We start from the raw sequence: 56,112 nt of genomic DNA, 5'->3' as shown, positions 1-56,112 counted from the left end.
CTGCCGCTCGACGGTCGTGCCCGGGTGCAACCAGAGTTTGCCGGTGCTCGGCTCGACGGCGACCAGGTCGTCCCGGCCGTCTCGGGTGAACTCGCCGACGACGGCGTTCGCGAGCGCGTGCGGCCGGGTCTGGACGCTCTGGCGGAACCAGCCGCCCAGGTCGTCGAGCCGGGTCTGGGTGGCGCCGTCGCGGGTCTCGTTCTCGCCGAGGCAACCCTTCTGCCAGCTGGTGTTGTTGATCGCGACCAGCTCGGCGCCGCCCGTGGTCTCGCGGAACGCCGGCCCTCCGGCGTCTCCCTTGCAGATGGTCGCGGCGGCGGTGGTGCCGGTGACCGTGACCGTGGTGGGGCTGACGCTGCCCACGGTGAACGTCCCGGTGTGCAACCGGTCGGGCACCCACTCGGTGCTGGTCCGCCCGTAGCCCGTCACCCGCACCGTCTCGCCGACGCTCGGGGCGGTGCCGCTCCACAGGGCAGGCGTGATGTCGCTGACCGGCGCGGACAGCTCGGCGAGCAGCACGTTGCGGTCGGGGTGCGGGACGACCGAGGTGACGGCGAGGCGGTGCCCGGTGATGCCGGTCAGGTCAGTCCGGCCCACCAGCACCGTCGTGGGCCGGGCCGGCGGGCCCTCGTTCGGCGCGGTGGTGCCGTCGGCGAAGCAACTCTTCGCCGTGACCACCCAGCGGGCGTCGACCAGCGCTCCGGTGCAACTCCGGACGTCGCCGAAGCTGATCTTCGCGGTGAACGGGTGGCCATTGTCGGGAACCGGTTCGGCGCCGGCTAGCGCCGAGGCGGCACCGCTTCCGACCGTCGTCGCGAGGAGGCAGGCGACCACAAGGCCACCACCCCAGGTGCGTAAGTGCCTGTTGTACAACGGTTTCCCCCGTGCGTAGTTCGGTGCCAACTCTGCGGAGCTGGCGGCCAAGCTTATCGATCTCGATGCGAGGGGTGTGCCCTGTGGACGACCGGCACCGGACGGGCCCGAGTTGTCCAGCCGCCTCGGCGCTCCATCGCGCACCAGCGCCGCCGGCCGGGACGGGTTGCGGTGCCAGTGGGTCAGGGGGCGGGTGGTGTGGGCGGTAGGTGGGCGGCGCGGACGTCCAGCAGCCACCGTTCCACCGTGGCCTCGTCCGGGCGGTCCGGCAGCGGGGTGCGGATCCGGTCGAAGTCCCGTTCCGCCTCCGCGAGCAGCGTCCGGGCCTCGTCCAGCTCGCCGTCGGCGATCCGCTCGCCGAACTGCCGGAACCACTCCGGGTCGGCGAGCCGGATCTCCAGCACGCCGGTGGCGTAGAGCAGCCGGCCCTGGTGCACCAGCCGGGCCAGGTGCCGGGCGTGCTTGGCCGTGCGCCGGCGGGTGTCGGCGGAGAACGTGCCGTCGCCCCGGGACTCCAGCTTCCGGAACTGCTGACCGGCGTACCCGAGGTAGGCGTCGCGGACGCGGGGGGCGCTGAGGAACGCCGACCGGATGGCGATCAGCCGGTCGCCGAACTCCGTCCGGGTCTCGTAGCAGTCGTCCGGCAGCCAGGCCAGCTCGGTGGCGGTCGGGTTGCCGCTCAGCGCCAGGCGGCACCACTTCGCCGCCTCGTGCAGGGTGATGTCCGGGTCCGTGGTCACCACCGACTCGCGGGGCGGGCGCAGGCCGTGGAACGCGACGGTGGGCGCGGCGAAGACACCGAGCCGGTCGGTGTCGGAGCCCGGGCCGGCCAGCCCGTACGCGACCGAGCCGACAACGCCGGAGAGCAGCAGGTGCATGCGGCGAGCATGACGCACGGCACGGATCCGCGAAACCGGACTTCCCCTGTCAGGTATCGCTGCCAGGCTCGACGGCATGACGAAACCGCTGACAGGGAAGATCGCGCTCGTCGCCGGGGCGACCCGGGGCGCCGGCCGGCAGATCGCGGTCCAACTCGGCGCCGCCGGCGCCACGGTCTACGCCACCGGCCGCAGCAGCCGGGCCGGCCGCTCCGAGATGGACCGGCCGGAGACCATCGAGGAGACCGCCGAGCTGGTCACCGCCGCCGGCGGCAACGGCATCGCCGTACGGGTCGACCACCTCGTCCCCGAGCAGGTCCGCGACCTGGTCGCCCGGATCGACGCCGAGCAGGGCCGGCTGGATGTCCTGGTCAACGACATCTGGGGCGGCGACCCGCTGACCACCTGGGAGAAGCCGGTCTGGGAACAGCCGTTGGAGGCCGGTTTCCGCAGCCTGCGCCTGGCGATCGACACGCACATCGTCACCAGCCACTTCGCGTTTCCGTTGCTGATCCGCCGCCCCGGCGGCCTGGTGGTGGAGGTCGGCGACGGCACCCGGGAGCACAACGACGCCAACTACCGGCTCTCGGTCTTCTACGACCTCGCCAAGGTCTCGGTGAACCGGCTCGCCTTCAGCTGGGCGCACGAGCTGAAGCCGCACGGCTGCACCGCCGTCGCGCTCACGCCCGGCTGGCTGCGTTCGGAGGCGATGCTGGAGCACTACGGGGTCACCGAGCAGAACTGGCGCGACGGCGCCGCCAAGGAGCCGCACTTCGTCATGTCGGAGACGCCGGCCTTCGTCGGGCGGGCGGTCGCGGCCCTGGCCGCCGACCCGGACCGGGCCCGCTGGAACGGCGCGTCCGTCGACAGTGGCGGGCTGGCGCAGGTGTACGGCTTCACCGACCTGGACGGCACCCGACCCGAGTGGGCGCGCTACTACACGGAGGTGGTGGAGCCCGGCGGCCCGGCCGACGACACCGGCTACCGCTGATCCGGGCCCGCTCCGGCGTAGCGGCGGGCCGTCCGCGCGGCCGCCTCCGCCAGCCGCGCCCGTAACTCGGGCGGGTCGAGCACCTCCACCTCGGGGCCGAGCCCGAGCAACTGTTCGTACGCGACGTCGACGGACTCGACGGGCAGCCGGGTCACCACCCAGCCCTGCCCGTCGGGCCCGTCGGCGCCGGCGACCGCCTCGTCGTACGCGAAGGGGGCGTCCGCCAGGTGCCGGAGCCGGCGCAGGCCGGCGGGGCTGAGCCGGACGGTGGCCCGCTCCCGCAGCATGCCCCGCTGGAACGCCTCGGCCCGCGCCCGCCAGTGCCCCTCCAGGTCGAAGCCCTCGTCCCGGTCGAAGGTCTCGTCGCTCACCTCGACACCGGTGACCCGGTCCACCCGGTAGGTACGCACGTCGTCGCCGACCCGGCCGACCAGGTACCAGACGCCGCTCTTGAGCACCAGCCCGTACGGCCGCAGGGTGCGCGCCACCTCGCGGTCGCCGCGCCGGTAGCGCAGCTCGACCACCCGGTCCCGCCAGACCGCGCCGGCCAGTTCGGTCAGCCACGGTGGCGGCCCCACCTCCCGGAACCAGCCCGGCACGTCCAGGTGGAACCGTTGCCCGGTACGGGCCGGGGCGTCGCGCAGCGTGGGCGGCAGCGCGGCCAGCACCTTCAGCTCGGCCGAGGCCACCGCGTCGGCGAGCCCCATGTCGCCGGCCGGCCCGGGCAGCCCGGCCAGGAAGAGCGCCTCCGCCTCGTCCCTGGTCAGCCCGGTCAGCCGGGTCCGGTAGCCGCCGACCAGCCGGTAGCCTCCCGCGCGGCCCCGGTCGGCGTAGACCGGCACCCCGGCGGCGGAGAGCGCCAGCACGTCGCGGTAGACGGTCCGCTCGGAGACCTCCAGCTCCCGCGCCAGCTCCCCCGCGGTCATCGTCTCCCGAGCCTGGAGCAGCAGAACCAACGAGATCAACCGGGCCGCCCGCACGCGTCCATCCTGCCGTGCCGCTCGACCGTCCCCAGCCGGCGGTCCGCCTCCTCCGGCGTCACGCCCACCGGGCGCACCCGGCCACGACGTTGGTCGCTGCGCAGCGGTGGGACCGTCACGGACGCGGCTTGACCCTCACGCCGCGTAAGGCGGGAGGGTGGGGTGCATGAGTGACTACTACGACGCCTTTGAGATCAGTCCCGTGCCCGATCCCGGCCCGGACGCGGTGGCGCCGGAGCCGTTCCGGGGAATCTATGGGATGCCCGCGTTCGTGACGATCCCCACGAGCGACCTGGCGGCGTCGGTGGACTTCTGGATTCGTGGGCTCGGCTTCTTCGAGCTGTTCAGCATCCCCGGCACGCTCGTGCACCTGCGCCGGTGGGCGTTCCAGGACGTGCTCCTCCGCTCGGCGGAGAGCGTCCCGGCGCAGCCACCAGTGGTCAGCTTCAGTTTCTCGTGCGTGCTCTACCAGATCGATCCCCTTGTCGAGGCCTGTCGTGCGGTGAGCCCGGACTCGGTCGACGGCCCACGGGACACTCCCTGGAACACCCGCGACGTGGAGGTGATCACCCCCGAGAACGCACGGATCATCTTCACCGCGGCGAAGCCCTTCGACCCGGCCAGCCAGGAGGCGCGGAACCTTGCAGCCATCGGGATCGCTCCGCCGGGCGCCGGTCGCGGCGACAATGAGGAGCATGCCTGATGCCACCGACGCCGATGGCCTGACCGTCGGCCAGGTCTCGACGCGTCTGGGCGTGACGGTCCGCGCGCTGCACCACTGGGATGACATCGGTCTGGCGCGGCCGTCGCTGCGTACGACTGCCGGATACCGGCTCTACACCGCTGGCGATCTGGAACGCCTGCACCGCATCGTCGTCTACCGGGAGATCGGCCTCAATCTGGACAGCATCCGGGCCATCCTGGACGACTCGACCGCGGACGTGCCCGGCGCACTGCGCGCGCAGCGCACCCAGGTCGCCCAACGGATCGACCGCCTCCAGCAGCTCAGCGCCGGCCTGGATCGCATGATCGACGCCCACGAGCGCGGCCTGCTGCTGACCGTCGAGCAGCAGGCCGCGATCTTCGGCCCCGAGTGGGACCCGGACCGGCACGCCCAGGCCCGGCACCGCTACGGAGACACGACGCAGTGGCAGCAGTACGCCGAACGCTCGGCCTCTCGCAGCCCGGAGGAATGGCAGGCCGTCGCCGACACCGTTGCCGACCTCGACCGTGCCCTCGGCGACGCGATGGACGCCGGAGTCGTCCCTGGCAGCCCCGAGGCGAACCGACTCGTCGACCGGCACCGCGAGGTCTTCTCCTCGTACTTTCCCCTCACCAGGCAGATGCAGGTCTGTCTCGGCCGCAGGTATGAGGCCGATCCGGCATTCGCCGCCCACTACGACGGCATCCGCGCCGGCCTCACCACGTGGTTCCGGCAGAGCATCGACGCCAGTGCGCGCGCCCACGACATCGACCCCGACACCGCCACCTGGCAGTAGAGCGGCTGCGATCGCCCCCACGACCGGGTCCAACTAGGCTCTGCGGTCGTGAACGCACCCCGCATCGCCGCGCCCGTGACCGGCGCCGCCGGCCGGTTCTTCGGCGGAGTCGGCCTGCTCCTGCGCGGCCTCGGCCTCTACGTCCGCAGCCCCGGGCTGATGCTGCTCGGCGTCGTCCCGGCGTTGATCTCGGGCGCGATCTTCGTGGCCGCGTTCGCCACCCTGGCGTACTTCGTCGAGGACCTGGCCGCGCTGGTCACACCGTTCGCCGACGACTGGTCGACCACCGGGCGCAGCCTCGTCCGGGTGATCGCCGGGCTGGCCTTCCTCGGCCTCGGGGGCCTGCTCGCGGTGGTCAGCTTCACCGCCGTCACCCTGGTCATCGGCGACCCGTTCTACGAGAAGATCTCCGAACGCGTCGAGGAACGCCTCGGCGGCACGCCGAACGCCGTCGACGTGCCGTTCTGGCCGTCGCTGCGGCGCAGCCTCGCCGACTCCGTACGGCTGGTGGGCCTGTCGATCCTCTTCGGCATCCCGCTCTTCGCCGCCGGGTTCATCCCGGTGGTCGGCCAGACCGTGGTGCCGGTGATCGGCGCGGCGGTCGGTGGCTGGCTGCTCGCCGTGGAGCTGGTCGGGGCCCCCTTCTACCGGCGCGGGATGCGGCTGCCGGACCGCCGGTCGATCCTGAAGGCGGATCGGCCGACCACGCTCGGCTTCGGGGTGGCGGTCTTTGTCTGCTTCCTGATCCCGCTCGGCGCGGTGCTCATCATGCCCGCGGCCGTCGCCGGGGCGACCCTGCTGGCCCGCCGGTCCCTCGGCCAGTCCATCACGGAGGGCTGACGTGGAGATCACCCTGGTGGGGGGCGACATCACGACCCAACAAGTGGACGCGATCGTCAACGCCGCCAACTCGTCGCTGCTCGGCGGCGGGGGAGTGGACGGCGCCATCCACCGGCGGGGCGGCCCGGCCATCCTCGACGAGTGCCGGGCGCTGCGCGCCTCCCGGTACGGCCGTGGCCTGCCGACCGGCCGGGCGGTGGCGACCACCGCCGGGAACCTGCCGGCCCGCTGGGTCGTGCACACCGTCGGGCCGGTCTGGTCGACCGACGAGGACCGCTCGCCGCTGCTGCGCGACTGTTACGCGAACAGCCTGCGGGTCGCCGACGAGTTGGGCGCGACGAGCGTGGCGTTTCCGCTGATCTCGGCCGGCGTCTACGGCTGGCCGGTGGAGGACGCGGTCCGGCAGGCCCTGTCGGTGCTCAACTTGTCCGCGCCGACGCACGTCACCGAGGCCCGGCTGGTGCTCTTCGGCGCCGAGACCCTGGCGGTCGCCCAACGGGTGCAGGCCGCCGGCTGACCGGGGCCGTCAGGACAGGTCGCGCAGGCAGGACCAGCTCGACCCGACCGGGCGGTAGCCGAGCCGGACGTTGATTGCCAGCATCGGCGCGTTCGCCTCGTCGTTCGAGGTGTAGGCGACGCGTACCCCGCCGGCTGCGGCGCGGTGCAGCGCCGCCGTCTTGACCAGGCGGGCCAGCCCGCGCCCCCGGTGCGCCGGCACCGTGCCCGTGTAGTCCGACCACATCCGGTTGCCGTCCCGCTTGACGAGGCTGAAGGCCACCAGCTCGCCGCCAACCTCGGCCGCCGTGCTGGCGGCCCTGTCCAGGCCCAGGTTCTCCCAGATCTCGTGGCACCAGTTCTCGTAGCTGATCGAGTCGACCGGCACGTCCTCCGGCTCGTCGGCCGCCGCCGCCACCTCGGCCAGATAGACCCGGCGCGGCTCGACGTCGGTCAGGGCGAGCAGCCGTACGCCCGGCGGCGGCTCCGGCATCGGCGGGGCCGGCCGCAGGTCGAGTGCCGAGTAGCGCAGCTCCCGGCTCGGGGTGAACCCGTGCCGGCGGGCGAACGGCAGCGACTCGGGCAGCGCCCAGGTACGCACCCGGCGCGCCCCGATGTCCCGCAGGTGTCCCAGCGCGGCGGTCAGCAGTGCGGTGCCGGCGCCCTGGCCCCGATGCTCCGGGTGCACGTGCAGGAGGGAGACCTCCCCGACGTCGCGCTCGGAGGTCTGGTCGTTGCGGTAGGCCGACACCCACCCGACCACCGTGTCGTCCACCTCGACCACGTACGCGGTCCACTGCTCGCCGGGCGGGGGCTGGGCGATCATCCGCCGGGTCGACTCGACGCCGCGCACCAGGTAGGGGTGGACGATCGCGCGCAGCGCCACCACGGCGGGCGCGTCGTCGGGGCGGGCGGTCCGGATCCGCATGTCAGCCCTCCCCGCGTACGGCGGCGACGGCCTCGACCTCGACGAGCTGGTCGGAGTAGCCGAGCACGGCCACCCCGAGCAGGGTGCTGGGCGGTTCGTGGCCGCCGAACGCGCCCCGGACCACCTCCCACACGGCCACCAGATCGTCCTGCCGGGAGGACGCCACGTACACGGTGGTCTTGACGACGTCGGTGAGCCGCGCGCCGGCCGCCGCGAGCGCGGTCTCCAGGTTGGCCATCACCTGCCGGGCCTGGCCGACGGGGTCGCCCGGCGCGACGGTCCGCCCCTCGGCGTCGAGCGGGCAGGCGCCGGCGGTGAACACCAGCCGGGCGGGCGGCTCGACCGTGGCCGCGTACGCGTACTCGGCGACGTCGGAGAGCGCGGGTACGCGGATCAGGTTCAGGGTCACGCGCGCGACGCTACCGGCGCCCGCACCACGGCTCCACGCATTAACTCCGGCACCGCTCCCTGAGGCGGGCAGGTGGAGCGCGTGATCAGGACCCTATGGACGTTATCCGGCCGCTCTAAGGTCCATCGCGTCCTGATCATCGGTCAGGGCGCCCACGCGGACACGGACTTCGTGCCCCAGGGCCAGGCGATCTGACTGCCCTGGGGGGGCGTCGCGCAGATCCCCCGAAAGCACCGGGGCGCTGCGGGAGCAAGCGGCCCTTTCTATACATAAACGTCAAGAAGGGCCCTTCCTTGCACCTCAGGCCGACTCGCGGACGATCAGCTCGGTGGGGAGCACCACGGCCGGCTCGATCGCCTCACCGGCGGCCAGCCGCAGCAGCAGCCGGGTCATCCGCCGGCCGATCTCCACGATCGGCTGGCGGACGGTGGTCAGCGGCGGCTCGGTGTAGGCGGCGGTCTCGATGTCGTCGAAGCCGATCACCGCCACGTCGTCCGGCACCCGCCGGCCGGCCTCCCGTAGCGCCCGTAGGGCGGCGTGCGCCATCAGGTCGGACGCGGTGAAGACCGCGTCCAGGTCGGGATGCTCGTCGAGCAGCCGGCGCATCGCCTCGGCCCCGGACTCCCGAGTGAAGTCGCCGACCGCGACCAGCTCGGGCAGCCCGGCCGCGGCCACCGTGTCCCGGTAGCCGGCGAGCCGCTCGATGCCGGCCACCATGTCCTGCGGACCGGCGATGGTGGCAATCCGTCTGCGACCGCTGTCGATCAGGTGTTGGATGGCCCGGGCGACCCCGCCGACGTGGTCGACGTCCACGTACGGCACCGCGCCGTCGAGCGGCCGGCCGCTGCACACCACCGGGATGCCGAGCCGGGCCAGCCTGCCGGGCAGCGGGTCGGCGCCGTGCAGGGAGGCGAAGAGCACGCCGTCGACGTGCCGCCCGGTGGTGTACCGCTCGACCCGTTGGTGCCCGGCCGGCGAGCCGGCCAGCATCAGCACGAGTTGCTTGTCGGCCGCCTCCAGCTCCTGGCTGACCCCGCGGATGATGCCGGGAAAGACCTGGTCGTCGGAGAAGACCCGGGTGGCCGCCTCCGGCATGACCAGGGCGATCGAGTCGGTCCGCTGGGTGACCAGGCTGCGGGCGGCCAGATTCGGCACGTACCCCAGCTCGGCCACCGCCCGGCGGACCGCCTCCCGGATCGGCTCGGCGACCGTCGTGGAGCCGTTCACCACCCGCGACACGGTGGCCCGCGAGACACCCGCCCGCCGGGCCACCGCCTCCAGCGTCGGCCGTTGCGCCGTCGTCATCCCCGTTACCACCGCCTCGTCACAGCCCGTTCCGGGAGATCACCTCCTGGTACCACCGGGCGCTGGACTTCGGTGTGCGGCGCTGGGTCAGGTAGTCCACGTGGATGATCCCGAACCGTCGACGGTAGCCCTCGGCCCACTCGAAGTTGTCCAGCAACGACCATACGAGATAGCCCCGCAGATCCACTCCCCGGGAGATCGCCTCGTGCGCGGCGCGCAGGTGCCCGTCGAGGTAGGCGATCCGGTCGGCGTCCACGACCTGCCCGGCGGCGTCCGGGGCGTCGGCGCCGGCCTTGTCGGGGAACGCCGCGCCGTTCTCGGTGATCATCAGCGGCACGCCCGGGTAGTCCGTGGCGACCCGTTCCAGCAGCCGGGTCAGCCCCGCCGGTTCGATCATCCAGCCCATGTCGGTCAGCGGCCCGACCGGCGGGAGGAACTCCACCGCGCCGTCGGTGCCGGGATAGGCGCTGCTGCCCGCGCCGTCCGGCCGGCCGGCGACGTAGGTGGGCGCGTAGTAGTTGAGCCCGAGCAGGTCGATCGGGGCGGCGATCAGCTTCTCGTCGCCGTCGCGCAGGAACGTCGGCTCGACGATCCGGGCCACGTGCTCCAGCACGTCGTCGGGGTAGGCCGCCCGCAGCAGCGGATCGAGGAAGATGCGGTTGTGCAGGCCGTCGACCAGGCGTACCGCCGCCGCGTCCGCGGCGCTGTCCGGGTCGGCGGGGCGCACGTCGGCCGGGTTGACGGTGATCCCCACGGTCTCCGCGCCGGCCGCGCGCAGCGCGCGGGCCGCCAGGCCGTGCCCGAGCAGCAGATGGTGTACGGCGGCGAAGGCCGCGCCCGGGTCCCGCTCGCCGGGGGCGTGCACCCCGTTGCCGTAGCCCAGGTAGGCCGAGCACCACGGCTCGTTGAGCGTGGTCCAGGTGCGCACCCGGTCGCCGAGCCGGGCGTACACCGCCGTGGCGTACGTGGCGAAGTGCTCGGCGGTCTCCCGGTTGGTCCAGCCGCCCCGGTCCTGGAGGGTCTGCGGCAGGTCCCAGTGGTAGAGCGTGATGATCGGGTCGATGCCCCGGTCCAGCAGCGCGTCGGTGAGCCGGTCGTAGAAGTCCAGGCCGCGGGGGTTGACCGGGCCGGTGCCGTCCGGCTGGATCCGGGGCCAGGCCACCGAGAAGCGGTACGCCCGCAGCCCCAGCTCCGCCATCAGCGCCACGTCGTCGGCGTACCGGTGGTAGTGGTCGCAGGCCACGTCGCCGGTGTGCCCGTGGTGGACCTTGCCCGGCGTACGGCTGAAGGTGTCCCAGATCGACGGGCCGCGTCCGTCGTCGGTTGCCGCGCCCTCGATCTGGTACGCGGCGGTGGCCGCACCCCAGACGAAGCCCTCGGGGAATCGCAGAATGCTCACGCCTTGACCGCACCTTCCATGATGCCGCCGATGATCTGGCGGCCGAACAGGACGAAGACCAGCAACAACGGGAGGGTGGCGATGGCCGTCCCCGTGAACACCTGCGACATGTCCGTGTAGTAGCCGTCGGACAGGGTGCGCAGAGCCAGTTGCACGGTGGGGTTCTCCGGATCGTTGAGGACAGCGTACGGCCAGAGAAAGTCGTTCCAGGTCGTCATGAACGTGAGCAGCCCCAGCACGGCGGCGGCCGGGCGCAACGCCGGCAGCACCACGTTCCAGTAGATCCGGGCGGTGTTGCAGCCGTCCACCCGGGCCGCCTCGATCAGCTCGGTGCTGACCGCCTGGCCGGCGTACTGCCGCATCATGAACACCCCGAACCCGGTGACCAGGGCCGGCACGATCACCGCCGGCAGCCGGTCGTTCCAGTTCAGCTTCGTCATCAGCATGTAGAGCGGGATGACGCCGAGCTGGGTGGGCACCATCATCGTCGCGATGATCACCATGAGCAGCGCGTTGCGGCCCCGGAACCGCAGCTTCGCGAAGGCGAACCCGGCCAGCGTGGAGAAGAAGACCACCGACACGGTGACGGTGGTCGCCACGATCGCCGAGTTGATCAGGCCGGTGACGAAGTACGCGTCGGTGTTGCCGAGCAGCCGGGAGACGTTCGCGCCGAAGTTGCCGCCCGGGGTGACCGGGGGCGGTAGCTGGCCCATCGCGTCGTTGGAGCGGCTCGCGACCACGAACATCCAGTAGATCGGGAAGATCGACAGGAGCCCGGCGGCGATCAGCGCCGCGTAGGTGAGCCGGCTGGCGGCCCAGAGGCGGGTCATCGTGCTCCCTCCTTCGACTTCGCGTCCTCCTTCGGGGGCTTCGCGCCGCCGAGCCGGCGCAGGAGCAGCACGTTGACCGCCGCGACGACCGCGATCAGCGCGAAGAGCAGCCACGCCACCGCCGAGCCGTAGCCGAAGTTGTAGTGGGGCGCGAAGGCGTTCTCGAACATGTACATGGTCACGGTCTGCGACTCCCGCATCGTCCCGCCCCGGATCGGGTTGGTCCCGGAGTGGAACAGCCGGGGCTCGGTGAAGAGCTGGAGCCCGCCGATGGTAGAGATGATGACGGTGAAGATGATCGTCGGCTTGAGCAGCGGCACGGTGATCGACCAGAACTGCCGGACCCGGTTGGCGCCGTCGATGGCGGCCGCCTCGTACAGGTCGCGCGGGATGGCCTGCATCGCGGCCAGGAAGATCAGCGCGTTGTAGCCGGTCCACCGCCAGTCGACCATGGCGGAGATGGCCACCCAGGACGCGAACCGGTTCGACTTCCACTCGATCGCGTCGACACCGACCAGGTCGAGCAGCCAGTTGATCATGCCGAACTCGCGGCCGAAGAGCACCCCGAAGACGATCGCGACCGCGGCCGTGGAGGTGATGTTCGGGATCAGCACCGCCATCCGGAACGTGGTCCGGGCCCGCAGCTGGCGGTTGAGCAGGTTGGCCAGCCAGAGCGCGGCCAGCAGCTGCGGGACGGTGGAGATGACGAAGATGCCGAGGGTGTTGACGACCGCGTGCCAGAAGTCGGCGTCCGCCAGCAGTTGGCTGTAGTTCGCCAGGCCGACGAACGGGTGGTCGCTGCCGAGCAGGTCCCAGTCGTGCAGCGAGACCCAGAACGTGTAGATCAGCGGGTACACCCCGAACACGGCGAAGAGCACGAAGAACGGGGCGATGAACAGGTAGGGCGAGAACCTCGTGTCGAGGCGGCTGAACCGCGTCCCCGGTGGACGTCGGCCGGTGCGGGGCGCCGGTGCCACCGGCGGGCGCGCGTCGAGCTGGGCGGTCATGCCCGAACCACTCCTTTCCCGGGTGCGGGCGGGACCGGCGCCCCCGGCGCCCACCCGCCCGCACTCCCGCACTCGGGCTACTTGGCGGCGGCCTTCTTCGCGTTGTTGACCGCGTCCGTCCAGCCCTGTTCGGGGCTGCGCTGACCCAGCTCCACCGTCCGGACGGCGTTCTCGACCTCGGTGCGTACGGCCTGGTTCTTCGGTCCCATGTAGACGGGCTTGAGGGTCTTGGCGCCCTCGCCGAAGATCTGCCCGACGGGGGCGTCGGAGAAGTACGCGCTCTTGGCGTCGACGATGGCGGGGTCGGCCAGCGCCTGCGGCGAGGACGGCAGCGGGCCCTTGGCCTTGAACGCCCCGATCTGGCCCTTGGCGCTGGTCAGGAACTTCGCCAGCTCGATGGCCTCGGCCCGGTGCTTGCTCTGGGTGGGCACGGCGAGCCAGGATCCGCCCCAGTTGCCGCCGTTGCCGGGCACCCGGGCGATGTCCCACTTGCCCTTGGCCTCGGCGCCGGCGTTGCCCTCGATGACGCCGGTCATCCACGCCGGGCAGGCGATGGTGGCGAACTTGGCCTGTTTGAAGGCCGACACCCACTCCTCGGACCAGGAGCCGTACTTGCCGGAGAGGCCCGAGTCGATGATGTCCATCGTGGTGTCCCAGGCCTGCCGGACGGCCGGGTTGCTGTCCACCACCAGGTTGCCGCTGGTGTCGTAGTAGTGGTAGCCCTGCGCGTTGCCGGCCGTCTGGAGCACGATCGTGTTGAAGATGTTGGTCGCGGCGTCCAGGAACGCGGCGCCGGTGTTCTTCGCCTTGAACTGCTCGCCGACCCTGATGTAGTCCTGCCAGGTCGGCCAGAGCTTCGACACCGACTCGCGGTCGGTGGGCAGGCCGGCCTTGGCGAAGAGGTCCTTGCGGTAGCACATCGCCATGCCGCCGACGTCGGTGCCCAGACCGATCAGCTTGCCGTCCGGGGTCGTCCCGCCCTTCCACTTCCACTCCAGGAAGTTGCCCTGGAGTTCGGCTCCGCCGTGGTCGAGCAGGTTGACGAAGTTGTCGGGGTTGGCCTTGTACTCGACCATCAACCCCTCTTCGATGGCGACGATGTCGCCCGCGCCCTTGCCGGCGGCGAGCCACTGGGTCAGCTTCGGCGAGTAGTCGTCGAGGTTGGTCCCCGTGCCCCGCTCGACGATCTTCACGTTGGGGTGGTCGGCCATGTACTGCTTGTAGAGCTCCTCGTAGCCGAACTGGCTGAACACGTCGACGGTCAGCGTGATCTTGCCGTCTCCGGCGGGTTCGTCGCCGGCGCAGCCGGTGGTGGCGAACAGCGCGGTGGCGGCCACGAGGGCCACGGCCGCCAGGCGGCGGCGCGGAAGGACACCCATTTCTGTCGGACCCCTCTCAGGTCGTCTGAGGTGGTGAGGCAGGTGGTGGAACAGAGCTGAGAGAGCGCTCTCACGACAGGGTGGTCCGTCGGTCCGGCCGTGTCAAGAGAGCGCTCTCCGAACGGGGGTCGGCCTATCTGACGGAGAGGGGCCGCCCGGATGCGGGCGGCCCCTCTCCGGGGTACGTGCGGCAGGCGCGGCGCGGCTCAGCCGACGCGCAGGCCCTCCAGCAGGGTGCGGTCGCCGGCCACGTCCAGCGTGTCGAGGCCGACCCGGCCCCAGAGCGCCAGCAGCAGGTCGCTCGCCGTGCCGCTGACCTGCGCCCGCGCGTGGTGGTCGTCGTGGTCGAGAATGGTGGCGGTGTCGAGCAGGGCCACGCCCTCGCCGCGCAGCCGGAGGAACCATTCCTGGCCCGCGTCGGGGGCGGAGAGCTGCACCACCCCGTGCCACTGGCCGGCCGTGCGGCGCCGGCCGGCCGGCAGCCAGGTGTCCAGCACCTCGCTCACCCCGTCGGCGGCGAGCTTCGCCTCGACCGGTTCACCGGCGGCGATCGCGAGCTGGGCGTCCCAGCGGTGCACGGCGGTCTCGTGCGCGATCCGGCGCGGCCAGAAGCCCGCCTTCTTCGGCTGTGGCGCCCAGTTCCAGGCCGGGGCCTCCGGGTCCAGGGCGTCGAAGAGGGTCATCAACTGGTCGTACGCCTGCTGCCAGAGCTGGAGCGGGGCGACGCCCGGCTCCGGCTCGACCGGCTGGGACCGCCCTGGCGACGGGGAGGTCGCGCCAGCGCCGGCGAACGAGTGCACCCAGCGGTAGATGGAGGTCAGGTGCAGGGTCAGGTCGGTGACGGTCCAGCCAGGACAGGACAGCACCGGTGTCTCCGGTGGTGCCTCGGCCACCGCCGAGGCGAACGCCGGGCCCTCCGCCCGGAGCGCTCCCAGCCAGAAGTCCTTCGTACCGTGCGGTCTGCTCATCGCCATCCTCCCGGGGGTGGCCGGGCCACCAGTGGGCGCCGCGGCTACTCCTCAGCCTAGGGTGAAAGGCGTGTCAGACGTCTACGCCCAGCCGACAACCGGAACCGAACCCGTCACGACGGACGAACTCGCGCGCTACACCACCCTGCGCCTGGGCGGGCCGGCGGGGCGCGTCGTCGCGGGCACCGACGCCGACGCGATCGTACGGGCGGTGCGGGAGGCGGGCGAGCGGGACGAGCAGGTCCTGATCCTCGCCGGGGGCAGCAACGTGGTGATCGGGGACGTCGGGTTCCCGGGCACCGTGGTCCTGGTGCGCTCGCGGGGCCTGCGGGTGGTCGCCGAGGACGTCGACACCGTCACCGTACGCGTCGAGGCCGGCGAGCCCTGGGACGACCTCGTCGCCGCCACCGTGGCCAACGGCTGGTCCGGCCTGGAGTGCCTCTCCGGCATTCCCGGCTCGACGGGCGCCACCCCGATCCAGAACGTGGGCGCGTACGGCCAGGAGGTGGCCGAGACCATCGTCGGCGTCGGCGTCCACGACCGGGTCGAGGGGACGCTCGGGCGGATCCCCGCCGCCGACTGCGGCTTCGCCTACCGGTCCAGCATCTTCAAGTACAGCGACCGCTGGGTGGTGCTCTCGGTCGACTTCCGGCTCGCCCGCTCGCCGCTGTCCGGCCCGGTGCGGTACGCGGAACTGGCCCGGGCGCTCGGCGTCGAGGTGGGGGACCGGGTGCCGCTGGCCGACGCCCGGGCCACGGTCCTGCGGCTGCGCGCCGGCAAGGGCATGGTGCTCGACGCGACCGATCCGGACACCCGGTCGGTCGGCTCGTTCTTCACCAACCCGGTGCTCGACCTGCCCGCGTACGAGTTGCTGCGGGAACGCGCCGCCGACATCGGCGAGCCGCCGGCCTGGCCGGGCGCGGGCGACGTGGTGAAGGTCAGCGCCGCCTGGCTCATCGACAAGGCGGGCTTCGGCAAGGGCCACCCCGGGCCGGAGGGCGTGGCCATCTCCAGCAAGCACACCCTCGCCCTGACCAACCGCGGCGGCACCGCCAGCACGGCCGCCCTGGTCGAACTGGCCCGGGAGATCCGCGACGGCGTCCACCACCGCTTCGGCGTGACCCTCCACCCCGAACCAGTCCTCATAAACTGCACAATCTGACCCCCACCCCACCCCACCCCGCCCCCGCGCCACGCCCGCCCCGCGCCCACCCCGCCCCGCGCCCGCGATCTTGCACTTTCTGCCCTCGGATTGCACTAGTTGCGGCTTATGTGAGGGCGGAAAGTGCAAGATCGACGACGCTGGGAGGGGGCGCGACGTCGCGGGAGCGCTGTCGCGCGTCGACGGGGCGGGTCGGCGTGGGGCGCGTCGGGGCGTGGGAGGGGTGAGTGGGGTGGGTTACGGGGTGGGAGAAGGCCAGGGGAGGGTCAGTTCGCCGTGGCGCCAGCGGCGGGGGCCGTGGAGGATCGGCCAGCCCGCGTCGCGGACGGCGGACACCGCGCGCAGCCAGCGTTGGCGGGGCCCGAACGGGGCGTAGCCGGCGGCGGCGTGCCAGGCGTCGTCGAGCGCCCGGATCAGGTCGTGGATCGGCTCCCCCGGGACGTTGCGGTGGATCAGCGCCTTGGGCAGTCGTTCGGCCAGCTCCGCCGGGGTGTCCAGGGTGCTGAGCTTCGCGGCCAGGGTGAGCGTACGGGGGCCGTCGGCGTCGATCAGCAGCCAACCGGCGAGCCGCCCCAGCTCGTCGCAGGTGCCCTCGACCAGCAGGCCGCCCGGGGCCAGCGCGGCGGTCATCGTCCGCCAGGCCTCGGCCACCTCGCGTTCGTCGTACTGGCGCAGGACGTTGAACGCCCGGACCAGGGCGGGTCGCAGGCCGGCCAGCTCGAAGCCGCCCCGGGCGAAGGTGAGCCGGGGCGGGTCGGCGGACGGCTGGGCGGCGGCGACGCGTACCGGATCGATCTCCAGCCCGACCACCCGCACGTCGGGGCGAACCGCGGCGGCCAGCCGGGCGCGCAGCTCGACGGCGGTGACGGGGCTGGCGCCGTAGCCGAGGTCCACCACCAGCGGGTCGGCCGCGTCGCGCAGCGCCTCCCCGCAGGTCTCGACGATCCAGTTGTCCACCCGGCGGAGCCGGTTGGGATTCGTCGTCCCCCGGGTCACCACCCCGAGCGGCCGGTGCCGCGCCGGCCCGGACCCGGGCGCCGGCGTCGCGTCCACCCGCGTGCCCGCCATCGTCTCCGACCGCCGGCCGCTCAGCCGGCCCGGTGCACCTTGTGCTGGGCGGCCTGGGCCAGCGGGCGCACGACGAGGCGGTCGATGTTGACGTGCTGCGGGCGGGTCGCGCACCAGGCGACGCAGTCGGCCACGTCCTCGGCGACCAGCGGCTCGGCGACCCCGGCGTAGACCGCCGCCGCCCTGTCGGCGTCCCCGTCGAAGCGGACCAGCCCGAACTCGTCGGTCCGCACCATGCCGGGGTCGATCTCGATCACCCGTACCGGCCGGCCGCAGAGTTCCAGCCGCAGCGTGCCGGCGATCGCCGTCTGCGCGTGCTTGGCGGCGCTGTAGCCGCCCCCGCCCTCGTACACGGTGAAGCCGGCGGTGGAGGAGACGACCACGATGGTGCCGGCCCCGGACGCCTCCAGCGCGGGCAGCAGTGCCTGGGTGACGCGCAGCGTGCCGAGAACGTTGACGTCGTACATCCACTGCCAGTCGCCGACGGACCCGGTCTCGACCGGATCCAGCCCGCGCGCGCCGCCGGCGTTGTTGACCAGCAGGGTGACCGGCCCGGGGGCCCGCGCCGCCGCCGCGGCCAGCTCCGCCACCGACTCGTCGGAGGTGACGTCGCAGGCCACCGCGGTGGCCGCGCCGCCCGCCCCCTCGATCTCGGCGACCAGGTCGGCCAGCCGGTCGGTACGCCGGGCGGCGGCGAGCACGTGGAATCCCTCGGCGGCGAGCCGGCGGGCGGTGGCGGCACCGATCCCGCTGGACGCTCCGGTGACGACGGCGACAGAGGTCATCAGGCCATTCTCACCCGGGTACCGGGGGTGCTTGCCGGCGGCATGGTGATGAGGTCCGTCACGCCCGGGGGTCGCCCCGGCGCATTACCGGTACCTGATGGGGAAGATGACACCGGGCGCGGACGTTGTCCGAAACGCCGGGCGTGCATGTGCGGCATCAACCGTGACAAAGGGAGCGGACGTGGCGGAGTTGCACACCGGTGTCGGTCGTCAGAGAGGTGCACGTCCGTGGCCCCGCCCCCGGCGGATCGCGACGTTGTCGGTGCACACCTCGCCCCTGCACCAGCCCGGCACCGGGGACGCCGGCGGGATGAACGTCTACATCCTGGAGGTCGCCCGCCGGCTGGCCGAGGCGGGCGTCGAGGTCGAGATCTTCACCCGGGCCACCTCCGGCGACCTTCCCCCGGTGGTCGAGACGGCGCCCGGCGTGCACGTCCGGCACGTCACCGCCGGTCCGCTGGAAGGGCTCACCAAGGAGGAGCTGCCGGGGCAGCTCTGCGCCTTCACCGCCGGCGTGCTCCGCGCCGAGGCCTCCCGCCCGCCGGGCCACTACGACCTGATCCACTCCCACTACTGGCTCTCCGGCCAGGTCGGCTGGCTGTCCAAGGAGCGCTGGGGGGTGCCGCTGGTGCACACCGCGCACACCCTGGCGAAGGTCAAGAACGCCCAGCTCGCCGCCGGGGACCGGCCGGAGCCGAAAGCCCGTGTCATCGGCGAGGAGCAGGTGGTCGCCGAGGCCGACCGGCTGATCGCGAACACGGCGGTCGAGGCCCGCGACCTGATCGACAGGTACGACGCCGACCCCGCCCGGGTCGCGGTGGTCGAGCCGGGCGTGGACCTGGACCGGTTCCGCCCGGAGCGGGGGGAACGCGAGCACGTCGCGGCCGCCGCCCGCCGCCGGCTCGGGCTGCCCGCCACCGGGTACGTGGTGGCCTTCGTCGGCCGCATCCAGCCCCTGAAGGCCCCGGACGTGCTCATCCGCGCGGTGGCGGCGCTGCGGGAGCGCGAGCCGGCGTTCGCCGACGAGGTGACCGTGGTGATCTGCGGTGGCCCCAGCGGCAGCGGGCTCGACCGGCCGACGGCCCTGATCGAGCTGGCCGCCTCGCTCGGCGTCGCCGACCTGGTGCGGTTCCTGCCTCCGCAGACCGGTGACGACCTGCCCGCCCTGTACCGGGCGGCGGACCTGGTGGCGGTGCCGTCGTACAACGAATCCTTCGGCCTGGTCGCGCTGGAGGCGCAGGCCTGCGGTACGCCGGTGGTGGCCGCCGCCGTAGGGGGCCTGGTGACCGCCGTCCGGGACCAGGTCAGCGGGGTGCTGATCGACGGCCACGACCCGGCCGACTGGGCCCGTACGCTCTGCCGCCTGCTGCCCGACCGACCCCGGCGGGCCGAACTGGCCCGGGGCGCGGCGCGGCACGCCCGCAACTTCTCCTGGCACCGGACCGCCTCCGGGCTGCTCGCCGTCTACGGCGAGGCGATCGCCGCGCACCGGGCCCGGTTCGCCTCCGAGCTGGCCGGCGGGCCGGCGATGGCCTGCTCCTGGTGACGGTTAGCTCCTGGTCCGGCCGGTGTGGCTCCTGCTCCGCGTGAGCGTCCGGTGCGGGCCGTCGTGGCCCGGTGCGGGCGCGGCGGCGGTCGTAGAGTGGATCCGATGAGCGGAAAGAGTGATCTTGCGGCCCTGATCGAGTCGGTCTGCGACGAGCGGGAGCTGGCCTGGGAGCCGACCGGCCCGGGCTCGTACGCGATCACGCTGCCGGGCACCCACAAGCTGAAGACCGTCTGCAACCTGATCGTCGGCGAGCACGCGCTCCGCGTCGAGGCGTTCGTGATGCGGCAGCCGGACGAGCGGCGCGAGGAGCTGTGGGCCTGGTTGTTGCAGCGCAACGCCCGCATGTACGGGGTGTCCTTCTCCATCGACGCGGTCGGCGACGTCTACCTGACCGGTCGGGTCAACCCCGCCGGGGTCGACGCCGACGAGTTGGACCGGCTGCTGGGCGCGGTGCTCACCTACGCCGACGAGTCCTTCGACACGATGCTGGAGATCGGCTTCGGCAGCTCGATCCGCCGGGAGTGGGAGTGGCGGGTCAAGCGCGGCGAGTCCACCGCGAACCTCGCGGCGTTCGCGCACCTCTTCGAGCCGTCCCCGGGCGCCGGATCGTCCGGGAATTCCGATGCCCCGGGCACTGGTGCCCCCGTCGGAGGTTCGGACCGGTCCTGACGGGTATGCCGCACCGCGCGGTGCGGCAGCGGACCGCCGCGCGCCGAGGACCAACTGTCGAGGAGCGTGGGCGTCTCATGGCTCAGCGGAACAGCTCAGGTCGCGGCGGGACTGCGACCAGAACGAAACGGCAGGGGGGCAACCAGACCCCGAACACCCCGTCGATCTCCGAGTCCGAGATCTCCCGGATGAGGGTGGACGACATCCGGGGGCAGCTCCGCAAGCGCGGGGTATCCGGCGTCTCCGCCCTGCGCAAGCCGGAACTGGTGAAGACGCTGGCGAGGACCCTGCGCTCGGAGCGCCCCTCGGCTGGCGCCGCCCGCCGTGGCACCGGTCCCGCCGGCCGGGCGGCGGGGAAGAAGGCGTCGGCCGGGCGCGCCACCACCACGTCGGCCAGGCGGGCCGCCGCCACCAAGAAGGCGGCGCCGGGGCGGCCCGCGGGCAAGGCCGCCCCCGGTCGGGCGCAGGCGGCCAAGAAGGCGGCGCCGGGTCGCGCGCAGGCGGCGAAGCAGACCGCGGCGGCGAAGAAGGCTCCGGCGGCGAAGAGGACCGCGGCAGCGAAGAAGGCTCCGGCGGCGAAGAGGACCGCGGCGGCGAAGAAGGCTCCGGCCAGGAGGGCCGCCGCCAAGGCGGCTCCGGCGCGGAAGTCCACGGCGGCTGCCCGTACGTCCGCGGCGTCGTCGCGGGCGGGCGCGGCAGCCGGCGGTACGGCGACGCGGGCGACCGGGATCCGGACCGGCCGGAGCCAGGCGCGGTCGGTACGTTCCTCGCAGGTCATCTCGTCCATCTCCGACCGCCCGGAGCGCCCCGGCCGCAGTCTGGTGACCACCAATCACGACGTGATCCAGCGTTGGGCCAGGGAGCGTGGTGCCAAGCCGGCGACGATCGCGGGCACCGAGCGGGAGGGCCGGGCCGGCGTGCTCACCTTCAACATGCCGGGTTACCGGGAGAGCAGCCGGGTGCGCGAGATCACGTGGGAGGAGTGGTTCCGGACCTTCGACGGGCGGAAGCTGAACCTGATCTACCAGGAGCAGCTTCGCGACGGCCGGCAGAGCAACTTCTTCCGTACGGAATCGCCCGATCGTGAGGACGCCTGACGTGTTTGGGGGAAGGGTCGGCGGGTATGCCTTGACCGAGGCCCGGGGCGGTGGCGGACCGGTGGGACACCGACGCTGTGACCGGCGAGACAGCCCATCAAGGTTGTATCCGTCATCCCGGGCGAACTAACTTTGTTGCACCGTGCCACGCTCGGAACCGTTCGGGGGAGCGGTGGATCGATCAGATCCGTGCACCGAGTGAGGCGCGGGGGACGGGTGGAACAACACCGTTGGGGGACGGTGGCCACCTGTTTGGACCGGCGGCGTGAGCGGACGACGCCTACGGGGGTGGGCCTCGCCCGCCGCCGCCGGTCATACGGTGCGAACGCCCATCGCGATCACGAGTCGCGATGGGCGTTCTGCTGTCCTACCCCGTCCTGGCCGCCACGGTGAAACCGTTCGCCAGCCCGACGATCAGTGCGCGGGTGCGGGAGCCGGGGCGGCGTGGCGGGCGGTGCTGCGCCGGAGGGCGGCGACGTGGCGGTCGCGCGGCGGGCCGGCCAGCAGGTGGCAGCCGGCGGCCAGCAGCCCCAGTGCGCCGACGATCAGCCAGTGCAGGTCGCCGAGGTACTGCAGGCTCACCCCGCCGAGGGTGGGCGCCACGAACGACGCCGCCGGGAACGCCAGGTAGAACACCGACTGGTAGCGGGCCCGTAGCTCCGGCGGGGCCAGGTCGGCGTTGATCTGCGCGTTGGGCGGCGCGGCGAGCATCTGGCCGACGGTCCACACCACCGCCGCAGCCAGGTAGACCGCGAGGCCGTCAGCGACCGCGAGGGTGGCGAAGCCGAGCGCCAGCAGCACGGTGGAGGCGGCCAGGACGCGATCCTTGCGGTGCCGCTCGATCAGGCGCGGTACGAAGAGCTGTCCCACCACGATCAGCACCCCGCCGAGCGCCACCACCATGCCGTACGCCGAGGGCCGCAGCCCGTCCGACCGCATCGCCAGGGGCATGATCGTCGACGTCTGCATGGTCAGTACGGCCAGCACGAAGGTCAGCGCGACGAAGGTGAGGAAGGTGCGGTCGGTCAGGGCGGTGTGCAGCCCCGGCCGCCGCTGCCGCCCGCGCTGTGCCGCCCACCGCCGCTGTCCGCGCTGTCCCGCCCACCGCCGCTGTCCGCGCTGTCCCGCCCACCGCCGCTGTCCGGCCCGGCGCGGCTCCGGCGCCTCGCCACCGTCCGTACCCGAGCCCGTTCGCGGATCTTGGACACTTCCCGTTCCGACCGGCCGGAAAGTGTCCAAGATTGCTGTGAGGCCGGGCGCACGGCGGGGGAGCGTTTCCGGAACCTTCCAGGCGATGACGGCCGCCGCGAGCAGGGTCGCGGCGGCGTCGACCAGGAAGAGCGCGACGAAGCTCGCCTCGGCGAGCAGGCCGGCCAGCAGCGAGGCCGCCGCCATGCCCAGGTTGAACGCCCAGAACTGGAGGTTGAACGCCCGGGCGCGACGCCGTTCGGGCACCACGTCGACGATCGCCGCCACGAAGGCGGGACTGGGCATCGAGTGCGCCACCCCGACCAGGGCCGCGAGCACCGCGATCAGCACTAGGTGCCGGCTGAGGCCCAGCGCGACCATGAGCCCGGCGGTTGCCAGGTGGGCGGCGAGCAGCGTGGCGCGCCGTCCCCACCGGTCGGCCAGCACCCCGCCGAGCAGCACGCCGGCCGCGCCACCCAGCCCGTACGCCCCGACCACCGTCCCGGTGAGCGCCTCGCTCGCGCCGCGCGCCTCGGTCAGGTAGAGCGACAGGAAGAGCATGGCGAAGGCGCCGGCCCGGTTGATCAGCAGGCCGGCCCAGAGGTACCAGAAGGTGGCGGGGAGACCGCCCGCGGTGTCGTCCAGCCAGCGGCGCAGGGCTCGCACCCGTCCTCCCGAACAGTACTGTTTCCTAACCGAACCGGCCTCGACGGTAGGAAGCCGGGGGCCTGCGCGCCAGGGTGTCGCTGGTCACCGCGTACCGGTGGGCTCCGCCGCCCGCCGCTGACCGGTCGCCGGTTCGTCGTCCGGCTCGGGCACGACCACGGGCTCGGCGGGGGCTGTTGCCGCCGCCTCGGCCGCCTCCGGCGCGGGCGGCCGGATCACCACCGCCGGTACGACGGGACCGGCACCCGTACGCAGCATCGTGGCCCGCCGCTCCCGGGCCGGGCCGGAGATCAGGTGGGCGAGCGCCGCCACCCCGCCGATCACGGCGCAGCCGATCCAGAGCGGGGCGTTGCCTACCTGTTCCCGGACCAGCCCGCCGAGGACCGGTGCGACCGCGCCGGCCACCTGCCAGGAGAGCGAGAAGACGCCCTGGTAGCGGCCGCGCAGGTCGGCGGGGGAGAGTTCGGCGATCAGCGTCGCGTTGGACGGCGAGTTGAGCATCTCGCCGACCGTCCAGATCAGCACGGTCAGGCCGTAGAACCAGGCGGCGTCGGCGAACGCGGTGAGCCCGAACCCGACGCCCATCACCACCGAGGCCAGCGCGAGTACGTGCGACCGGCTGCGGCCTCTGATCAGCCGGGGTACGAAGAGTTGGCCGACCACGATCAGCACCCCGTTGAGCGCGATCACCGAGCCGTAGGTGGCCGGGCTGAGACCGGAGTCGCCCATCGCGATCGGCAGCATCGAGATGTGCTGGAGGAAGACCAGCGCGGCGAACAGGTTGAGCGTCACGAAGCCGAGGTAGATCCGGTCGGTGAGGATGGTGCGTAGCGCGCCGGACCGGGCGCCGGTGCCGTTGCGGCTGGCGGGCGCGGTGGCGGGAGCGGGCCGCCGGGTCTCGCCGACCTTGACGAAGATGATCAGTGCGGTGATCACCGTCGTGGTCGCGTCGACCACGAAGAGCAGCAGGTAGCCGGCCTCGGCCGCGAGGCCGGCGAGGACGGCCGCGCTGGCGAAGCCGAGGTTGATCGCCCAGTAGTTCAGCGTGAAGGCCCGCAGCCGGTCCTTCTCCGGCACCACGTCGATCATCATCGCCCCGAACGCGGGGCGGGACGCCTCGGCGAACATGCCGAGCAGCAGGGCGCCGAGTGCCACGGTCCACAGTTCCCGGGCGAACCCGAGGGCGAGCATCATGGTGGCCGCGCCGAGGTGCGCGGTGAGCACGGTGGGCCGGCGGCCCCACCGGTCGGCCAGTGTGCCGCCCACCGTGGTGCCGACCGCGCCACCCGCGCCCCACAGGCCGAGCACCAGGCCCGCCTGCGACGCGGAGAAGCCGCGTTCGGTCGTCAGGTAGATGGCCAGGAAGACCAGGACGAACGAGCCGAGCCGGTTGACCAGCGTGCCGGCCCACAGGTACCAGAAGGTGACCGGCAGGCCCCCGGTCGTGTCCCGGAACCAACCCCGCATCGTCCGCACGTCGGCGCCCCCCGCCTCGTAATGACCGCCATGATTATCGCGCCTTACAACCTAGTGTCAGGTCGGTTTTCCGGGCAGCGCATTTTCCACGTGGTGGTCGTCACGGCCACCGACCGCACGCCGTCCCGGGCCGTGCGGCAGGATGATCGGCATGACTGCTAGCGAGGGGCCCACCGTCGGGACGCTGGTCCTGCTGCGGCACGGCGAGAGTGACTGGAACGCCAAGAACCTCTTCACCGGCTGGGTCGACGTCGACCTGACCGAGAAGGGCGAGAGCGAGGCCCGCCGCGGCGGCGAACTGATGCGCGAGCACAGCCTGCTGCCGGACGTGGTGCACACCAGCGTGATGCGCCGCGCGATCCGCACCGCCGAGCTGGCGCTCAACGCCGCCGACCGGCACTGGATCGCCGTGCGCCGGTCGTGGCGACTCAACGAGCGGCACTACGGCGCCCTCCAGGGCAAGAACAAGAAGCAGACCCTGGAGGAGTACGGCGAGGAGCAGTTCATGCTCTGGCGCCGCTCGTACGACACGCCGCCGCCGCCGATCGCGGACGACGACGAGTTCTCGCAGGTGGGCGACCCGCGCTACGCGCTGCTGCCGAGCGAGCTGATGCCGCGTACCGAGTGCCTCAAGGACGTCGTCGAGCGGATGCTGCCGTACTGGTACGACTCGATCGTGCCGGACATCCTGGCCGGCCGTACGGTGCTGGTGGCCGCGCACGGCAACTCGCTGCGCGCCCTGGTCAAGCACCTGGACCAGATCTCCGACTCCGCGATCGCCAAGCTCAACATCCCCACCGGCATCCCGCTGCGCTACGACCTGGACCCGCAGCTGCGGCCGCTCACGCTGGGCGGCACCTACCTGGATCCCACCGCCGCCAAGGCCGCCGCGGCCGCGGTCGCCAACCAGGGCCGCTGACGCACGTTTTGGATGTAAGGAAGGGCACCTTCCTAACGCTATGCGTTAGGAAGGTGCCCTTCCTTACATCTCAGCCTGCGGTGGGGGTGCCGGTGATCAGGTAGACCACGTGCTCGCCGGAGTTGACGGCGTGGTCGGCGAAGCGCTCGTAGAAGCGACCGAGCAGGGTGGCGTCGATGGCGGTCTCCACCCCGTACGGCCAGTCCTCGCCGAGCAGCACCCCGAACAGGCTCCGGTGCAGGTCGTCCATGGCGTCGTCGTCGCGGTCGAGTTCGGCGGCGAGGTCGGCGTCGGGCTTGGCGAGCACCGAGCCGATCTTGACGGCCATCCGGTCGGCGATGGTGGCCATGTCGGTGAAGATCGGCCGCAGCTCCGCCGGTACGGCGGGCGAGGGGTGCCGGCGCAGGGCGGTCTTCGCGACGTGGTCGGCCAGGTCGCCCATGCGCTCCAGGTCGGCCGCGACGTGCAGCGCGGTGATCATCGCGCGCAGGTCGGAGGCGACCGGTGCCTGCCGGGCGAGCAGGTCGCAGACCCGCTCCTCGACGTGCCGGTAGAGGTCGTCGATCTCGGCGTCCCGCTCGATCACCGTCTCGGCCGCCCGGCGGTCCGCGGTGAGCAGGGCGCGGGTCGCCTGCCGCATCGCGGCCCGGACCCCTTCCGCCATGTCCACCAGCAGTTGGCTGACGATCTGCAGGTCAGCCCGGAACTCGTCGCGCATTGTCACGTCCTGTGGTCGGTGATCGCCGGCTCTCGTGCCGGCAGGTGGCAGGTGCGCCGCCCACGGTAGGTCGGACGGGCGGACCGGAGATGAACCTCGGTGAACGACGCCGGACGTGAGGATGAACATTCCCGGAAGCGAGGATGGTTCGCCCCATTTGTGGTGGTTGCCAGGTTAACAATGACCATACGATCGCCGGGTGGAGTGGGCGGTGACGGTCGCGGTGGCCGTGGGGCTGGCGGTCGGAGTGATCGCCGGGGTGCTGTTGCCCCGGTTCGTTCCGGCGCTGGCCGGGCGCGCCACGCGGGCGGGGAGCCGGTCCGGCTTCCCCTACACCTGGGGGAGGCCCCCGATAGCCGAGGATCCGCAGTCCGGGACCGGTCGCCGGACGATCGACTCGCTCCGGGCCGGCGTGGTCGTGCTCGACCCCGACGACCTGCCCGTCCTGGTCAACCCGGCCGCCCGCGCGATGGGGCTGCTCCGCACCGGCCCGACCCCGGGCTCGATCGTCCCCCACCCCCTGATCCGTACGCTCGCCGGGCAGGTGCGGCGCACCGGCGTGCGGCGCGAGATCGAGCTGGACCTGCCGCGCGGTCGCGACAACGCCGGGGTGAACCCGCTCGGGGTGCACCTGCGGGCGATGGGGATCGGCGGCGGCTACATCGCCGTCGAGGCGGCGGACGTGACCGAGTCGCACCGGCTGGCCCGGGTCCGCCGCGACTTCGTGGCCAACGTCAGCCACGAGCTCAAGACCCCGATCGGGGCCCTCCAACTCCTCGCCGAGGCGCTGCTGGACGCCACCGAGCCGGCCGGCGCGGGGGCGCCCGACCTGTCCGAGGACCTGGTCGCCGCCCGGCGCTTCGCCGAACGGATCCAGCACGAGTCGACCCGGCTGGGCCGGCTGGTGCAGGAGCTGCTGGAGTTGACCCGGCTCCAGGGCGCCGAGCCGCAGCCGCCCCCGGAACCGGTCGCGATCGACTGGGTGATCGCCGAGGTGATCGACCGGACCCGCACCTCCGCCGCCGCCCGCCGCATCGACGTGACCGCCGACGTCGAGCGGGGCCTGACCGTCCACGGCAGCGACACCCAGCTCGCCACGGCCGTGTCCAACCTGGTGGAGAACGCCATCAACTACTCCGGCGCGGACACCGTCGTCCGGATCGCGGCCCGCGCCGCCGGCGAGCACGTGGAGATCTCCGTCGCCGACCAGGGCATCGGGATCGCCCCGACCGACGTCGACCGGATCTTCGAGCGGTTCTACCGGGCCGACCAGGCCCGCTCCCGGTCGACGGGTGGCACCGGGCTGGGGCTGGCCATCGTCAAACACATCGCCGGCAACCATGGCGGCCGGGTCGAGGTGTCGAGCACTCTGGGTGGTGGGTCGACGTTCACCCTCCGGCTCCCCGCCCGTCCTCCGGAGGAGATCCTGGCGACACTGCCGTCCGCTGGGATCGAGGCCGGCCCGGCCGAGCTCCGGCAGGTCTGACAGCACATGGAAAGGAAGTCCCGTTGAGCCGCGTTCTGGTGGTCGAGGACGAGGAGTCGTTCTCCGACGCCCTGTCGTACATGCTCCGCAAGGAGGGCTTCGAGGTGTCCGTCGCCGCGACGGGCCCCTCCGCCCTCACCGAGTTCGACCGGACCGGCGCCGACATCGTGCTGCTCGACCTGATGCTGCCCGAGATGTCCGGCACCGAGGTGTGCCGGCAGCTCCGGCAGCGCTCGCACGTGCCGATCATCATGGTCACCGCGCGGGACAGCGAGATCGACAAGGTGGTCGGCCTGGAGATCGGCGCCGACGACTACGTGACCAAGCCGTACTCGCCGCGGGAGCTGGTCGCCCGGATCCGGGCCGTGCTGCGGCGGCAGAGCACCGAGGTCACCGAGGCGGGCGGCCCGACGCTGGCCGCCGGCCCGGTCCGGATGGACATCGAGCGGCACGTGGTGACCGTCGACGGCGCACCCGTCCAGCTTCCGCTCAAGGAGTTCGAGCTGCTGGAGCTGCTGCTGCGCAACGCCGGCCGGGTGCTCACCCGGGGGCAGCTCATCGACCGGGTCTGGGGGGCCGACTACGTCGGTGACACCAAGACCCTCGACGTGCACGTCAAGCGGCTGCGTTCCAAGATCGAGCCGGAGCCGTCCGCACCGCGCTTCATCGTCACCGTGCGGGGTCTCGGCTACAAGTTCGAGCCCTGATCGGCGTACGCGCCGAGGGGCCGCGCGGCCCCTCGGCCGGTCAGGCGCCGTCGGCGGGATGCGGGGCCACCATGCCCTGCCGGCCGCGCGCCCCGCACACCTCGGCCAGTTTCGCGTACGCGGGCGCGCCGATGAGCGCGGTCAGCTCCGGGCCGTAGGACACGTACATCGGTTCGGAGCCGACGTGCGCGTCCGTGGAGGAGGTGCACCACCAGTCCAGGTCGTGCCCGCCGGCGCCCCAGCCCCGCCGGTCGAACTCGGACAGCGTGGAGACCAGCACCTTCGTGTTGTCCGGCCGCTTGACCCACTCCTGGTCGCGGCGGATCGGCAGCTGCCAGCAGACGTCCGGCTTGTATTCCAGCGGGTGCACCCCGTCGCGCAGCGCCTGACCGTGCAGGGCACAACCGGCGCCGCCCGGGAAGTCGGCGTCGTTGAGAAAGACGCAGGGGCCGTCCTCGCCCTGGGTGGCGGTCCGGCGGGCGGGGTTCTCGCCGTCGATGGTGTCGTTCTCGGTCCAGTTCTTGAATCCGCGCCGGAAGTGCTGCCACGTCGCCGGGGTCAGCCGCTTGGCCGCGGCCCGGACCCGCTGCTCGTCGTCGGAGTCGGTGAAGAACGCGCCGTGCGAGCAGCAGCCGTCGGCGGCCCGGCCCGCGACGATGCCGTGGCAACCGCGGCCGAAGATGCACGTCCACCGGGACAGCAGCCACGTCAGGTCGGCCCGGACAAGGTGGTTCTCGTCCGCCGGGTCGGCGAACTCGATCCACTCCCGGGGAAAGTCCAGCGGCACCTCGCGACTGCGCGGGTCCCCCGGGTCGTCCACCAGCACGCGGAGTTCGATCTGGCTCGTCACCCGGCCCAGCGTACGCGCGGTGCCCGCCATGGTCCGCCGAGCCGCGCAAACAGAATGGCCCTAGTGTCTTCAGCATGCGACTGGGTGTCCTCGACGTGGGTTCCAACACGGTGCACCTGCTGGTGGTCGACGCCCATCACGGCGCGCACCCCTGGCCGGCGCACTCGGAGAAGGTGGTGCTGCGGCTGGCCGAGCAGATCGGCCCGGACGGCGCGCTCACCGAGCCCGGCGCGGACGGCCTGGTCAAGGCGGTCGGCATGGCCAGGGCGGCGGCCGCGGGGCTGGGCGCCGAGGACCTGATCGCGTTCGCCACCTCCGCCGTCCGGGACGCCACCAACGCCGCCGACGTGCTGGCGAGGGTCCGGGAGGAGGCGGGCGTACGCCTGGAGGTGCTCCCCGGGGCGGACGAGGCGCGGCTGACCTTCCTCGCGGTGCGGCGCTGGTTCGGCTGGTCAGCCGGTCGGCTGCTGGTGCTGGACATCGGCGGCGGCTCGCTGGAGATCGCGGCCGGCATCGACGAGGATCCGGCCGTCGCGGTGTCGCTGCCGCTCGGCGCCGGCCGGCTGACCCGGGACCGCCTCCGGGTGGATCCCGGCAGCGCGGCGCCGCCGTCGGCGGAGGTCGTCGACGAGCTGCGGGCGTACGTCGACGAGCTGCTGGAGCCGGTGGTCGCGCAGATGACCGAGGTGGGCTGGGAACGGCCGGTGGCCACCTCGAAGACCTTCCGGACGCTGGCCCGGCTGGCCGGTGCCGCGCCCTCCGGCGCCGGCCTGTGGGCGCCCCGCCGGCTGACCCGCGCCGGGCTGCGGCAGGTGCTCGGGTTCATCCGGCACATCCCACCCGCCCAACTCGTCGAGTTGGAGGGGGTGAGCGCCGGCCGGGCCCACCAACTGCTCGCCGGGGCGGTCGTCGCCGAGGCGGTGCTGCGCCGGCTGGACGTGGACGCGCTGGACATCTGCCCGTGGGCGCTGCGCGAGGGTGTGATCCTGCGCCGCCTCGACCAGCTCGGTCCCGTGTGAGCGCGAGGAGTGAGCTTGCGAGCCCCGCAGTCGCGAACGAAGAGTGGCCCGGTGTGAGCGCGAGGAGTGAGCTTGCGAGCCCCGCAGTCGCGAACGAAGAGTGGCCCGGTGTGATCTGGGCGGTTTGCGGCCTCTCGTCACGAGGTGTCGGCAGACCCCGGTTACCCTCGATGGTGTGACTTCCCGCGTCCCGGTGCTCCTGTCCACGTCCTCGGTGTTCCCTGAACGCACCGCGGCGGCGTTCCAGCTGGCCGCGGCACTCGGCTACGACGGCCTCGAGGTGATGGTCTGGACGGACGCCGTCAGCCAGGACACGGGCGCGCTGCGCGGGCTCTCCGAGCACTACGGCGTTCCGGTTCTCTCCGTGCACGCCCCGTGCCTCCTGGTGACGCAGCGGGTGTGGAGCCCCGACCCGTGGGAGCGGCTGCGCAGGTCCGCGGAGCTGGCGGCGACCCTCGGGGCGCCCACCGTGGTGGTGCACCCGCCGTTCACCTGGCAGCGGGACTATGCACGCAACTTCGCCGACGGGCTGGCCACGATCGCCGCCGAGTACCCGGACCTGCGCTTCCCGGTGGAGAACATGTACCCGGTCCGGATGGCCGGCCGCCAGTTCGTGCCGTACGTGCCGGGCTGGGACCCGACCGAGACCGGCTACCCCTCCTACACGCTCGACCTGTCGCACTGCGCGGCCTCGCACACGGACGCGCTGGCGATGGCCGACCGGATGGGCGGCAACCTGGCCCACGTGCACCTCGGTGACGGCACCGGCGAGGGCCGCGACGAGCACCTGGTGCCGGGGCGCGGCAACCAGCCCTGCGGCGCCCTGCTCTCCTCGCTGGCCGGGCGCGGCTTCACCGGCTCGGTCGCCGTGGAGGTCACCACGCGGGGAGCGAAGAGCCGCGCCGTGCGGGAGGCGGACCTGCGGGAGGCGCTGGCGTTCGCCCGTCAGCACCTGGGCACCCCGTCCCCGGTCGACGCCTGAACGCCGACCGGGTCGGGCGTCAGACGACCGTGGTGAGGGATTCCTTGCTGGTCGCGCTGGTCTGCTCGCCGATCGCCGCGCGCTTGCGGGCGCGGTGGGCGGCCACGTGCGACCGGGTGGCGCAGCGCTCCGAGCAGAACCGCCGGCAACAGTTGGACGAGGTGTCCAGGTAGACGTTGCCGCAGCGTTCGTCGGCGCACACGCCGAACCGGGTGCTGCCGTACTCGCAGAGCCAGACCGACAGCCCCCAGACCGCGCCGGCCAGGTATTCGGCGCTCACCGAGGCGCCCCGGCTGGTGACGTGCATGTGCCAGTCGTTGGAGTCGTGCCCGGAGATGCGGGGCTGCACCGGGAAGGCCTCCAGCAGCGCGTTGAGCTCGGTCACCGCCTGGCCGTCCCGCCCGGAGGTGCCGTACTCGAAGACGTCGCGCAGCCGCTTCTGCGCCCGCCGGAATGTCGCGAGGTCCCGCTCTGCCACCTCGTCGTGCATCCACGCAGTTTCGTCGGAAAAAAGGGCCCGCAGGTCGTCGAGGTCGTCCAGACGGGCGTTGACGAGGTCAACGCCGGTCCGGGCGTACGCGTCGAAGTTCACGCCTCCAACGGTAGACGACTCAACAGGTTCGTGGTGCGTCGATGTAGTGCGGCAGGAACCGCGCGTAGCCGTCGGTGATGAGGCTCGCGCTCTCACGCAGGCCCACCCCGGCCGACTCGCCGTCGACGATCCAGCTGCCCACCACCAACCGGTTACCGGCGAATTCCGGCAGCGCCCGGAACTCCTGGTAGCACCAGCCCTCGTCGCCGTAGATCCCCGGATTGGTGATCTCGGTGTCGCCCGTGACGATCCGCACCGAGCCGCCCTCCCGGCCGAGCAGCGGCTTGGCCACGTACTCCGGCATCCCGCGCGGCGAGTCGAGGTAGGCCGGCAGCAGCAGCTCGTGCCCGGGATACAGCTCCCAGAGCACGGCGAGCAGCGCCTTGTTCGACAGGAGCAGCTTCCACGCCGGCTCGATCCAGGTCGTCGGGGTGCCCGGCTCCACCGCCTTCGGCCCGTACGGCTCCGCGAGCATCCACTCCCAGGGATAGAGCTTGAAGCAGGTGGTGATCGGGCGGTCCGCCGCATCGACGAAGCGCCGGCCGTCCCAGCCGACCTGCTGGATCGGCTGGAGCGTGACCTCCAGCCCCGCCTGGCGGGCGGTCTCGGCGAGGTAGCCGGCGGTCATGTGGTCCTCGCCGGATTCCTCCTCGTTCGACCAGAGCACGTGCACCCGGCGGTCGTGCAGCCCGGCCCCGATCTTGGCCCAGGCGCCGACGAGCCGCTCGTGCAGGCTGTTCCACTGGTCCAGCTCCGGCCGGGTGTGCTCCAGCCAGTACCACTGGACGATGCTCGCCTCGACCAGCGCGGTGGGGGTGTCGGCGTTGTATTCCAGCAGCTTGGGGGGCCAACTGCCGTCGTAGGCGAGGTCGAAGCGGCCGTAGAGGGTCGGCGGCGTCTCGCGCAGCGACCGGGCCACGGCCTCGGCCGCCCAGGCCGGGATGCCGAAGTCGGCGTAGCGCTCGCGGGCGACGACGTGCTCGGCGGCGGCCACCGACATCCGGTGCAGCTCCTCGGTCGCCTCCTCCAGCCGCAGCACCTCCTCCAGCTCGAACGCGTACGCGGCGGTCTCGTCCCAGTACGACATGATGCCGCCGTCGGGCAGCTCGGTGTCGACGTAGACCAGGCCCTGGGCGCGGATGGTGGCGTCCCAGTCCGGGCGGGGGGTGACCGTCTCCCGACGCACCTCAGCCGCCGCAGGAGGCGAGATGGGTGCCGAAGCCGCCCCGGTCGGGCACGGCCGCGGCGGCCGGCTCCGGTGCGGTGCGCGTGGCGGAGACCTGGGGCGCCCGCAGCGCCAGGGCCACCGTCTCGCCGCCGCCCACCGGGCCGAGGGCGCAGTCGTCATCGTCGTCGTCCGAGGTCATGTTGCAGCCGGAGAGGGTGAGCGCGAGGACGGTGAGCGCGCCGAGCTGCACGGAGGCCGACCGGAGCCGGCGGCGGGGGCGAGGTTCCACGTCATCGTTGTAGCGGATGCGGGCCACCTGCGTCCCCCCACGGGTCGGGCCTGTGATGCGGTTGGGACCTGGGCCCGGTGCCGGGGCCGCTGCCCCGCGCGGTGCCACCGGTGGGCGTTACGCTCGGTCCATGCTCCGTTCCGTCATCCTCGCCGCCTCCCGGTCACCCCAGGTCGAGCGGCTCGTCGCGACGGCCCCGTTCACCCGGGACCTCGTCCGCCGGTTCGTCGCCGGCGCCAAGACCGACGACGCGTTGCGCGCGACCCGCGAACTCGTCGACGCCGGTCTCGCGGTCACCCTCGACAACCTCGGCGAGGACACCGTCACCCCCGAGCAGGCCACCGCCACCAGGGACGAGTACGTCAGGCTGCTGAAGCTGCTCTCCGGCGCGGGGCTCACCCCGGCGGCCGAGGTGAGCGTGAAGCTCTCGGCGCTCGGCCAGATGTTCGACGAGCAGCTCGCCCTCGACAACGCGCGGGCGATCTGCCTCGCCGCCGAGGAGGCGGGCACGACGGTCACGCTGGACATGGAGGACCACACCACCACCGACTCGACCCTGGACATCCTCGCCAAGCTGCGCAAGGACCACCCGGCCACGGGCGCGGTGCTCCAGGCGTACCTGCGGCGGACCGAGTCGGACTGCCGGGAGCTGGCCACGGCGGGTTCCCGGGTGCGGCTGTGCAAGGGCGCGTACAAGGAGCCGGAGTCGGTGGCCTACCAGTCCGCCCGCGAGGTGGACAAGTCCTACGTCCGCTGTCTGAACATCCTGCTCTCCGGCGACGGCTACCCGATGCTGGCGACCCACGATCCCCGCCTGATCGCCATCGGCGAGGACCGGGCCCGCTGGTTCGACCGTGGCCCCGAGCGGTTCGAGTTCCAGATGCTCTACGGCATCCGGCCCGAGGAACAGGCCCGGCTGGCCGGCGAGGGCTACACGGTGCGGACCTACCTGCCCTACGGCGAGGACTGGTACGGCTACCTGATGCGCCGCCTCGCCGAGCGCCCCTCGAACCTGGCCTTCTTTGGCCGCGCCGTGCTGTCCAAGAAGTGAGTCAGCCGTTCGACCAGCCCCGGGTGCTCAGCACCAGGCGGTAGCCGTCCGGATCGGCCACCGTGACCCCCCAGCGGTCCCAGTACGGGCCGGCGGAGACCCGCGTCCCGCCGGCCCGTTCCAGTTCCCGCACCAGCTCGTCGTCGACGGGGCCGTCGAGGTACAGCACCAGCAGGTCCTCGGCGGTCGGCGTCGGCGTGACGGTGAGCTGCTCGCCGCCGACGAGTTCCAGGTGCCAGTGCTCGCCCGGTCGGCCCACCATGAGCAGGTCGTGCTCGCCGGGCGCCCCTGCGGTGGAGCGCCAGAGCACGTCGAGACCGAGCCCGCCGACCCAGAAGCGTTCGGCCGCCGCCAGGTCACGACTCGGACGGGCGATCCGCAGGTGCGGCACGGCGGTACGGGAAAGCGGCATGGGTCGATCCTGCGACCTGAAGCCGGATAGAGGTCAACACCTGCCCTCGCACCCGCCGCACCCGCTGGGCATCCCGACCGCACCCGCTGCGCATGCCGACCGCACCCGCTGCGCATGCCGACCGCACCCGCTGCGCATGCCGACTACACCCGCTGCGCATGCCGACTACTTCCAGGAAAGTGTGGGCTTCTGTGCTGAGGAGGGGACTACTTCCAGGAAGTAGCGTGATCATGGCGCCGGCGCCGGCGCCGGCGCCGGCGCCGTCGTCGAGGGCTCGGGCGCGGGCACGGGTTCGGTGGGATGGGTGGACGTAGGCTTCGGCGGGTGACTGAGGGGCAGCCCGGGGACGACGGCGTGCCGGAGACGGACGTGGCATCGGCCGCAGGGGCAGGGCAGGTTGAGGGCAGGAACGAATTCGGTCTGCCAGGTCCTGCGGAACCGGCCGTGCCGGCGGAAACCACCCTCCCTGCGGAGCCGGCCGAGCCCGCGGAGCCGGCCGAGCCCGCGGAGCCGGCCGAGCCCGCCGAGCCGGCCGAGCCTGCGGAGCCGGTCGTGCCGGTCGTGCCCGCCGTGCCCGCCGTGCCCGCCGAGCCCGCCGAGCCCGTCGTGGCGGCGGCGCTGGCCGGGCCCGTCGTGTCGATGAAGGCGCCGGCCGGGCCTGTCGTGCCGACCAAACCTGCGGCGTCGGCCGCCACTGCGGGTCCGGCCGCCGGAACTGTTTCCGCCGCCTCGGAGGATTCTACCGTTCCCGTGGGTTCGGCTGCCTCAGCGGGTTCGGATGGCCGGGCTGATCCGACCGCACTGGCCCCTGCGCCTGGTTCGGTCCCTTCGGCCGACCCGGGCGCTGTCGCCGTCCCGGCCGTTGCCGCCGCCTCGGCCGTTGCCGCCGCCCCGGGCGCTGTCGCCGCGTTGGCCGATGCTGCGGGGCCTGGTTCGCCGTACCACCCTGCCGGCCCCGGTCAGGCCGTGACGGGCGGTCAGCGGCCGGCGCGGCGGCTCCGGCCGCTGTGGGTGGCGCTGGCGGCGGTCGTGGTGCTGCTGGCCTGCGGCGTACCCACGGCGCTGGTGGCCGGCCTGGTGCGCGCCGATGACCCGCGCGCCCCGGGATCGTCCGCCGGCCGGGCCGAGGATCCCGCCGCCGAGGCCGCCCGCCGGCTCGGTGAGCGCATGGTGGCGGAACTGGCGCGGCAGTCCGCCGCACTGCTCGGCGGGGACCGGGCCGGGTTCCTGGCGGTCGCGGAGCCGGTCGCGCATCCGGAACTGCGTCGCCGGTACGCCGCGCTGCGCGCCCTGCGGGTGACCGCCTGGCAGGCCGACGCGAACGGCCTGCCAGCTCCCGTCGAGGGCCGGGCCGGCGAGTGGCGGCTGCCGGTCGAGTTCCGCTACTGCTTCGTCGCGCCGGGCTGCCGCACCAGCCGGGTGTTGACCGAGACTCGCTGGCGGGAGGGGGAGCGGCCCCGGTTGCTCGCCGTGGAACCGTCCCGTTCCGCGGCGACCGGCACCCGGCCGTGGGAGGTGAGCGAGATGGCTGTCGCTGTCGGCCCGCGTACGCTCGTGGCCACCACTCCCGCCCTGCGCAAGAAGCTGCCCGGTCTGCTCGCCCAGGCCGAGGCCGCCGCCAGGATCGCCGACACGTACGCCGTCGACGGCCGTACGCCGGACCGGTACCGGATCTTCTACGCGGGCCGGGGCGAGTGGCAACGCTGGTACGGCGGCGGCCGGCCGAAGTGGACCGGCGGGTACGCGGTCACGGTCGGCGGCGGCCACCACGAGGTGGTGCTCAACGCGGACGGACTCGTCACCGGGGCAGTCGACGACCTGCTCCGGCACGAGCTGACCCACGCCGCCACCCTGCCCGAGCGGGGCTACCCGGGCAAGGGCACCTGGTGGCTGGTGGAGGGGCTGGCCGAGTACGCGGGCGCCGACGGGGCGCCGATCGACCGGTACGCCGGGCTGGCCGAGGTGCGGCGCCTGCTCGGCGGCGGCTGGGACGGCCGGCTCGACAGCCTCGGCGCGGCCGACGACGCTCCGGCCGACCGGGTCAGTGCCAGTTACGGCGTCTCCTATCTGGCGGTGCGGCACCTGATCGACAGGTTCGGCCCGGAGCGGCTGCTCGCCTTCTTCGCGGCCGTCGTACACGAGCGCGTTCCGGTGGACCAGGCCGCCGAGCGCACTCTCGACGAGCCGTGGTCCGCCCTGCACGACGAGTGCGTCGGGTACGTCCGCGCCGTGGTCGCCTGACCGGCGGCCCCACGGCAACCTGGGCACGCGGCGACCCCGGGGCGACCGCGACCCTGGGCAACGCGGCGACCTGAGCCGACAGGACGACCCGGGCCGACTGCGACCGACCTGGGGCGACGGCGTTCATGATCGACCGCTGTCGGCTGGCGGGAGCCGACCTGACACACTGGTGCCCGCTCCCAGCGCGGAGCCCCGGTCCGCGTCCGGAAGCGGCCCGGGGCACCCGCCCGGTGGCTCCGGTGGCGCCACCGGAGCCACCGGGCGCCTTCCGCGACAGGAGGGGCGCCGGGGGCTCTCCCCAGGACAGGACGGGCACCGGGCGCAACAGGTTCGGTGCGGACGTAACCGGTCGAGTGGACGCCGGTGCGAATTATGATCAGTTGCACGAAGGGATCGCGCCGGTCACAGCCGTCCCGCTACCGTACTGGTAACACGCGCGTCGCCGGTCCGGGCGGACGAATCCGTCCGGTGGCACGCGCCGGGCATGGGATTGGTCGGTGAGCCATGGCCGGGTCGCAGTCCGACGGTCGGCTGTCGGAGGTCAAGTTCCTGACCGTCGCCGAGGTGGCGACGGTCATGCGGGTGTCGAAGATGACCGTCTATCGCCTGGTGCACAGCGGTGAGCTCACCGCCGTGCGGGTGGGCCGGTCGTTCCGGGTGCCCGAACACGCGGTGCACGAATACCTGCGCGGCGCCTTTCAGGAAACCGCCTGATCCCTCCGCCGGCCACCGGCCGAGTGCGACGTAACGGGCATCGACGGGGGCGCGTTGGTCCTGCTGACGCTCTCCGGCTACCCTGGAGCCCGACCGTGACCGCAGGTGCGCCCCGCCGCATTCCCCGCTGGCCCGGTCCATTGTCCGCAAGCGGTCGCCGACGCCACGGGAGTGTGGCGTCTTCCGGTCGCCCCGCACGTTGCATCGAAAGGCTGTCGTATGGGCTCGGTGGTCAAGAAGCGCCGCAAGCGCATGGCTAAGAAGAAGCACCGCAAGCTGCTGCGCAAGACCCGCGTCCAGCGTCGCCGTCTCGGCAAGTGACCGGGGCCGGGTCCCGACCCGGCACCCGTCGTCACTTGCCAACTGTCGACCTCCGGAGGCTCAGGTGATCAGGCCGTGGATGTCCCGGCTCGATCCGGCCTGCCGGGGGAGGTGCACGACATGACCCCCGGTGGCACCCCAGGTGCCCCGGGGGTCGTCGTCGTGACCGGGGTCAGCCGCTACCTCGGCGCGCACGTCGCCGCCCGGCTCGCCGCCGACCCGCGCATCGAGCGGGTCATCGGCGTGGACCCGGCGGAGCCCGCCACCGAGTTCGCCGACCTGCTCGACCGGGTCGAGCGTGTCCGCGTCGACGCCGGCTCGCTCGGCGGCCTCCTCGGCGACCTCGACGTCGATGCCGTGGTCCACGTCGCCCTGGTCACCGCGCCGGATCCGCAGCAGGGCGGTCGCTCGGCGATGAAGGAGCAGAACGTCATCGGCACGATGCAGCTCCTCGCCGCCTGCCAGCGCGCCCCCCGGCTGCGCAAGCTCGTGGTTCGTTCCTCGACGGCCGCCTACGGGGCGTCCTTCCGGGACCCGGCGGTCTTCACCGAGGAGACCGAGCCGCGTGAGGTGCCGCGCGGCGGCTTCGGCCGCGACATCCTCGACATCGAGGGGTACGTCCGCGGCTTCCGTCGCCGCCGGCCCGACGTCACCGCGACCGTGCTGCGCTTCGCGCCGTTCATCGGCTCGACCGCCGACACCACCCTCACCCGCTACTTCTCCCAGCCGGTGGTGCCCACCGTGTTCGGGCGCGACCCCCGGTTGCAGTTCCTGCACTTCGACGACGCGCTGGAGGTGCTGCACCGGTCGGTCGTCGAGGACCACCAGGGCACCTACAACGTGGCCGGCCCCGGCGTCCTCTCGCTCTCCCAGGCGATCCGCCGGGCCGGCCGGGTCGCCGTCCCGGTGCTGGAGCCCGGCCTGTCCAGCGCCGCCGCGATCGCGCGCAGCCTCGGCTTCGGCCGCTACGGCCTGGACCAGGTCGACCTCTTCGTGCACGGCCGGGTCGTCGACACCAGCCGCCTTGAGCGGGAGTACGGCTTCACGCCCCGTTCCACCGCCGCCGCCTTCGACGACTTCATCCGCGCCCACCACGGCGGGATCGTGCTGCACCGGGACCAGCTCGCCGCCGCGGAGCAGCTCGTGCTCGACGGGATCCGGCAGGTCCGGTCGGTCGTACAGGAGGACTCGTGAGCGGGCCGGAGGAACGGCGCGACCGTCGCTACGACGTACCACTGATCGTGGCCGCGCCGGACGCGGAGCCCGCGCGCGCGAACGGCCACCACCCCGTTCCGGCCGACGAGCCCGACACCTCCGCCACGGACGAGACGGTCACGGGTGCCGCGCCGGCCCCGGTGGCCGGGCCGGCGGTGGCCGACCGGCCGGGCGACCACTGGGACCGCAAGGTCGCCAAGGGCCTGGCGTTCCTGCGCCGTCGGCTCTCCGGCGACTACGAGGTCGACGAGTTCGGCTTCGACCCCGACATCACGGAGGCGGTCTTCCACCCGCTGCTGCGGGTGCTCTACCGGGACTGGTTCCGCACCGAGGTGACCGGCCTGGAGCACGTGCCCACCCAGGGCGCGGGCCTGGTCGTGGGCAACCACTCCGGCACCGTGGCGCTGGACGCGCTGATCCTCTCGACCGCCCTGCACGACCAGCACCCGGCCCACCGCTACCTGCGGCTGCTCGGCGCCGACCTGGTCTTCCGGATGCCGGTGGTCTCCGAGATCGCCCGCAAGACGGGCGGGACGGTCGCCTGCAACCCGGACGCCGAGCGGCTGCTCGGCGGCGGCGAACTGGTCGGCGTGTTCCCCGAGGGATTCAAGGGCATCGGCAAGCTCTACTCCGAGCGCTACAAGCTGCAACGCTTCGGCCGGGGCGGGTTCGTCTCGGCGGCGCTGCGTACCGGCACCCCGATCGTGCCGGTCGCCATCGTCGGCGGCGAGGAGACATATCCGATGCTCGCCGACATCAAGCCGCTGGCACGGCTGCTCAAGCTGCCCTACTTCCCGGTCACGCCGACCTTCCCCGTGCTGGGACCGCTGGGCATGGTGCCGCTGCCGAGCAAGTGGCTGATCGAGTTCTGCCCGCCGATCCCGACCGCGCACCTGACGGACTCCGCCGACGACCCGCTTGTCGTCTTCAACCTCGCGGACCAGGTGCGGGAGACCATCCAGCAGACCCTGCACCAGCTCCTGGAGCGGCGCCCGGACCCGTTCGGCCCGTGACGCGGGAGACCGGTGCGGTCAGCCGTCGCGCCGGCGCCGGTGCAGCGCCAGCCCGGCCGTGACCGCCCCGGCGACCAGGCCGGCGGCCGCGGTGGACGGCAGGGCGATCTTGACGGCCCGGCGCCCGGTGCGGAAGTCGCGTACGTCCCAGCCGCGCCGCCGGGCCTCCTTGAGCAGGGCCCCGTCCGGATTGACCGCCACGCCCCGGCCCACCAGGGAGAGCAGCGGCAGGTCGTTGTACGAGTCGCTGTAGGCGGTGCAGCGGCCGAGGTCCAGCCCTTCGACCGCGGCGAGCTGGGTGACCGCCTCGGCCTTGGCCGGGCCGTGCATCAGGTCGCCGACCAGCCGACCGGTGTACGCGCCGTCGACGATCTCGGCCACCGTGCCGATCGCGCCGGTCAGGCCCAACCGGGCGGCGATCACCCTGCCGATCTCCACCGGGGCGGCACTGACCAGCCAGACCCGCTCGCCGGTGTCCAGGTGGCGCTGGGCCAGCTGGCGGGTTCCGCCCCAGATCCGGGGCGCCATCAGCTCGTCGAAGATCTCCTCCGCGAGGCGCTCCACGTCGTCCACCCGCCAGCCCTCGACGAAGGCGAGGGCGGCCGCCTTGGCCTGCGACATGTCCCCGGCGTGCTCGGTGGCGAGCAGTCGGAACCGCAGTTGCTGCCAGCCGAACCGGGCCAGGTCGGCCGTGGTGAAGTAGTTGCGCGCGGCGAGGCCCCGGGCGAACCAGTAGATCGAGGCGCCCCGCATCATCGTGTTGTCGACGTCGAAGAAGGCCGCCGCGGTCGGATCCGGTTCCGGGGGAGCCGGGGGCGTCAGGCCGGTCTCCGCCCAGCCGGCGGTGTGACCGTGGGCGTCGGTGCTGACCGTCACCTTCCGGCTGCGGGCCACGCGACCTCCCTCCGCTCGACCGGCGCGGCGTGTGCCTCTCGCGAGGGTATCCGGAGCCCGGTGCCTGGCCTGGTGCCTCGGCTTGGCTCCCGGCCGGGCCCTTGGCCAATCCGCGCTGTCGAGCTGCCCCATGTGTGGGACCACCGCCGAGCGCGTTCCCGCGCCTCGCATGGCGCCGAGGGACCCGGTCCAGACCTGTCGACTGCCCCGTCCCGTGGGGGCAGGTCGACAGCGCCGCGCCAGCGACGCCGGGCTGCCCGGCCGGCGGGCCTTCGACTTCCAGGCCGCCGGACCCTGCCGGCGGTAGCGGCCAGCAGGAACGGTCAGCGGTCGCCGGGGCAGGTGCCCGGGGTCGGGCCGAGGGTGTCACTGCCGCCCGGGGCGGGCAGGCCGCAGGCGATCGCGGCGCGCAGCGCGTCGGAGCGCTTGCGGACCGCGTCGAGCAGGGCGAGCGAGCGGCGGACCCGGTCGCGGTCGGCCCGGGTGGCGTCGTCGAGGAGGCCGCTGACCGCGCGCCGTTGACCGGTGAGGAAGGAGTTGACCGCGTCCAGCGCCGCCGGGTCCGAGCGCTGCGTCGCGGCGATCGTCAGCAGTCGTACGCCCTGGCGGGTGTCGGCGTCCATGTCGTCCAGCACGGCGCTGAACCCGTCCTCGTCCCCGCGCAACGAGGCGGCCTCGGCCAGCCGGGTCCGGGCGAAGTCCAGGAACAGCTGACCCTTGCTGACGTCCGAGCCGGTCAGCGCGAGCTGGGCACGTTCGGTGGAGCGTTTCATGCCGTACAGCGCGTCGCCGGGGACCGCGTTCTCACTGGCGGCCGAGATGCCGGAGAGGGCGACGGCGCCGGCCGCGATGCCCACCAGGATGGCGCCGCGGGCGCGGGCCCGGCGGGCGGTCACCGCCGGCAGCAGCCGGTTGCGGCCGGTGTCGGCGGCGGATCGCCGGGACGCCGGCTCGGTCGTGGCGGCTGCCGGGGCACCGATGCCCTCGCGTTCAACGGTCGCCACCAGCATGGCGCGCAGCCCGGTGCGGAACTCCGCGTCCACCTCCACGGTGGGCGGGGCCGCCTGGAGACGCTGCCCGACCGCGACGAGCGCGGTCAACTGGTCGTCGGCCCGGGACCGGACGTGGTGCCGCCGACCCCCGTTGGCCTCGTCGAGAAGCTGCGCGAAGCGCTCCGCGCGCCGACGGGAGAAGAGGTTGTTCTCCACCGCGGGCGCCTCCTCTCGCTGGTCGCGGCCGGTCGGCCGCTGTCGTCACCAGCGACCGGTGCCGGCGTGACACCACGGACGAGGGCCGTGGCCGGCCACACTGCCGGACCTCCGGGGCCCGGGAGTACCGGGACTACCACCGGTCGCACCCGGAGAAACGGTCCGCACCGGGCATGGGTTACGGGGACGACGGAGGCGAAATTACGCAAAGTAAGCGCGGTCACGGGACGATAACGACGCTGAGCTGCGCGTTTGTATCGATCGATGAGTGACAGTCGCGTGCACGGGACTACGACTGGAAGCCGTCCGGCAGCAGCCGCGCCAACGCTCGTACCGCGCGGTACTGCAGAGCCTTGATGGCGCCCTCGTTCTTGCCCATCGCGCGGGCCGTCTCGGCCACGGAGAAGCCCTGCAGGAACCGCAGCACGATGCACTCCTGCTGCTCCGGGTTGAGCTGCTTGACCGCGCCGAGCAGGGCGACGTTGGTGATGTGCTCGACGACGGCCGCCTCCGGGCTGCCCTCCGGGCCCCGGTCCTCGCGGTCGGCGTCCAGGACGTCCCCGGTGGTGACCTCCAGCCGGTAACGGCCGGACTTGAAATGGTCGGCCACCAGGTTGCGGGCGATGGTGACCAGCCATGCGCCCAGGTCACGCCCCTGCCAGGTGAAGCTGCCGATCCGCTTGAGGGCGCGCAGGAAGGTGTCGGAGGTGAGGTCCTCGGCGAGTTGGCGGTTGCCCACCCGGAAGTAGACGAACCGGAAAACGGTGTCGACGTACCGGTCGTAGATCAGCCCGAACGCCTCGGACTCGCCGGCTTGGGCGCGCTCGACCAGCCCCCAGACCTCGGTCGCGGGGTCGGAGGGGTCCGGACGGCTGGGGAAGCCCGTCGAGGTGTTGACCGGTGCGGCGGCGGTCGCCGGCACCGCCGGCAGTACGGCCGTCTCCGTGCCCGACTCGTCGGGTGTCATGGCTGGCTCCGTGGTGCGGCGGCCCTGCACCGGCATGGTGGGCCTGGCGGGGACCGCGACCCGTCCGCCGGCCGGCTTCGCGTTGCCTCCCGGCGTCGCGGTGCGGGCCGGCGGCTCGTTGGGGTGCGGCCGGTTGCGGGGCGGGCTCAACGCGCCGTCCCCCCGGACGGCGAGGCTGCCCGTGTCGTCCAGCGGGCTCCGGGCGGCGGGCCGCTCGTTGACCGCGGCGCGGATCGCCGGGTTGGTCAGGCCGGCCGGCCGGTCCGCGTATCCGAAGGTGGTCACCGCGCCGCCTCCGTCCTGCCGGCCGGCGCCGCCGGTCGGCGCGTCGCCGATGCGGCCCGGCCGGCGCGGCCGGGCAGGGCTGGCTCGGGGTGTGCCGACGGGCGGCAGATCCCCTTGAGGTGCTGGTCCAATGCGCTCACAGGCACGGGGGCCTCCTCGGGCTGAGGGGTGTCGACTCACGGCAAATGGGGTGAGCCGACCCGAGTGATGATAGGGCCAACGTCACCCGCGCGTGGCAAGTCCGTTACACAGGGCGGAAGTATTTCCCGCTGTGTCGCACCGCTGGCGGACCGGTTGTCCGTCGTGGGCGGTTGACTTTCGGATTACGCCGTGTTTGCGAAGAGAATTCCAGGTCAGCCGCGCTTCGCTGGATCGCCGGGCGGCCGGCGGCGCGGGTGTCGACTGGGGACCGGCCGGCGTGCCCGACGCACGTAGCCGTACCCCGACGTGTCCTGTCGGCGGGACCGACCACGTCTCGCCGGCGCGTCCCGCTCGTCCTGTCGACGGGACTTTCCTGAATCGACGTTCCCGCCGACCCCCGATGGCCGACCGCAGCCGGTGGGCATGGCCCACGGGCCCCGCGCTGTGCCAGACTCAGCCACCGTGCAGGACGCAACCGACAGCTCCGCGCCGACCCTCGTCGAGCGGCTCCACCAGGCGGCCGACGCCCACGGCGACCGGCCCGCGCTGCACTGGCGCGACCGGACCCTGACCTGGGCCGAACTGGACGCCGCGGTGACCGCCACCGCGTACGCCCTGGCGGCCCTGACCGGGACGCCGCCGACCGGGCCCCGCCCGACGCCGGGCACCGGCGCTCCCGACCGGCACCCGCCCCGGGTCGCCGTCGCGCTGGGCAACTCGCCCGACTTCGTCGTCAGCTGCCTCGCCGCGCTGCGCGCCGGGCTGGTCGCGGTGCCGGTCAACCCCGGCCTCACCGCCCCGGAACTGCGGCACGTGCTGGCCGACTCCGGCGCCTCGGTGCTGATCGGCACCGAGCGGGTCCGGGACCTGGTGGCCGGCCTCGCCGGGGAGTTGCCCGCGCTCGTCGCCGTGCACACCGCCCCGCCGGTGGCCCAGGGCGGCCATCCGCTGCCCGACCGGGGCGGCGACGACCTGGCACTGCTGCTCTACACCTCCGGCACCGAGGGCCGGCCGAAGGGCGCGATGCTGACGCACCGGGCGCTGGCGGCGAACCACGAGCAGGTCGGCCGGATCGACCCGCCGGTCGTCGGCCCGGACGACACCGTGCTGCTGGCGCTGCCGCTGTTCCACGCGTACGGGCTGAACGCCGGGCTCGGCGCGGTCGTCCACCATGGCGCCACCGGGGTGCTCGTCGACGCCCTCGGCCCCGACGCCGGGCTGGCCGAGATCGCCCGGTACCGGGTCACCGTGCTGGTCGGAGTACCGTCGATGGTCGCCGCCTGGTCCACGGCGGACGGCGCCACCCTCGCCGCGGCGACGGCGTCGGTGCGCGTCGTGGTCTGCGGCGCGGCGCCCCTGGAACCGGCCGACGCGGCGCGCTTCACCGAGGTCGCCGGCCGCCCGGTGCACGTCGGCTACGGCCTGACCGAGACCGCGCCGGTGCTCACCTCCACCCTGGTCGGCGGGGAGCCGAAGGCAGGCTCGATCGGCCGGCCGCTGCCCGGCGTCGAGCTGCGCCTGGTCGGCGCGGACGGGGTCGACCTCTGGCGCGACGGCGTGGCCGAGCCGGACGACGACGCCGACGAGCTGGACGTCTCCGACGTCACGCCGGGCACCGACCCGGGCCAGGTCGTGGTGCGCGGGGCGAACCTCTTCTCCGGCTACTGGCCGGACGGCCGGGGCGGCCCGGACGCCGACGGCTGGTGGGCCACCGGCGACGTGGCGTACGCCGACTCCGCCGGCGACCTCTTCCTGGTGGACCGGATCGGCGAGTTGATCCTGGTCAACGGGTTCAACGTCTACCCGCACGAGGTCGAGCTGGTGCTCTCCGCCCACCCGGGGGTGGCCGAGTCGGCGGTACTGGGTGTGCCGCACCCGCGGACCGGCGAGACTGTCCGGGCGTACGTGGTGGCGGCGCCGGGAGGCGCGGTGACCGGCGAGGAGCTGCTCGCCCACTGCGCCCGCAACCTGGCCCGGTTCAAGTGCCCGACCGCCGTCGAGTTCGTCGACGAGTTGCCGCACTCGGTGATCGGGAAGGTGCGCAAGACCCTGCTCCGGCCGGTGCCGTCCCCGGCGGCGGCCCCGGAGACCCGCCCGCCGGCCCCGGTCGGCACCAGCACGACGGAGGAGACCGATGCGTGAGCCCCGACTCACCCTGATCACCCGCCCCGGCTGCCACCTCTGCGACGACGCGAAGCTGGCACTGGACCGGGTGGTGGCGGTCACCGGCGACCGGTGGATCGAGAAGGACGTCACCGACGACGTCGAGCTGGAACGCGAGTACGGCGACCGGCTGCCGGTGGTGCTCCTCGACGGCAAGGAACACGGCTACTGGCGGGTGGAGGAGGAGCGGTTGCTGCGGGACCTGACCACGCCGCAGCTGTAGCCCCGGGCGCTATGGTGCTGCCATGACCCCGGCGCGCAACCACCTGGTGTGGGACTGGAACGGCACCCTGCTCAACGACCTGAACCTGGTGGTCGCCTGCACCAACGCCGCCTTCGCCAGCGTCGGCGGGCCCGCCGTGACCGCCGACGAGCACCGGGTGCGGTTCCGCCGGCCGATCGCCGACTACTACGCCGAGGTGCTCGGCCAGGCGGTCGACGACGAGGCGTTCGGCCGGCTCGACCGGATCTTCCACGACGCGTACCGCACGGGGTTGACGACCTGCGAGCTGGCGCACGACGCCACGGTGGCGATGGCGGCCTGGCCGGGCAGCCAGTCCCTGCTGTCGATGTGGTTCCACGACGAGCTGGTGCCGACCGTGCACACGTACGGGCTCACCGGGAACTTCGTCCGGGTGGACGGGCTGCGGGCCAGTGTCGGCGGCGACCGCAAGGCCGAGTCCCTCCGGCGGCACCTGGCCGAGCTGGGCGTGGACGGCCGGGACGTGGTGCTGATCGGCGACTCCGTCGACGACGCGGACGCCGCCGTGTCGGTGGGCGGCCGGGCCGTCCTCTACACCGGCGGGTTCACCGACCCGGCCCGGCTGCGCGCCGCCGGGCACCCGGTCGCCGACACCCTCACCGAGGCGGTGACCCTGGCGGCCACGCTGCCCTGACCGGGCCGGCCGTCATCCGCGCCAGCGGCGGGCCGGGCGTGGCTCAGCCGCGCAGGTAGGCGAGGACGGCCAGGACCCGCCGGTGCTGCTCCGTGTCGGGCGGGAGCTGGAGCTTGGTGAAGATGTTGCGGACGTGCTTCTCGACGGCGCCGTCGGTGACCACCAGGGTCCGCGCGATCGCCGTGTTGGAGCGCCCCTCGGCCATCAGCGCCAGCACCTCGCGTTCGCGCGGGGTCAGCTCGCGCAGCGGGTCGTCGCGCCGGCGCCGGGCGAAGAGCTGGCCGACCACCTCGGGGTCGAGCACGGTGCCGCCGGCGGCCACCCGGTCCAGCGCGTCGAGGAACTCGTCGATCGCGGCCACCCGGTCCTTGAGCAGGTAGCCGATCCCGCCCCCGCCGCCGCCGGTGGTGGCGAGCAGGTCGTCGGCGTACGACACCTCGACGTACTGGGAGAGGACCAGGATCGGGGTGCGGGGCACCAGCCGGCGGGCCTCCACCGCCGCCCGCAGCCCCTCGTCGGTGTGCGACGGCGGCATCCGGACGTCGACGATCGAGACCTCGGGCCGGTGGGCCACCACCGCCGCGACCAGCGCCTCCCCGTCGGCCACGGCGGCCACCACCTCGTGCCCGCGCTCGGTGAGCAGCCGGATCAGCCCTTCCCGGAGCAGCACGGCGTCGTCCGCGATCACGATCCGCATGTGCTGTTGTCTACCACGTACGGCTCACAGCGGAAGCTCGGCGTGGATCGAGGTGGGTCCGCCGGCGGGGCTGACCACGGTGAGCCGGCCCCCGGCGGCGCGGACCCGGTCGGCGATGCCGGCCAGTCCGTGCCCCTTGGCCAGGTGCGCGCCACCCTGGCCGTCGTCGCCGACGCCGACCTCCAGCCGCCCGTCGTGCCGGGCCACGGTGACCTGGCACTCGGTCGCCCGGCTGTGCTTGGCGACGTTGGTCAGCGCCTCGGCCACCACGAAGTAGGCGGTGCTCTCCACCGCCGGTTCGAGCCGGCCGGTCGGGCTGGCCAGTTCCGGGTCCACCCGCAGCTCGATCGGGATGAGGCCGCGCCCGGCGAGCGCCGCCAGGGCGCTGGGCAGGCCCCGGTCGACCAGGATCGGGGGCGCGATGCCCCGGGACAGGGCGCGCAGCTCGGCGAGCGTCTCCCGGGTCTGCGTGACCGCCTCGTCCAGGGTCCGCGCGGCGGCTTCCGGGTCGGAGGCGAGTTGCTGCCGGGCGCGGCTGAGGTCCATCGCGAGCCGCACCAGGCGCTGCTGCGGGCCGTCGTGGATGTCCCGTTCCAGCCGGCGCAGCGCGCTCGCCTCGGCGGAGACGGCGGCCCGCTTCTGCTCCTCCAGCACCGTGATCCGGTTGCGCATCTCGGCCACCCCGGTGAGCAGGGCCCGACCGAAGCTGGCCTGGAGCAACGCGCACCCGCGCGCCACGATCGGCAACGTGATCAGGAAGAACAACCCGAGCGCGGTGTGCAGCCCGATCCGGGCGATGGTCGAGTCGCCCAGGCCGAGGAGCTGGGGCAGGCCGACGTCGTCCGGCTCGCCGTGCGGCAGCGCCCAGTCGTACGCCCAGTAGAGGGTGCCGGCGACCGCGCCGGCCCACCAGGCCAGCGTGACCACGAAGGTGACGATGGCCACGATCAGCTTGAGGATGCCGTGCGCGAGGTCGAGCCAGGACTGCGCGTCGCCCATCGGCACGAGGATCCGCCGCCAGGCGCTCGCCCCGGGCTCGGGGAGCCGGTACTGCGGGCGGATCCGGGACTGGTGGAGCACGGCGGGCAGGCGGAGCCGCTCGATGTCGGCGAGACCCCGGGCGGCGTAGAGGGTGCCGCTGAGGACCGGCAGGCCGATCACCGTGACCCCCAGCCCGACCCCGGCGACCAGACCGGGCAGCAGGACGACGAAGCTGGCCAGGGCCAGCGGGAGGCCCAGCAGCACGTAGCCGGAATCCAGCAGGAGCTGTCGGGAGATGGTCGGCGCCGGTACGGGCGGGTCGGCGGCGACGGGTACGGCGGTCATGCCACGAGGCTAGGCAGTGAGTCGTGGCCCACCCCATCCCGTCGACCCGCCTCTGCGACGTAGGGCTGTCCCTACCGTGACCGATTCGTGGGCGTGGCATGGTCGCGCGATTGGTCAGAGAAGTCGTAATTGAGCAATAATCGGCGGCGGCCAGCTCCATCGCCGGCATCCGGGGTCGAGTGGTGCCGGCGAAGCCGGCTGAATCGATCTTGCGAATTGGAGGGGCTGGTGAAGCCGCGTCGCGGGCTATCAAGATCGCGATTTGTGCACGCCTTCACAAGCGCCTACTCTGTAATTCCGACGCGCCCTGCTAGCACAGCCGGCAATCTCGGTCGCCAGCGGGAGTCCCGAAACGGCCGGCCGCTGGAGTTGGCCGAGGATCGCACCGCACGGAGTCTCATGAGTCAGCACCGTCACCCTGGCGCGCCCGGTCGAGCCGGTGCCGTACCGGCGCTCCCGGACCTGCCCGAGGCGACCGTCGCACGGCTCCCCGAATACCTCCGTGCCCTGCACAACCTCGCCGAGGCCGGTCACGAGACCGTGTCCAGCGAAGGGCTGGCCAGCGCCGCCGGGGTGAACTCCGCCAAACTCCGCAAGGATCTCTCGCACCTCGGCTCGTACGGGACCCGTGGCGTCGGCTACGACGTGGCGCTGCTGGTCGACCAGATCGAGTACGTGCTCGGGCTCACCCAACGCCGGGCGGTCGCCCTGGTCGGCGTGGGTAACCTCGGTCACGCCCTGGCCGGCTACGACGGCTTCGCCAGCCGCGGTTTCCGGATCGCCGCGCTCTTCGACGCCGATCCCGCCCGGGTCGGCGAGGAGATCAGCGGGCTGGTCGTCCGGCACATCGACGAGCTGCCCCGGGTCGCCGTCGAGGAGGCCATCGCCATCGGCGTGATCGCCACCCCGGCCCCGGCCGCCCAGGCGGTGGCGGACCAGCTCGTCGCCGTCGGCGTGACGAGCATCCTGAACTTCGCCCCGTGCGTACTCTCGGTTCCGGAGGGCGTCGACGTGCGCAAGGTCGACCTCGCCATCGAGCTGCAGATCCTGTCCTTCCACGAGCATCGCAAGGCATCGCTGACCGCGCTCCCCGCCACCGGTGGGTCCGCCCTCACCGCCCTGCCCGGAGGGCTCGCGGTCACCGACACACAGGAGGCGATCGGCACGTGAAACTGCTCGTCGTCGGCGCGTCCTACCGCACCGCTCCGGTCGCCACGCTGGAGCAGCTCGCGGTCGGTCCCGCGGACCTCACCCGTACCCTGGACCGGCTGGTCGCTCAGCCGTACGTGACCGAGGCCGTGCTCGTCTCCACCTGCAACCGGGTGGAGGTCTACGCCGCCGTGTCCGGTTTCCACGGCGGCCTCGGCGACATCTGCACCGTGCTGGGCGAGCAGGCCGGGTGCCCGCCCGCCGCGCTCGCCAACCACCTCTACGTGCACTTCGACGCCGCCGCCGTGGACCACGTCTTCCGGGTCGCCGCCGGGCTCGACTCGATGGTGGTCGGGGAGGCGCAGATCCTCGGCCAGCTCCGGGACGCGTACCACTCGGCCACCGGGGCCGACACCGCCGGGCGGCTGCTGCACGAGCTGATGCAGCAGGCGCTGCGGGTCGGCAAGCGGGCCCACGCGGAGACCGGCATCGACCGGGCCGGCCAGAGCGTCGTGACCGCCGCGCTGGACCTGGCCGCCGGCCACCTCGACGGCGACCTCGCCGGCCGCCCCGCGCTGGTGGTCGGGGCGGGCGCGATGGGCTCGCTGGGCGTGGCCTCGCTGTCCCGGCTGGGCGCCGGGCCGATCGCCGTGACCAACCGGGGCGCCGACCGGGCCGTCCGGCTGGCCGAGGCGTACGGGGCCCGGGCGACGCCGATGGCGGAGCTGACCACCGTGCTCTCCACAGTGGACATCGTAGTGGCAGCCACCGCGGCGACCGAACCGGTCCTCACCCGGGAGGTCGTCACCCGGGCGCTCGCCGGGCGCGACCCCGGGCGGGGGCCGTTGGTCCTGCTCGACCTGGCCATGCCGCGCGACGTGGCGGTCGGCGTCGCCGAGCTGCCCGGCGTCGAGGTGATCGACATCGACCGGATGGCGACGCTGCTCGCCGAAGGTCCCGCCGCCACCGACGCCGCCGCCGTCGAGCGGATCGTGGCCGGCGAGGTCGAGGCCTTCCTCACCTGGCTGCGCGGGGCCGACGTGGCACCCACCGTGGCCGCCCTGCGCGGCCGCGCCGAGGACGTCGTCGGCGCCGAGCTGCGCCGGCTCGCCCAGCGCCGTCCCGACCTCACCGACGACCAGCGCGCCGAGGTCGCCCGGACGGTGCACCGGGTGGTCCAGCGGCTGCTGCACCAGCCCACCGTGCGGGTCCGCCAGCTCGCCGCCGAACCCGGGGGCGACCAGTACGCGGCACTGCTGCGGGAACTGTTCGACCTCCAGGTGCCGCAGACCTCCCCGGTCGACACCGTCCCCGACATCTCCGACGACGCCCAACCGCCGTTCGGCCTCGCCGACCTGCCGCCGTCGGCCGGCCCCGCCGACGTCCCGCCCCCCGGAGGTGAGCGATGAGCACGCCCCTGCGCCTCGGTACCCGGGGCAGCAAACTGGCGATGGCCCAGTCCGGCCACGTCGCCGAGGCCCTGACCGCCGCCACCGGCCGTCCGGTCGAGCTGGTCGAGGTGGTCACCGCCGGCGACCGCTCCTCCGCCCCGGTGCACCGGCTCGGCGTCGGTGTCTTCGTCTCCGCCCTGCGCGACGCGCTGACCGCGGGCACGATCGACTTCGCGGTGCACTCCTACAAGGACCTGCCCACCGCGGCGGCGGCCGGGCTGCACATCGCGGCGGTGCCGCCCCGGCAGGACCCGCGGGACGCGCTGGTCGCCCGGGACGGCCGGACGCTCGCCGAGCTGCCGCCGGGCGCGACCGTGGGCACGGGCGCGTTGCGCCGGATCGCCCAGCTGCACGCCCTCGGGATGCAGCTGGAGGTCACCCCGATCCGGGGCAACGTCGACAGCCGCCTCGCGCGGGTGCTCGGCCCGGAGGCGGATCTGGGCGCCGTCGTCCTGGCCCGGGCCGGGCTGGCCCGGATCGGGCGGACCGACGCGATCACCGAGACGCTCGACCCGATGCTGATGCTGCCCGCGCCCGCCCAGGGCGCGCTGGCGGTGGAGTGCCGGGTCGACGACACCGACCTGGTCGAGCTGCTCGCCGTGCTCGACCACGAACCGTCCCGAGCCGCGGTCACCGCGGAACGGGCGCTGCTGGCCACCCTGGAGGCCGGATGCTCCGCTCCGGTCGCCGCCTACGCCGTCGTCGCCGAAGGCGAGCCAACCGGCTCGGGTGCCGAGGGCGACATTGTCCAGGAGATCTACCTGCGCGGGGCGGTGATCAGTCCGGACGGTACGCGAGACCTCCGGCTGTCCCGCACCGGAACGCCCGCCGACGCGGCGGAGATCGGCAAGGCACTCGCCGCCGAACTCCTCGAACTCGGCGCCGACTCGATCCTCGGCCACGATGGACACGCCGGCCCGGGGACCCAGCAATTTGGGAGCACAGAATGACCCGCACCCGTAAGCCCGCAGGCCGCATCGCCTTCGTCGGGGCCGGTCCCGGCGACCCGGGCCTGCTGACCCGCCGGGCGCACGACGCACTGGTCGACGCCGACCAGGTGGTGTACGACCGGGGAGTCCCCGAGTCGCTGCTCGACGCCGTCCGCGCCCAGGCCAGGGACGACGCCCAGTTCACCCCGGCGGAGGGCGCGCCGGGTGACGTGGCGAAGGTGCTGATCTCGGCGGCCCGTTCGGGGCTGAACGCGGTGCACCTGGTCGCCGGCGACCCGTTCGGCCACGATTCGGTGGTCAAGGAGGTGCAGGCGGTCGCGCGGACCGCCGCGCACTTCGAGGTGGTTCCCGGCGTCGGCCAGGCCGAGGGGGTGGCGACCTACGCGGGTGTGCCGCTGCCGGGCGTACGCACGGCGGCCGACGTCGAGGACGTCAGCGCGCTGGACTTCGACGCGTTGGCCGCGGCCATCGGCCGGGGTTCGCTGGCCCTGGCCGTGGACGCCGGTGACCTCGCCGCGATCCGCGACGGGCTGCTCGCCGCCGGGGTGGAGGGCACCACCGGCGTCGGGGTGACCGGCGACGGCACCGGCGAGACGCAGTACACCACCACGTCGAGCGTGGACTCGTTCGTCGCGGCGGCGCTCGGCTTCACCGGCCGGGTGGTGCTCACCGTCGGCGAGGGCGTCGGCCAGCGCGACAAGCTGAGCTGGTGGGAGAACCGGCCGCTGTACGGCTGGAAGGTCCTCGTGCCCCGCACCAAGGAGCAGGCCGGCGTGATGAGCGCCCGGCTGCGCGCGTACGGGGCCATCCCCTGCGAGGTGCCGACGATCGCGGTCGAGCCGCCGCGCACCCCGGCCCAGATGGAGCGGGCGGTCAAGGGCCTGGTCGACGGCCGGTACGCCTGGGTGATCTTCACCTCGGTCAACGCGGTCCGCGCGGTCTGGGAGAAGTTCGCCGAGCACGGCCTCGACGCCCGGCACTTCGGCGGCGTCAAGATCGCCTGTATCGGCGAGGCGACCGCCGACGCCGTCCGCGCGTTCGGCATCCAGCCCGAGCTGATCCCGTCGGGGGAGCAGTCCTCCGAGGGGCTGCTGGCCGAGTTCTCGCCGCACGACGAGATCCTGGACCCGGTCGGCCGGGTGCTGCTGCCGCGCGCCGACATCGCCACCGAGACGCTTGCCGCCGGGCTCACCGAGCGCGGCTGGGAGGTCGACGACGTGACCGCGTACCGGACCGTCCGGGCCGCCCCGCCGCCCGCCGAGATCCGGGACGCGATCAAGTCGGGTGGCTTCGACGCCGTGCTCTTCACGTCCAGCTCGACCGTACGCAATCTGGTGGGTATCGCGGGGAAGCCGCACGCGCGTACCGTTGTTGCAGTCATCGGGCCCAAGACGGCGGAGACCGCGACGGAGTTCGGCCTGCGGGTCGACGTCCAGCCGCCGCACGCCTCGGTCCCCGATCTGGTGGAGGCGCTCGCCGCCTACGCCGTCGAGCTGCGTGAGAAGCTCGCCGCCATGCCGGCGAAGCAGCGCCGCGGCTCGAAGGTGCAGGGGCCGACCGCGCTGAGGTTCCGGTAGTCGTAGGAGGCCCGTGATGCCGTACCCCGAGATCCGGCCCCGCCGGCTGCGCCGCGACGCGGCCATCCGGCGGCTGGTTTCCGAGACCCGCGTCGACCCGGCCCAGCTGGTCGTGCCGATGTTCGTCAAGGAGGGGTTGACGGAGCCGCGGGCGATCGCGTCGCTCCCGGGGGTGCTCCAGCACTCCCGGGACTCGCTCCGCAAGGCCGCGGCCGAGGCGGTCCAGGCGGGCGTGGGCGGCATCATGCTCTTCGGCGTGCCGCAGCGGCGGGACGCCACCGGCTCGGGCGGGATCGACCCGAACGGCATCCTCAACGTCGCGATCCGCGACGTCGTCGCCGAGGTGGGCGACGCCACGGTGGTGATGAGCGACCTCTGCCTGGACGAGTTCACCTCGCACGGGCACTGCGGCCTGCTCACCCCCGACGGCGGCGTCGACAACGACGCCACCCTGGAGGCGTACGCCGACATGGCGGTCGCCCAGGCCGCCGCCGGGGTCGGGGTGGTCGGGCCGTCCGGGATGATGGACGGCCAGGTCGGCGTCGTACGCCGGGCGCTCGACGCCGCGGGCCACCAGGACGTGGCCGTGCTGGCGTACGCCGTCAAGTACGCCTCGGCCTTCTACGGCCCGTTCCGGGACGCGGTGGAGTCGGCCCTGGAAGGCGACCGGCGCACCTACCAGCAGGACCCGGCCAACCTCCGGGAGTCGCTGCGCGAGGTCGAGCTGGACGTGGCCGAGGGCGCCGACATGGTGATGGTCAAGCCGGCCCTGCCCTACCTCGACGTGGTGTCGGCGGTCCGCGCGGCGGTGCAGGTCCCGGTCGCCGCCTACCAGGTCTCCGGCGAGTACGCGATGGTCGAGGCGGCCGCCGCCAACGGCTGGATCGACCGGGAACGGGCGATGATGGAGACGCTCACCTCCATCCGTCGGGCCGGTGCGCAGATCATCCTCACCTACTGGGCGGTCGAGGCCGCGCATCTCCTCCACCAGCGCTTCTGACCCGCTCCTGACCCGACACCGCTCGGCGCAACGCCGGCCGCCAAAGTGCCGCCGGCACGCCACAGCGCGATGCCGGTGTGGCGCAGTGCTGGCCGACTGGCAGGCACGACGCCGGCCACGCGCCACCCCTGCGCCGATCGCCACCCTCCATGGCACCCGGCCGGGCCGCACCAGACCGGGTCGTCATCTGGCGCGCCGGCCGGCATGAGCACTGTGCCCGCTCAGCCTCTTCAAACCCCGCACCTTTGGTCACGTCGAGTAGTTGACCAGCGCTCCAGTCGCCACCATCCCCAACCGCTTTGCTCTGCAGCCACATACGCAACGGTGACTGTGAGTGCCTGTTGCGTAGGTGGCTGCAGAGCAAAGGGGGTGCGGGGTTGGTTGCTCCGGGAGAGAGGGATTGGCGGAATTCCCTGGTCGTTGCGCTGTGGGCGGCGAAGACGGCGCAGGCGTCGGTTTGCGGGCCAGGGCTGTCGTTGCTCTGTGTAGTTTTTCGGGGATGGCAGCATTGGTTACTGAGCGTTGCCGGCGGTGAGGTGGTCTGGCTTCGGGTGGCTTCGAGTGGCTGCGGGTGGAGCGGTGGGGCCGGGCGGGGTCGTGGGCCGCGATGTTTTCCACAGGCGGCTGCGTTGTCCACAGGCGGAGCGGACGGGATTGCGGGGGAGGGGTCGCAGCCGGGACCGTGACCAGATGACCGACCCATTCGCTGACCGGGAAGGCGACCAGCCCTCGGATCCCGCCCAGTCTCCGGATCCCGCCCAGCTTCCGGATCCCGCCCAGCTTCCGGACCTCGGCCGGCTCTCGGAGTCCGGGCAGCTCCCGGGCTCCGACCGGTCGCCGGGCTCGCGGGAGCCGTCGGTGATGCTGACCGAGCCGTTCGACACTCCGTGGCCGGCTGCGGGCATCGTCCGGGCCGTTCGCCGGCACGCCAGCCTCAGTCAGCGGGAACTGGCCCGGTGGGCCGGGGTGAACCATGCCACCGTCGGGCGGATCGAGGCGGGCCGGCTGGTGCCGAGCATCCTGCTCCTGCGCCGCATCATCGGGGTCGCCGGGTTCCGGCTGGCCGTGGTCGACGAGTTCGGGCGGGTGCTGAAGCCGATGCGGGACTGGCAGGACACCCGCGACGGGGCGGAGCGTCGCTATCCCTCGCACCTGGACACCATTCTCGATCCCGAACCGGGCGAGTGGTGGGCGGACATCTACGGGCTGGCCCGCCCTCCGGAGACGTTCCACCGGGACCGTCGGGTCCGCGACGCCATGCGGCGGCGCA

Annotated in this window: 55 protein-coding genes and 1 pseudogene (2 of these 56 cut by a window edge); 30 read left to right on the top strand and 26 right to left on the bottom strand. The window is 73.2% G+C overall.

The window, feature by feature from the left end:
* Together ABZ809_RS12460 and ABZ809_RS12455 are read right to left on the bottom strand one after the other, a co-directional pair.
* A protein-coding gene (locus tag ABZ809_RS12460) for a trypsin-like serine protease (protein WP_357562546.1) crosses the window boundary here: on the bottom strand, nt 1-834 show its start. The gene continues 1,440 nt to the left of window position 1, outside the view; only the first 834 of its 2,274 coding nucleotides appear in the window; the start codon lies at nt 832-834; the stop codon falls past the left edge of the window.
* Between the two features lie 221 nt (nt 835-1,055).
* Nucleotides 1,056-1,829 (bottom strand): nucleotidyltransferase domain-containing protein, encoded by a 774-nt coding sequence (locus tag ABZ809_RS12455; RefSeq protein ID WP_357562545.1) that lies wholly within the window; start codon nt 1,827-1,829, stop codon nt 1,056-1,058.
* Here ABZ809_RS12455 and ABZ809_RS12450 point away from each other — a divergent pair.
* Nucleotides 1,828-2,742, top strand: a complete 915-nt coding sequence (locus ABZ809_RS12450) for an SDR family oxidoreductase (RefSeq protein WP_357562544.1) — start codon at nt 1,828-1,830, stop codon at nt 2,740-2,742. The two genes, ABZ809_RS12455 and ABZ809_RS12450, sit on opposite strands and share 2 nt — an antisense overlap.
* Here the strand turns inward: ABZ809_RS12450 and ABZ809_RS12445 are convergent.
* Nucleotides 2,733-3,722, bottom strand: a complete 990-nt coding sequence (locus ABZ809_RS12445; protein ID WP_357562543.1) for a YafY family protein — start codon at nt 3,720-3,722, stop codon at nt 2,733-2,735. The two genes, ABZ809_RS12450 and ABZ809_RS12445, sit on opposite strands and share 10 nt — an antisense overlap.
* 166 nt (nt 3,723-3,888) lie before the next feature.
* Between ABZ809_RS12445 and ABZ809_RS12440 the strand changes: the two genes are divergently transcribed.
* The 4 genes from ABZ809_RS12440 to ABZ809_RS12425 are packed head-to-tail and all read left to right on the top strand — an operon-like array spanning nt 3,889 to nt 6,578.
* A complete protein-coding gene (locus ABZ809_RS12440) occupies nt 3,889-4,425 on the top strand; it encodes a hypothetical protein (protein WP_357562542.1) in 537 nt (178 codons plus the stop codon).
* The gene (locus ABZ809_RS12435; protein ID WP_357562541.1) at nt 4,418-5,221 is read left to right on the top strand and encodes a MerR family transcriptional regulator; all 804 of its coding nucleotides are present in this window, start codon (nt 4,418-4,420) and stop codon (nt 5,219-5,221) included. Before ABZ809_RS12440 ends, ABZ809_RS12435 begins: the two co-directional genes overlap by 8 nt.
* A 48-nt stretch (nt 5,222-5,269) precedes the next feature.
* Entirely contained in the window at nt 5,270-6,061 is a 792-nt protein-coding gene (locus tag ABZ809_RS12430; protein ID WP_357562540.1) for an EI24 domain-containing protein, read from the top strand.
* A gap of 1 nt (nt 6,062) precedes the next feature.
* A complete protein-coding gene (locus tag ABZ809_RS12425) occupies nt 6,063-6,578 on the top strand; it encodes an O-acetyl-ADP-ribose deacetylase (protein ID WP_357562539.1) in 516 nt (171 codons plus the stop codon).
* Nucleotides 6,579-6,587: 9 nt separating this feature from the next.
* Here the strand turns inward: ABZ809_RS12425 and ABZ809_RS12420 are convergent, their stop codons facing one another.
* The 8 genes from ABZ809_RS12420 to ABZ809_RS12385 all read right to left on the bottom strand — a co-directional run bounded on the left by ABZ809_RS12420 (nt 6,588) and on the right by ABZ809_RS12385 (nt 14,781).
* Entirely contained in the window at nt 6,588-7,484 is an 897-nt protein-coding gene (locus ABZ809_RS12420; protein WP_357562538.1) for a GNAT family N-acetyltransferase, read from the bottom strand.
* A gap of 1 nt (nt 7,485) precedes the next feature.
* Nucleotides 7,486-7,887, bottom strand: a complete 402-nt coding sequence (locus tag ABZ809_RS12415; RefSeq protein WP_357562606.1) for a RidA family protein — start codon at nt 7,885-7,887, stop codon at nt 7,486-7,488.
* A 306-nt stretch (nt 7,888-8,193) separates the two neighbouring features.
* Nucleotides 8,194-9,198 carry a LacI family DNA-binding transcriptional regulator gene (locus ABZ809_RS12410; protein ID WP_357562537.1) on the bottom strand — a complete coding sequence of 335 codons (1,005 nt, stop codon included), beginning with the start codon at nt 9,196-9,198 and terminating at the stop codon, nt 8,194-8,196.
* 19 nt (nt 9,199-9,217) lie between these two features.
* Nucleotides 9,218-10,597 carry a GH1 family beta-glucosidase gene (locus ABZ809_RS12405; protein WP_357562536.1) on the bottom strand — a complete coding sequence of 460 codons (1,380 nt, stop codon included), beginning with the start codon at nt 10,595-10,597 and terminating at the stop codon, nt 9,218-9,220.
* Nucleotides 10,594-11,427: a carbohydrate ABC transporter permease gene (locus ABZ809_RS12400; protein WP_357562535.1), complete on the bottom strand. Its 834-nt coding sequence runs from the start codon at nt 11,425-11,427 to the stop codon at nt 10,594-10,596. Before ABZ809_RS12400 ends, ABZ809_RS12405 begins: the two co-directional genes overlap by 4 nt.
* Nucleotides 11,424-12,434, bottom strand: a complete 1,011-nt coding sequence (locus tag ABZ809_RS12395) for a sugar ABC transporter permease (protein ID WP_357562534.1) — start codon at nt 12,432-12,434, stop codon at nt 11,424-11,426. Before ABZ809_RS12395 ends, ABZ809_RS12400 begins: the two co-directional genes overlap by 4 nt.
* 77 nt (nt 12,435-12,511) lie before the next feature.
* Entirely contained in the window at nt 12,512-13,813 is a 1,302-nt protein-coding gene (locus ABZ809_RS12390) for an extracellular solute-binding protein (protein WP_357562533.1), read from the bottom strand.
* Nucleotides 13,814-14,019: 206 nt separating this feature from the next.
* Nucleotides 14,020-14,781 carry a maleylpyruvate isomerase family mycothiol-dependent enzyme gene (locus tag ABZ809_RS12385; RefSeq protein WP_357562532.1) on the bottom strand — a complete coding sequence of 254 codons (762 nt, stop codon included), beginning with the start codon at nt 14,779-14,781 and terminating at the stop codon, nt 14,020-14,022.
* 70 nt (nt 14,782-14,851) lie between these two features.
* Between ABZ809_RS12385 and ABZ809_RS12380 the strand changes: the two genes are divergently transcribed.
* The gene (locus ABZ809_RS12380) at nt 14,852-15,943 is read left to right on the top strand and encodes a UDP-N-acetylmuramate dehydrogenase (protein ID WP_357562531.1); all 1,092 of its coding nucleotides are present in this window, start codon (nt 14,852-14,854) and stop codon (nt 15,941-15,943) included.
* Between the two features lie 237 nt (nt 15,944-16,180).
* Here the strand turns inward: ABZ809_RS12380 and ABZ809_RS12375 are convergent, their stop codons facing one another.
* Both ABZ809_RS12375 and ABZ809_RS12370 read right to left on the bottom strand, forming a co-directional pair.
* Nucleotides 16,181-17,011: a class I SAM-dependent methyltransferase gene (locus tag ABZ809_RS12375; RefSeq protein ID WP_357562530.1), complete on the bottom strand. Its 831-nt coding sequence runs from the start codon at nt 17,009-17,011 to the stop codon at nt 16,181-16,183.
* Between the two features lie 20 nt (nt 17,012-17,031).
* Nucleotides 17,032-17,796 (bottom strand): SDR family oxidoreductase, encoded by a 765-nt coding sequence (locus tag ABZ809_RS12370; RefSeq protein ID WP_357562529.1) that lies wholly within the window; start codon nt 17,794-17,796, stop codon nt 17,032-17,034.
* A gap of 181 nt (nt 17,797-17,977) precedes the next feature.
* On the opposite strand from ABZ809_RS12370, the gene mshA reads away from it, so the two are divergent.
* The 3 genes from mshA to ABZ809_RS12355 all read left to right on the top strand — a co-directional run bounded on the left by mshA (nt 17,978) and on the right by ABZ809_RS12355 (nt 21,111).
* Nucleotides 17,978-19,342 carry a D-inositol-3-phosphate glycosyltransferase gene (mshA, locus tag ABZ809_RS12365; RefSeq protein WP_357562528.1) on the top strand — a complete coding sequence of 455 codons (1,365 nt, stop codon included), beginning with the start codon at nt 17,978-17,980 and terminating at the stop codon, nt 19,340-19,342.
* Between the two features lie 105 nt (nt 19,343-19,447).
* Nucleotides 19,448-20,014, top strand: a complete 567-nt coding sequence (locus tag ABZ809_RS12360; RefSeq protein ID WP_357562527.1) for a YbjN domain-containing protein — start codon at nt 19,448-19,450, stop codon at nt 20,012-20,014.
* A gap of 188 nt (nt 20,015-20,202) precedes the next feature.
* Entirely contained in the window at nt 20,203-21,111 is a 909-nt protein-coding gene (locus ABZ809_RS12355) for a hypothetical protein (RefSeq protein ID WP_357562526.1), read from the top strand.
* Nucleotides 21,112-21,525: 414 nt separating this feature from the next.
* Here the strand turns inward: ABZ809_RS12355 and ABZ809_RS12350 are convergent, their stop codons facing one another.
* A complete protein-coding gene (locus ABZ809_RS12350) occupies nt 21,526-22,965 on the bottom strand; it encodes an MFS transporter (RefSeq protein WP_357562525.1) in 1,440 nt (479 codons plus the stop codon).
* Nucleotides 22,966-23,049: 84 nt separating this feature from the next.
* On the bottom strand, nt 23,050-24,441 hold the full coding sequence (locus ABZ809_RS12345; protein ID WP_357562524.1) for an MFS transporter: 1,392 nt from the start codon (nt 24,439-24,441) through the stop codon (nt 23,050-23,052).
* Nucleotides 24,442-24,592: 151 nt separating this feature from the next.
* On the opposite strand from ABZ809_RS12345, the gene ABZ809_RS12340 reads away from it, so the two are divergent.
* Nucleotides 24,593-25,360: a phosphoglyceromutase gene (locus ABZ809_RS12340; RefSeq protein WP_357562523.1), complete on the top strand. Its 768-nt coding sequence runs from the start codon at nt 24,593-24,595 to the stop codon at nt 25,358-25,360.
* A gap of 70 nt (nt 25,361-25,430) precedes the next feature.
* Here ABZ809_RS12340 and phoU read toward each other — a convergent pair whose 3' ends face one another.
* Nucleotides 25,431-26,078, bottom strand: a complete 648-nt coding sequence (gene phoU, locus ABZ809_RS12335; protein ID WP_357562522.1) for a phosphate signaling complex protein PhoU — start codon at nt 26,076-26,078, stop codon at nt 25,431-25,433.
* Nucleotides 26,079-26,277: 199 nt separating this feature from the next.
* Here phoU and ABZ809_RS12330 point away from each other — a divergent pair, with 199 nt between their 5' ends.
* Nucleotides 26,278-27,564, top strand: coding sequence for an ATP-binding protein (locus tag ABZ809_RS12330; protein WP_357562521.1), 1,287 nt, complete (start codon nt 26,278-26,280; stop codon nt 27,562-27,564).
* A 23-nt stretch (nt 27,565-27,587) separates the two neighbouring features.
* On the top strand, nt 27,588-28,271 hold the full coding sequence (locus tag ABZ809_RS12325) for a response regulator transcription factor (RefSeq protein ID WP_357562520.1): 684 nt from the start codon (nt 27,588-27,590) through the stop codon (nt 28,269-28,271).
* Between the two features lie 40 nt (nt 28,272-28,311).
* On the opposite strand, the gene ABZ809_RS12320 is transcribed toward ABZ809_RS12325, so the two are convergent.
* Nucleotides 28,312-29,121, bottom strand: coding sequence for a hypothetical protein (locus tag ABZ809_RS12320; RefSeq protein ID WP_357562519.1), 810 nt, complete (start codon nt 29,119-29,121; stop codon nt 28,312-28,314).
* A 74-nt stretch (nt 29,122-29,195) separates the two neighbouring features.
* On the opposite strand from ABZ809_RS12320, the gene ABZ809_RS12315 reads away from it, so the two are divergent.
* Entirely contained in the window at nt 29,196-30,140 is a 945-nt protein-coding gene (locus ABZ809_RS12315) for a Ppx/GppA phosphatase family protein (protein WP_357562518.1), read from the top strand.
* Between the two features lie 175 nt (nt 30,141-30,315).
* A complete protein-coding gene (locus tag ABZ809_RS12310; protein ID WP_357562517.1) occupies nt 30,316-31,122 on the top strand; it encodes a sugar phosphate isomerase/epimerase in 807 nt (268 codons plus the stop codon).
* 19 nt (nt 31,123-31,141) lie between these two features.
* On the opposite strand, the gene ABZ809_RS12305 is transcribed toward ABZ809_RS12310, so the two are convergent.
* From ABZ809_RS12305 to ABZ809_RS12295, 3 genes are read right to left on the bottom strand one after another with little or no spacing between them, the layout of a single operon-like run.
* Entirely contained in the window at nt 31,142-31,714 is a 573-nt protein-coding gene (locus ABZ809_RS12305) for a CGNR zinc finger domain-containing protein (protein ID WP_357562516.1), read from the bottom strand.
* 19 nt (nt 31,715-31,733) lie between these two features.
* A complete protein-coding gene (locus tag ABZ809_RS12300; RefSeq protein WP_357562515.1) occupies nt 31,734-32,900 on the bottom strand; it encodes a glutathionylspermidine synthase family protein in 1,167 nt (388 codons plus the stop codon).
* A 1-nt stretch (nt 32,901) separates the two neighbouring features.
* Nucleotides 32,902-33,171, bottom strand: a complete 270-nt coding sequence (locus ABZ809_RS12295) for a hypothetical protein (protein ID WP_357562514.1) — start codon at nt 33,169-33,171, stop codon at nt 32,902-32,904.
* 130 nt (nt 33,172-33,301) lie between these two features.
* On the opposite strand from ABZ809_RS12295, the gene ABZ809_RS12290 reads away from it, so the two are divergent.
* A complete protein-coding gene (locus tag ABZ809_RS12290; protein WP_357562513.1) occupies nt 33,302-34,222 on the top strand; it encodes a proline dehydrogenase family protein in 921 nt (306 codons plus the stop codon).
* A 1-nt stretch (nt 34,223) separates the two neighbouring features.
* Here the strand turns inward: ABZ809_RS12290 and ABZ809_RS12285 are convergent, their stop codons facing one another.
* Nucleotides 34,224-34,634 (bottom strand): VOC family protein, encoded by a 411-nt coding sequence (locus tag ABZ809_RS12285; RefSeq protein ID WP_357562512.1) that lies wholly within the window; start codon nt 34,632-34,634, stop codon nt 34,224-34,226.
* A gap of 966 nt (nt 34,635-35,600) precedes the next feature.
* On the opposite strand from ABZ809_RS12285, the gene ABZ809_RS12280 reads away from it, so the two are divergent.
* The 6 genes and pseudogenes from ABZ809_RS12280 (at nt 35,601) to ABZ809_RS12255 (ending at nt 40,138) form a co-directional block, all read left to right on the top strand.
* Nucleotides 35,601-36,875 (top strand): hypothetical protein, encoded by a 1,275-nt coding sequence (locus ABZ809_RS12280; protein WP_357562511.1) that lies wholly within the window; start codon nt 35,601-35,603, stop codon nt 36,873-36,875.
* Nucleotides 36,876-36,990: 115 nt separating this feature from the next.
* A pseudogene (locus ABZ809_RS12275) lies at nt 36,991-37,251 on the top strand (hypothetical protein); the annotation flags it as partial.
* 128 nt (nt 37,252-37,379) lie between these two features.
* A complete protein-coding gene (locus ABZ809_RS12270; protein ID WP_007465625.1) occupies nt 37,380-37,589 on the top strand; it encodes a helix-turn-helix domain-containing protein in 210 nt (69 codons plus the stop codon).
* Nucleotides 37,590-37,808: 219 nt separating this feature from the next.
* Complete coding sequence (locus ABZ809_RS12265; protein ID WP_007465623.1) at nt 37,809-37,910, top strand: AURKAIP1/COX24 domain-containing protein; 102 nt, start codon at nt 37,809-37,811, stop codon at nt 37,908-37,910.
* 120 nt (nt 37,911-38,030) lie between these two features.
* Nucleotides 38,031-39,104, top strand: a complete 1,074-nt coding sequence (locus ABZ809_RS12260) for an NAD-dependent epimerase/dehydratase family protein (RefSeq protein WP_357562510.1) — start codon at nt 38,031-38,033, stop codon at nt 39,102-39,104.
* Between the two features lie 161 nt (nt 39,105-39,265).
* A complete protein-coding gene (locus tag ABZ809_RS12255; RefSeq protein WP_357562605.1) occupies nt 39,266-40,138 on the top strand; it encodes a lysophospholipid acyltransferase family protein in 873 nt (290 codons plus the stop codon).
* Nucleotides 40,139-40,156: 18 nt separating this feature from the next.
* Here ABZ809_RS12255 and ABZ809_RS12250 read toward each other — a convergent pair whose 3' ends face one another.
* The 3 genes from ABZ809_RS12250 to ABZ809_RS12240 form a co-directional block, all read right to left on the bottom strand.
* Nucleotides 40,157-41,032: an HAD-IB family hydrolase gene (locus ABZ809_RS12250; protein WP_357562509.1), complete on the bottom strand. Its 876-nt coding sequence runs from the start codon at nt 41,030-41,032 to the stop codon at nt 40,157-40,159.
* A 323-nt stretch (nt 41,033-41,355) separates the two neighbouring features.
* On the bottom strand, nt 41,356-42,240 hold the full coding sequence (locus tag ABZ809_RS12245; RefSeq protein ID WP_357562508.1) for a DUF5667 domain-containing protein: 885 nt from the start codon (nt 42,238-42,240) through the stop codon (nt 41,356-41,358).
* 289 nt (nt 42,241-42,529) lie between these two features.
* Nucleotides 42,530-43,492, bottom strand: coding sequence for an ECF subfamily RNA polymerase sigma factor, BldN family (locus ABZ809_RS12240; RefSeq protein WP_357562507.1), 963 nt, complete (start codon nt 43,490-43,492; stop codon nt 42,530-42,532).
* 564 nt (nt 43,493-44,056) lie between these two features.
* Here ABZ809_RS12240 and ABZ809_RS12235 point away from each other — a divergent pair.
* From ABZ809_RS12235 to ABZ809_RS12225, 3 genes are read left to right on the top strand one after another with little or no spacing between them, the layout of a single operon-like run.
* The gene (locus ABZ809_RS12235) at nt 44,057-45,775 is read left to right on the top strand and encodes an AMP-binding protein (RefSeq protein WP_357562506.1); all 1,719 of its coding nucleotides are present in this window, start codon (nt 44,057-44,059) and stop codon (nt 45,773-45,775) included.
* Entirely contained in the window at nt 45,768-46,019 is a 252-nt protein-coding gene (locus ABZ809_RS12230; protein WP_357562505.1) for a glutaredoxin family protein, read from the top strand. Before ABZ809_RS12235 ends, ABZ809_RS12230 begins: the two co-directional genes overlap by 8 nt.
* A 22-nt stretch (nt 46,020-46,041) precedes the next feature.
* On the top strand, nt 46,042-46,692 hold the full coding sequence (locus tag ABZ809_RS12225; RefSeq protein ID WP_357562504.1) for an HAD hydrolase-like protein: 651 nt from the start codon (nt 46,042-46,044) through the stop codon (nt 46,690-46,692).
* 43 nt (nt 46,693-46,735) lie between these two features.
* Here ABZ809_RS12225 and ABZ809_RS12220 read toward each other — a convergent pair whose 3' ends face one another.
* A complete protein-coding gene (locus ABZ809_RS12220; RefSeq protein ID WP_357562503.1) occupies nt 46,736-47,389 on the bottom strand; it encodes a response regulator transcription factor in 654 nt (217 codons plus the stop codon).
* 24 nt (nt 47,390-47,413) lie between these two features.
* A complete protein-coding gene (locus tag ABZ809_RS12215) occupies nt 47,414-48,715 on the bottom strand; it encodes a sensor domain-containing protein (RefSeq protein WP_357562502.1) in 1,302 nt (433 codons plus the stop codon).
* Between the two features lie 399 nt (nt 48,716-49,114).
* Here ABZ809_RS12215 and ABZ809_RS12210 point away from each other — a divergent pair, with 399 nt between their 5' ends.
* From ABZ809_RS12210 to ABZ809_RS12185, 6 genes are all read left to right on the top strand, one after another.
* Nucleotides 49,115-49,885: a redox-sensing transcriptional repressor Rex gene (locus ABZ809_RS12210; protein ID WP_357562501.1), complete on the top strand. Its 771-nt coding sequence runs from the start codon at nt 49,115-49,117 to the stop codon at nt 49,883-49,885.
* On the top strand, nt 49,882-51,273 hold the full coding sequence (locus ABZ809_RS12205; protein ID WP_357562500.1) for a glutamyl-tRNA reductase: 1,392 nt from the start codon (nt 49,882-49,884) through the stop codon (nt 51,271-51,273). Before ABZ809_RS12210 ends, ABZ809_RS12205 begins: the two co-directional genes overlap by 4 nt.
* Nucleotides 51,270-52,265, top strand: coding sequence for a hydroxymethylbilane synthase (gene hemC, locus ABZ809_RS12200; RefSeq protein ID WP_357562499.1), 996 nt, complete (start codon nt 51,270-51,272; stop codon nt 52,263-52,265). The genes ABZ809_RS12205 and hemC overlap by 4 nt, the downstream gene beginning before the upstream one ends.
* Nucleotides 52,262-53,842: a uroporphyrinogen-III synthase gene (locus tag ABZ809_RS12195; protein ID WP_357562498.1), complete on the top strand. Its 1,581-nt coding sequence runs from the start codon at nt 52,262-52,264 to the stop codon at nt 53,840-53,842. The genes hemC and ABZ809_RS12195 overlap by 4 nt, the downstream gene beginning before the upstream one ends.
* A 16-nt stretch (nt 53,843-53,858) precedes the next feature.
* Nucleotides 53,859-54,842: a porphobilinogen synthase gene (hemB, locus tag ABZ809_RS12190; protein ID WP_357562497.1), complete on the top strand. Its 984-nt coding sequence runs from the start codon at nt 53,859-53,861 to the stop codon at nt 54,840-54,842.
* Between the two features lie 690 nt (nt 54,843-55,532).
* Nucleotides 55,533-56,112 carry the 5' portion of a helix-turn-helix domain-containing protein gene (locus ABZ809_RS12185; RefSeq protein WP_357562496.1) on the top strand. Its footprint extends 101 nt past the window's final position, so only the first 580 of its 681 coding nucleotides appear in the window; the start codon lies at nt 55,533-55,535; the stop codon falls past the right edge of the window.

This window comes from Micromonospora sp. NPDC047074 (assembly GCF_040643815.1).
GTDB lineage: Bacteria > Actinomycetota > Actinomycetes > Mycobacteriales > Micromonosporaceae > Micromonospora.
Note: the sequence above shows the minus strand (reverse complement) of the source record. Positions and strands in the feature narration are given on the sequence as shown.

Bases quoted from the DNA above. Each gene is read 5' to 3' on its own strand.
- ABZ809_RS12450 (WP_357562544.1), top strand. From the start codon at position 1,828: ATGACGAAACCGCTGACAGGGAAGATCGCGCTCGTCGCCGGGGCGACC.
- ABZ809_RS12455 (WP_357562545.1), bottom strand. From the start codon at position 1,829: ATGCCGTCGAGCCTGGCAGCGATACCTGACAGGGGAAGTCCGGTTTCG.
- ABZ809_RS12440 (WP_357562542.1), top strand. From the start codon at position 3,889: ATGAGTGACTACTACGACGCCTTTGAGATCAGTCCCGTGCCCGATCCC.
- ABZ809_RS12435 (WP_357562541.1), top strand. From the start codon at position 4,418: ATGCCTGATGCCACCGACGCCGATGGCCTGACCGTCGGCCAGGTCTCG.
- ABZ809_RS12420 (WP_357562538.1), bottom strand. From the start codon at position 7,484: ATGCGGATCCGGACCGCCCGCCCCGACGACGCGCCCGCCGTGGTGGCG.
- ABZ809_RS12410 (WP_357562537.1), bottom strand. From the start codon at position 9,198: ATGACGACGGCGCAACGGCCGACGCTGGAGGCGGTGGCCCGGCGGGCG.
- ABZ809_RS12400 (WP_357562535.1), bottom strand. From the start codon at position 11,427: ATGACCCGCCTCTGGGCCGCCAGCCGGCTCACCTACGCGGCGCTGATC.
- ABZ809_RS12395 (WP_357562534.1), bottom strand. From the start codon at position 12,434: ATGACCGCCCAGCTCGACGCGCGCCCGCCGGTGGCACCGGCGCCCCGC.
- ABZ809_RS12390 (WP_357562533.1), bottom strand. From the start codon at position 13,813: ATGGGTGTCCTTCCGCGCCGCCGCCTGGCGGCCGTGGCCCTCGTGGCC.
- ABZ809_RS12385 (WP_357562532.1), bottom strand. From the start codon at position 14,781: ATGAGCAGACCGCACGGTACGAAGGACTTCTGGCTGGGAGCGCTCCGG.
- ABZ809_RS12375 (WP_357562530.1), bottom strand. From the start codon at position 17,011: ATGGCGGGCACGCGGGTGGACGCGACGCCGGCGCCCGGGTCCGGGCCG.
- ABZ809_RS12370 (WP_357562529.1), bottom strand. From the start codon at position 17,796: ATGACCTCTGTCGCCGTCGTCACCGGAGCGTCCAGCGGGATCGGTGCC.
- ABZ809_RS12360 (WP_357562527.1), top strand. From the start codon at position 19,448: ATGAGCGGAAAGAGTGATCTTGCGGCCCTGATCGAGTCGGTCTGCGAC.
- ABZ809_RS12355 (WP_357562526.1), top strand. From the start codon at position 20,203: ATGAGGGTGGACGACATCCGGGGGCAGCTCCGCAAGCGCGGGGTATCC.
- ABZ809_RS12340 (WP_357562523.1), top strand. From the start codon at position 24,593: ATGACTGCTAGCGAGGGGCCCACCGTCGGGACGCTGGTCCTGCTGCGG.
- phoU (WP_357562522.1), bottom strand. From the start codon at position 26,078: ATGCGCGACGAGTTCCGGGCTGACCTGCAGATCGTCAGCCAACTGCTG.
- ABZ809_RS12315 (WP_357562518.1), top strand. From the start codon at position 29,196: ATGCGACTGGGTGTCCTCGACGTGGGTTCCAACACGGTGCACCTGCTG.
- ABZ809_RS12290 (WP_357562513.1), top strand. From the start codon at position 33,302: ATGCTCCGTTCCGTCATCCTCGCCGCCTCCCGGTCACCCCAGGTCGAG.
- ABZ809_RS12285 (WP_357562512.1), bottom strand. From the start codon at position 34,634: ATGCCGCTTTCCCGTACCGCCGTGCCGCACCTGCGGATCGCCCGTCCG.
- ABZ809_RS12270 (WP_007465625.1), top strand. From the start codon at position 37,380: ATGGCCGGGTCGCAGTCCGACGGTCGGCTGTCGGAGGTCAAGTTCCTG.
- ABZ809_RS12265 (WP_007465623.1), top strand. From the start codon at position 37,809: ATGGGCTCGGTGGTCAAGAAGCGCCGCAAGCGCATGGCTAAGAAGAAG.
- ABZ809_RS12260 (WP_357562510.1), top strand. From the start codon at position 38,031: ATGACCCCCGGTGGCACCCCAGGTGCCCCGGGGGTCGTCGTCGTGACC.
- ABZ809_RS12235 (WP_357562506.1), top strand. From the start codon at position 44,057: ATGGCCCACGGGCCCCGCGCTGTGCCAGACTCAGCCACCGTGCAGGAC.
- ABZ809_RS12230 (WP_357562505.1), top strand. From the start codon at position 45,768: ATGCGTGAGCCCCGACTCACCCTGATCACCCGCCCCGGCTGCCACCTC.
- ABZ809_RS12225 (WP_357562504.1), top strand. From the start codon at position 46,042: ATGACCCCGGCGCGCAACCACCTGGTGTGGGACTGGAACGGCACCCTG.
- ABZ809_RS12220 (WP_357562503.1), bottom strand. From the start codon at position 47,389: ATGCGGATCGTGATCGCGGACGACGCCGTGCTGCTCCGGGAAGGGCTG.
- ABZ809_RS12215 (WP_357562502.1), bottom strand. From the start codon at position 48,715: ATGACCGCCGTACCCGTCGCCGCCGACCCGCCCGTACCGGCGCCGACC.
- ABZ809_RS12210 (WP_357562501.1), top strand. From the start codon at position 49,115: ATGAGTCAGCACCGTCACCCTGGCGCGCCCGGTCGAGCCGGTGCCGTA.
- hemC (WP_357562499.1), top strand. From the start codon at position 51,270: ATGAGCACGCCCCTGCGCCTCGGTACCCGGGGCAGCAAACTGGCGATG.
- ABZ809_RS12195 (WP_357562498.1), top strand. From the start codon at position 52,262: ATGACCCGCACCCGTAAGCCCGCAGGCCGCATCGCCTTCGTCGGGGCC.
- hemB (WP_357562497.1), top strand. From the start codon at position 53,859: ATGCCGTACCCCGAGATCCGGCCCCGCCGGCTGCGCCGCGACGCGGCC.